50 protein-coding genes, 1 tRNA gene and 1 CRISPR repeat array (2 of these 52 running past the window's edge) are annotated in these 57,671 nt (G+C 68.8%); of the genes, 35 read left to right on the top strand and 16 right to left on the bottom strand.

Translation table 11 applies throughout. The features are described 5' to 3' along the window. The 7 genes from KBX26_RS03100 to KBX26_RS03070 all read left to right on the top strand — a co-directional run. On the top strand, positions 1-127 hold the final stretch of the coding sequence (locus KBX26_RS03100; RefSeq protein ID WP_030334897.1) for a copper transporter. 815 nt of this gene lie to the left of the window's left edge; 127 of the gene's 942 nt are visible here — the last part of the coding sequence; its start codon lies beyond the left edge, outside the window; the stop codon is at positions 125-127. Between the two features lie 67 nt (positions 128-194). Then, complete coding sequence (locus KBX26_RS03095) at positions 195-1,061, top strand: hypothetical protein (RefSeq protein ID WP_030334895.1); 867 nt, start codon at positions 195-197, stop codon at positions 1,059-1,061. Position 1,062: 1 nt separating this feature from the next. After that, positions 1,063-2,748, top strand: a complete 1,686-nt coding sequence (murJ, locus tag KBX26_RS03090) for a murein biosynthesis integral membrane protein MurJ (protein ID WP_210864682.1) — start codon at positions 1,063-1,065, stop codon at positions 2,746-2,748. After that, positions 2,745-3,914: a glycosyltransferase family 4 protein gene (locus KBX26_RS03085; protein ID WP_210864681.1), complete on the top strand. Its 1,170-nt coding sequence runs from the start codon at positions 2,745-2,747 to the stop codon at positions 3,912-3,914. The genes murJ and KBX26_RS03085 overlap by 4 nt, the downstream gene beginning before the upstream one ends. Then, positions 3,914-6,328 (top strand): hypothetical protein, encoded by a 2,415-nt coding sequence (locus KBX26_RS03080; RefSeq protein WP_247680085.1) that lies wholly within the window; start codon positions 3,914-3,916, stop codon positions 6,326-6,328. The genes KBX26_RS03085 and KBX26_RS03080 overlap by 1 nt, the downstream gene beginning before the upstream one ends. A 163-nt stretch (positions 6,329-6,491) precedes the next feature. Further along, entirely contained in the window at positions 6,492-8,243 is a 1,752-nt protein-coding gene (locus KBX26_RS03075) for a CTP synthase (protein WP_030334886.1), read from the top strand. A 73-nt stretch (positions 8,244-8,316) separates the two neighbouring features. Continuing rightward, the gene (locus KBX26_RS03070) at positions 8,317-8,922 is read left to right on the top strand and encodes an NUDIX hydrolase (RefSeq protein ID WP_210864680.1); all 606 of its coding nucleotides are present in this window, start codon (positions 8,317-8,319) and stop codon (positions 8,920-8,922) included. 89 nt (positions 8,923-9,011) lie between these two features. Here the strand turns inward: KBX26_RS03070 and KBX26_RS03065 are convergent, their stop codons facing one another. Next, complete coding sequence (locus KBX26_RS03065) at positions 9,012-9,350, bottom strand: TM2 domain-containing protein (RefSeq protein WP_051708703.1); 339 nt, start codon at positions 9,348-9,350, stop codon at positions 9,012-9,014. A 226-nt stretch (positions 9,351-9,576) separates the two neighbouring features. On the opposite strand from KBX26_RS03065, the gene ald reads away from it, so the two are divergent. The 15 genes from ald to KBX26_RS02990 all read left to right on the top strand — a co-directional run bounded on the left by ald (position 9,577) and on the right by KBX26_RS02990 (position 26,925). Then, the gene (gene ald / locus KBX26_RS03060) at positions 9,577-10,692 is read left to right on the top strand and encodes an alanine dehydrogenase (protein WP_030334880.1); all 1,116 of its coding nucleotides are present in this window, start codon (positions 9,577-9,579) and stop codon (positions 10,690-10,692) included. Between the two features lie 34 nt (positions 10,693-10,726). Next, the gene (locus KBX26_RS03055; RefSeq protein WP_210864679.1) at positions 10,727-11,725 is read left to right on the top strand and encodes a site-specific tyrosine recombinase XerD; all 999 of its coding nucleotides are present in this window, start codon (positions 10,727-10,729) and stop codon (positions 11,723-11,725) included. Between the two features lie 179 nt (positions 11,726-11,904). Next, positions 11,905-12,828, top strand: coding sequence for a ParA family protein (locus tag KBX26_RS03050; protein WP_030334877.1), 924 nt, complete (start codon positions 11,905-11,907; stop codon positions 12,826-12,828). 41 nt (positions 12,829-12,869) lie between these two features. Next, positions 12,870-13,889: a ScpA family protein gene (locus KBX26_RS03045; protein ID WP_374224196.1), complete on the top strand. Its 1,020-nt coding sequence runs from the start codon at positions 12,870-12,872 to the stop codon at positions 13,887-13,889. Then, the gene (scpB, locus tag KBX26_RS03040) at positions 13,882-14,853 is read left to right on the top strand and encodes an SMC-Scp complex subunit ScpB (protein WP_210864677.1); all 972 of its coding nucleotides are present in this window, start codon (positions 13,882-13,884) and stop codon (positions 14,851-14,853) included. The genes KBX26_RS03045 and scpB overlap by 8 nt, the downstream gene beginning before the upstream one ends. Beyond that, a complete protein-coding gene (locus KBX26_RS03035) occupies positions 14,840-15,610 on the top strand; it encodes a pseudouridine synthase (RefSeq protein ID WP_030334874.1) in 771 nt (256 codons plus the stop codon). The genes scpB and KBX26_RS03035 overlap by 14 nt, the downstream gene beginning before the upstream one ends. A 196-nt stretch (positions 15,611-15,806) precedes the next feature. After that, positions 15,807-16,487, top strand: a complete 681-nt coding sequence (gene cmk, locus KBX26_RS03030) for a (d)CMP kinase (protein ID WP_030334872.1) — start codon at positions 15,807-15,809, stop codon at positions 16,485-16,487. 129 nt (positions 16,488-16,616) lie between these two features. Further along, positions 16,617-18,017 (top strand): ribosome biogenesis GTPase Der, encoded by a 1,401-nt coding sequence (der, locus tag KBX26_RS03025; RefSeq protein WP_030334870.1) that lies wholly within the window; start codon positions 16,617-16,619, stop codon positions 18,015-18,017. Positions 18,018-18,220: 203 nt separating this feature from the next. Continuing rightward, a tRNA-Pro gene (locus KBX26_RS03020) sits at positions 18,221-18,294 on the top strand. A gap of 119 nt (positions 18,295-18,413) precedes the next feature. Beyond that, positions 18,414-19,559, top strand: a complete 1,146-nt coding sequence (locus KBX26_RS03015; RefSeq protein WP_210864676.1) for a site-specific integrase — start codon at positions 18,414-18,416, stop codon at positions 19,557-19,559. A gap of 237 nt (positions 19,560-19,796) precedes the next feature. Further along, positions 19,797-20,042, top strand: coding sequence for a helix-turn-helix domain-containing protein (locus KBX26_RS03010; RefSeq protein ID WP_210864675.1), 246 nt, complete (start codon positions 19,797-19,799; stop codon positions 20,040-20,042). 45 nt (positions 20,043-20,087) lie between these two features. After that, positions 20,088-22,857: a CRISPR direct-repeat array (repeat unit 28 nt; unit sequence GGATCACCCCCGCGTGCGCGGGGAGCAG). 550 nt (positions 22,858-23,407) lie between these two features. Beyond that, complete coding sequence (locus KBX26_RS03005; protein ID WP_210864674.1) at positions 23,408-23,824, top strand: hypothetical protein; 417 nt, start codon at positions 23,408-23,410, stop codon at positions 23,822-23,824. Then, positions 23,821-25,260, top strand: coding sequence for a relaxase (locus KBX26_RS03000; protein WP_210864673.1), 1,440 nt, complete (start codon positions 23,821-23,823; stop codon positions 25,258-25,260). Before KBX26_RS03005 ends, KBX26_RS03000 begins: the two co-directional genes overlap by 4 nt. Before the next feature lie 19 nt (positions 25,261-25,279). Beyond that, positions 25,280-26,422 carry a hypothetical protein gene (locus tag KBX26_RS02995; RefSeq protein ID WP_210864672.1) on the top strand — a complete coding sequence of 381 codons (1,143 nt, stop codon included), beginning with the start codon at positions 25,280-25,282 and terminating at the stop codon, positions 26,420-26,422. Further along, positions 26,419-26,925 (top strand): DUF4913 domain-containing protein, encoded by a 507-nt coding sequence (locus KBX26_RS02990; RefSeq protein WP_210864671.1) that lies wholly within the window; start codon positions 26,419-26,421, stop codon positions 26,923-26,925. The genes KBX26_RS02995 and KBX26_RS02990 overlap by 4 nt, the downstream gene beginning before the upstream one ends. Positions 26,926-27,270: 345 nt before the next feature. On the opposite strand, the gene KBX26_RS02985 is transcribed toward KBX26_RS02990, so the two are convergent. From KBX26_RS02985 to KBX26_RS32085, 10 genes are all read right to left on the bottom strand, one after another. Next, on the bottom strand, positions 27,271-27,954 hold the full coding sequence (locus KBX26_RS02985; protein ID WP_210864670.1) for a hypothetical protein: 684 nt from the start codon (positions 27,952-27,954) through the stop codon (positions 27,271-27,273). Positions 27,955-29,251: 1,297 nt separating this feature from the next. After that, on the bottom strand, positions 29,252-31,636 hold the full coding sequence (locus KBX26_RS02980) for an ATP-binding protein (protein ID WP_210864669.1): 2,385 nt from the start codon (positions 31,634-31,636) through the stop codon (positions 29,252-29,254). A 459-nt stretch (positions 31,637-32,095) separates the two neighbouring features. Further along, positions 32,096-33,244: a toprim domain-containing protein gene (locus KBX26_RS02975; RefSeq protein WP_210864668.1), complete on the bottom strand. Its 1,149-nt coding sequence runs from the start codon at positions 33,242-33,244 to the stop codon at positions 32,096-32,098. Positions 33,245-33,271: 27 nt separating this feature from the next. Then, positions 33,272-35,107: a type IV secretory system conjugative DNA transfer family protein gene (locus KBX26_RS02970; protein ID WP_210864667.1), complete on the bottom strand. Its 1,836-nt coding sequence runs from the start codon at positions 35,105-35,107 to the stop codon at positions 33,272-33,274. Beyond that, positions 35,104-36,546 carry a hypothetical protein gene (locus KBX26_RS02965; protein WP_210864666.1) on the bottom strand — a complete coding sequence of 481 codons (1,443 nt, stop codon included), beginning with the start codon at positions 36,544-36,546 and terminating at the stop codon, positions 35,104-35,106. Before KBX26_RS02965 ends, KBX26_RS02970 begins: the two co-directional genes overlap by 4 nt. 22 nt (positions 36,547-36,568) lie before the next feature. Next, entirely contained in the window at positions 36,569-37,198 is a 630-nt protein-coding gene (locus KBX26_RS32095) for an SCO6880 family protein (protein WP_247680084.1), read from the bottom strand. Then, a complete protein-coding gene (locus tag KBX26_RS32090) occupies positions 37,164-38,066 on the bottom strand; it encodes an SCO6880 family protein (protein ID WP_247680083.1) in 903 nt (300 codons plus the stop codon). The genes KBX26_RS32095 and KBX26_RS32090 overlap by 35 nt, the downstream gene beginning before the upstream one ends. After that, a complete protein-coding gene (locus tag KBX26_RS02955; RefSeq protein ID WP_210864665.1) occupies positions 38,063-39,511 on the bottom strand; it encodes a hypothetical protein in 1,449 nt (482 codons plus the stop codon). The genes KBX26_RS32090 and KBX26_RS02955 overlap by 4 nt, the downstream gene beginning before the upstream one ends. 4 nt (positions 39,512-39,515) lie before the next feature. Further along, the gene (locus tag KBX26_RS02950; RefSeq protein ID WP_210864664.1) at positions 39,516-40,262 is read right to left on the bottom strand and encodes a hypothetical protein; all 747 of its coding nucleotides are present in this window, start codon (positions 40,260-40,262) and stop codon (positions 39,516-39,518) included. A gap of 3 nt (positions 40,263-40,265) precedes the next feature. Further along, entirely contained in the window at positions 40,266-40,451 is a 186-nt protein-coding gene (locus KBX26_RS32085) for a hypothetical protein (RefSeq protein ID WP_232233993.1), read from the bottom strand. 277 nt (positions 40,452-40,728) lie between these two features. Here KBX26_RS32085 and KBX26_RS02940 point away from each other — a divergent pair, with 277 nt between their 5' ends. From KBX26_RS02940 to KBX26_RS02920, 5 genes are all read left to right on the top strand, one after another. Beyond that, a complete protein-coding gene (locus KBX26_RS02940; protein ID WP_210864662.1) occupies positions 40,729-41,307 on the top strand; it encodes a hypothetical protein in 579 nt (192 codons plus the stop codon). Further along, positions 41,304-42,359 (top strand): C40 family peptidase, encoded by a 1,056-nt coding sequence (locus tag KBX26_RS02935; protein WP_210864661.1) that lies wholly within the window; start codon positions 41,304-41,306, stop codon positions 42,357-42,359. The genes KBX26_RS02940 and KBX26_RS02935 overlap by 4 nt, the downstream gene beginning before the upstream one ends. 445 nt (positions 42,360-42,804) lie before the next feature. Further along, positions 42,805-43,905 (top strand): hypothetical protein, encoded by a 1,101-nt coding sequence (locus KBX26_RS02930; RefSeq protein WP_210864660.1) that lies wholly within the window; start codon positions 42,805-42,807, stop codon positions 43,903-43,905. A 283-nt stretch (positions 43,906-44,188) separates the two neighbouring features. Beyond that, positions 44,189-45,805: a hypothetical protein gene (locus tag KBX26_RS02925; RefSeq protein ID WP_210864659.1), complete on the top strand. Its 1,617-nt coding sequence runs from the start codon at positions 44,189-44,191 to the stop codon at positions 45,803-45,805. A 254-nt stretch (positions 45,806-46,059) separates the two neighbouring features. After that, positions 46,060-47,292, top strand: coding sequence for a TIGR02391 family protein (locus KBX26_RS02920; RefSeq protein WP_210864658.1), 1,233 nt, complete (start codon positions 46,060-46,062; stop codon positions 47,290-47,292). Positions 47,293-47,529: 237 nt separating this feature from the next. On the opposite strand, the gene KBX26_RS02915 is transcribed toward KBX26_RS02920, so the two are convergent. The 5 genes from KBX26_RS02915 to KBX26_RS02895 all read right to left on the bottom strand — a co-directional run bounded on the left by KBX26_RS02915 (position 47,530) and on the right by KBX26_RS02895 (position 51,112). Beyond that, positions 47,530-48,141: a hypothetical protein gene (locus KBX26_RS02915; RefSeq protein WP_374224195.1), complete on the bottom strand. Its 612-nt coding sequence runs from the start codon at positions 48,139-48,141 to the stop codon at positions 47,530-47,532. 9 nt (positions 48,142-48,150) lie between these two features. After that, positions 48,151-49,455 carry an MAB_1171c family putative transporter gene (locus KBX26_RS02910; protein ID WP_210864656.1) on the bottom strand — a complete coding sequence of 435 codons (1,305 nt, stop codon included), beginning with the start codon at positions 49,453-49,455 and terminating at the stop codon, positions 48,151-48,153. Further along, positions 49,449-49,964, bottom strand: coding sequence for a hypothetical protein (locus KBX26_RS02905; protein ID WP_210864655.1), 516 nt, complete (start codon positions 49,962-49,964; stop codon positions 49,449-49,451). The genes KBX26_RS02910 and KBX26_RS02905 overlap by 7 nt, the downstream gene beginning before the upstream one ends. 84 nt (positions 49,965-50,048) lie before the next feature. Continuing rightward, a complete protein-coding gene (locus KBX26_RS02900) occupies positions 50,049-50,669 on the bottom strand; it encodes a hypothetical protein (protein ID WP_210864654.1) in 621 nt (206 codons plus the stop codon). After that, positions 50,666-51,112: a hypothetical protein gene (locus tag KBX26_RS02895; protein ID WP_210864653.1), complete on the bottom strand. Its 447-nt coding sequence runs from the start codon at positions 51,110-51,112 to the stop codon at positions 50,666-50,668. Before KBX26_RS02895 ends, KBX26_RS02900 begins: the two co-directional genes overlap by 4 nt. Before the next feature lie 306 nt (positions 51,113-51,418). Here KBX26_RS02895 and KBX26_RS02890 point away from each other — a divergent pair, with 306 nt between their 5' ends. The 8 genes in view from KBX26_RS02890 to KBX26_RS02855 are tightly spaced (at most 30 nt apart) and all read left to right on the top strand, a layout consistent with a single transcriptional unit that may run on beyond the window. Further along, positions 51,419-51,982: a hypothetical protein gene (locus KBX26_RS02890; RefSeq protein ID WP_210864652.1), complete on the top strand. Its 564-nt coding sequence runs from the start codon at positions 51,419-51,421 to the stop codon at positions 51,980-51,982. Further along, positions 51,976-52,860 (top strand): hypothetical protein, encoded by an 885-nt coding sequence (locus KBX26_RS02885; protein WP_210864651.1) that lies wholly within the window; start codon positions 51,976-51,978, stop codon positions 52,858-52,860. Before KBX26_RS02890 ends, KBX26_RS02885 begins: the two co-directional genes overlap by 7 nt. Beyond that, positions 52,857-53,537, top strand: a complete 681-nt coding sequence (locus KBX26_RS02880; protein WP_210864650.1) for an SAF domain-containing protein — start codon at positions 52,857-52,859, stop codon at positions 53,535-53,537. Before KBX26_RS02885 ends, KBX26_RS02880 begins: the two co-directional genes overlap by 4 nt. Before the next feature lies 1 nt (position 53,538). After that, the gene (locus KBX26_RS02875; protein ID WP_210864649.1) at positions 53,539-54,345 is read left to right on the top strand and encodes a ParA family protein; all 807 of its coding nucleotides are present in this window, start codon (positions 53,539-53,541) and stop codon (positions 54,343-54,345) included. Beyond that, the gene (locus KBX26_RS02870; protein WP_210864648.1) at positions 54,338-55,864 is read left to right on the top strand and encodes a CpaF family protein; all 1,527 of its coding nucleotides are present in this window, start codon (positions 54,338-54,340) and stop codon (positions 55,862-55,864) included. The genes KBX26_RS02875 and KBX26_RS02870 overlap by 8 nt, the downstream gene beginning before the upstream one ends. Then, positions 55,861-56,766 carry a type II secretion system F family protein gene (locus KBX26_RS02865; RefSeq protein ID WP_210864647.1) on the top strand — a complete coding sequence of 302 codons (906 nt, stop codon included), beginning with the start codon at positions 55,861-55,863 and terminating at the stop codon, positions 56,764-56,766. Before KBX26_RS02870 ends, KBX26_RS02865 begins: the two co-directional genes overlap by 4 nt. After that, complete coding sequence (locus KBX26_RS02860; RefSeq protein ID WP_210864646.1) at positions 56,763-57,620, top strand: type II secretion system F family protein; 858 nt, start codon at positions 56,763-56,765, stop codon at positions 57,618-57,620. Before KBX26_RS02865 ends, KBX26_RS02860 begins: the two co-directional genes overlap by 4 nt. A gap of 30 nt (positions 57,621-57,650) precedes the next feature. After that, positions 57,651-57,671 carry the start of a hypothetical protein gene (locus KBX26_RS02855; protein ID WP_030334640.1) on the top strand. The gene runs 180 nt beyond the window's last position, so only the first 21 of its 201 coding nucleotides appear in the window; the start codon lies at positions 57,651-57,653; its stop codon lies off the right edge, out of view.

Below are 57,671 nucleotides of genomic sequence, written 5' to 3'. Positions count from 1 at the left end.
CGCCAACACGGTGCAGGGGCAGGTGGTGACCACCCTCGCCCTGGTGGAGCAACTCACCGAGAAGAAGGCTGGACAGTACGGCGTCGGCGACAACGCCCCGTCGCTGCTGCCTAGACTGCCCCAGTGAGCGAACGACGTACCCCCGTGTCCGGATCCGACCAGGCGGCGCGTGACCGAGCGAGCGAGGTGGCGGCGTGAGCGCGCTGGGTCGGCTGTTGATCGCCGCCGCAGGTGCCGCGGCGGCCCGCTACGCGCTGCGTGAGGCGCGTACCTCACCGGCCGGGCCCGCGTTGGAGCGCACCAACTTCCGCGGCCGCACGGTCAGCCTGGCCGCCGGCCCGGCGCTCGCCGCCGGCGCTGCCGCCGCCGGCGCGTTCGGTGCCACCGGCGGTGCCGCCGGTGGTGCCGCACTGGTCGCCGGGCTCGGTGCGGGCGGCGTCGGGCTCTACGACGACGTGGTCGGCGCGCGCCCGGAGCAGAAGGCCGCCAAGGGTTTCGCCGGGCACCTCGCCGCGCTGCGTGAGGGACGCATCACCGCCGGTCTGGTCAAGGTCGTCGGGGTGGGCGCCGCCGGGCTGGGCGCCGCCGCGCTGCTCGCCGCCGACCCCCGGGTCGCCGCGCACCCGCGCCGGCAGCGGCACCGGGCGTTCGGCCGGGGGGTCGACGTGCTGCTCGGGGCCGGCGTGATCGCCGGCACGGCCAACCTGCTGAACCTGCTCGACCTACGACCGGGTCGGGCGATCAAGTCCGGGCTGCTGCTCGCCGCGCCGCTCACCGGCGGCCCGCAGGGTGGGATCGCCGCCGGTGCGGCCGGCGCCGCCGCCGGCCTGCTCCGCGACGACCTGGCCGAGGACGTGATGCTCGGCGACAGCGGCGCCAACGCGCTCGGGGCGCTGCTCGGCGTCGCGCTCGCCGCCCGCACCGGTCCACTGGGCCGCGCCGGTCTGCTCGCCGTCCTGGCCGGGCTGACCGCCGCCAGTGAGAAGGTCAGCTTCACGGCGGTGATCCAGCGGACCCCGGGGCTCCGCGAACTCGACGCACTGGGCCGACGCGCCGACTGACGTGAACAGACCGGCACCCCTCGCCGGCGCCGGCCGGCTGGCCGGGGCAGCCGCGCTCATCGCCGTCCTCACCGTCGCCAGCCGACTCGCCGGCTTCGGCCGTACCGCCGTGTTCACCTGGGTGGTCGAGCAGAGCGACCTCGGCGGCATGTACGTCATCGCGAACACGGTGCCGAACATCGTCTTCGAGATCGTCGCGGGTGGGGCGTTGGCCAGCCTGGTCGTGCCGCTGCTGGCCGGGGCGGTCGCGGCGCAGGACCGGCGGGCGGTGGCGGCGACCACCGGCGCCCTGCTCACCTGGACGGTGAGCCTGCTGGTTCCCCTCGCCGTGCTCGTCGCCGTGTTCGCCGACCCGATCATCTCGCTCATCAGCGAGGGACGATCGGCGGCGGAACTCGCCGCCGGCGCCCGGATGTTGCGCGTGTTCGCCCCGCAGCTGCCGCTGTACGGGATCGGCATCGTGCTCACCGGCGTCCTGCAGGCGCACCGACGTTTCGCCTGGCCGGTCATCGCGCCGTTGCTGTCCAGCCTCACCGTGGTCGTCGTCTACGTGGCCTTCGGCGCCGCCCAGGGGCGGGGGGTGTCGGTCGCCCAGGTCGGCCGCAGTGGCGAACTGCTCCTGTCCGGCGGCACCACGCTGGGCGTGGTGGTGCTGTCGCTCTCGCTGCTGATCCCGCTGCGGGGGCTGCGGCTACGGCCCCGGTTCGGGTACGCCTTCACCGATGACGCCCGGGCGCGGATCGGCGGACTCGCCACGGCCGGCGCGGTGACGGTGGCCGCGCAGCAGGTGGCGCTGCTGGTGGTGCTGAACCGGGTCTCCGGCGGCCCCACCGGCTCCCCGCAGGTGTTCAACCTGGCCCAGGCGATCTACCTGTTGCCGTGGGCGGTGCTCGCCGTGCCGCTGGCGGTGGCGTCGTACCCCACCCTGGCCACCGCCAGCGCCGCCGGTGACGAGGACGGCTACCGGCGGACCCTGTCCAGCGCGGTGCGGGGCGTGCTGCTCTTCAGCTGCCTGGGCGCCGCGGCGTTGGTCGGTACCGCGCGGCCGGTCGCTGCCCTCTTCTACCCGGACAATCCGGCGTCCACGGCGGCGGCCATCATCGGATTCGCGCCGGGTCTGCTCGGCTACGGCGTGTTCGCGATCCTGTCCCGCGCGCTGTACGCGCGCGGCGACACCCGGCCGGCGACCGTGGCGATCACACTCGGCTGGCTGGTCGTTCCGGCGGTGGCGCTGCCGTTGACGGCACTGCTCCCCACCGCCGACCGGGTGCTCGCGGTGACGTCGGCGAACTCGGTGGGGATGCTGGTGCTCGGTGCCCTGCTGCTCCTGGCGGTGCTGCGCGGCGCCGGCCGTCGCGCCCTCGCCGGCGCGGGGCGGGCCGGGGCGGCCGGTGGCCTCGGCGGTGTGCTCGCCGGGCTCGCCGGGTGGGGCCTCACCGGTTGGCTCGCCCCGTCGGACGGCGGCACCCCGACGATCGCGGCGGCGTTCGGTCAGGGCATGCTGTCCGGGGTTCTGGTTGGGGTTGTGTTCCTCGCCGTGGTCTGGTTCGTCGACCGGCGGGACGTACAGCCACTGCTCGCCGGGGTGCTGCGGCGTCTGGGCCGGCGGGGGCCGTCCGGCGGTGCGCCGACACCGGGCGCGGACGCCGCGGAGCGGGGCGACGGGAAGGAGACGGCGACGCGATGACTGAGCCAGCTCTGCCTACCGGCTGGTCGGGCACCGTCGCGTTGGTGCTCGCGTCGAGCACCGGTGGCGTCGGCCAGCACGTCCGCTCGGTGGCCGGTGGCCTCGTCGCGGGCGGCACCAGCGTGCTGGTCTGCGGGCCCGCGGCGACTCAGGAGCAGTTCGACTTCACCGGTGTCGGTGCGCGTTTCGCGCCGGTGGAGATCCCGGCCAGTCCGACTCCGGCCGACGCCCGGGCGGTGCTCGCCCTGCGTAGGGTGCTCGCCGCCGCCAGCGTCGACGTGGTGCACGCGCACGGCCTGCGGGCCGGGTTGGTCGCCGTGCTGGCCCGCCCCACCGCCCCGCTGGTCGTCACCTGGCACAACGCGGTGCTCGCCGGGGGACTGCGCGGCGGGGTGTCCCGGCTCGTCGAACGGGTGGTGGCCCGGGGCGTGCGGGTGGCGCTCGGCGCTTCCATGGACCTGGTGCGACGGGCCGCCGAGGTGGGCGCCGCGGACGCCCGGCTCGCCCCGGTCGCCGCGCCGACGTTGCCCGCGCCGCGTCGACGCCCGGCGGCGGTACGCGCCGAGTTCGGGGTCCGCCCGGACCAGCCGCTGATCGTCTCGGTCGGTCGACTGCACCCGCAGAAACGCTACGACGTGCTGATCGACGCGGCGGCCCGCTGGCGTACCCGTACCCCGCCGCCGGTCGTGGTGATCGCGGGCAGCGGGCCGGCCTACCTGCCGCTCGCGGCACGGACCTCCGCCGCCCGCGCGCCGGTGACCCTGCTGGGGCACCGTACCGACGTGGCCGACCTGCTCGCCGGCGCGGACCTGGCGGTGGTGACCAGCGACTGGGAGGCGCGGCAGCTCTTCGCCCAGGAGGCGCTGCGCGCCGGTGTTCCGCTGGTGGCCACGGCGGTCGGTGGGCTGCCGGATCTGGTCGGTGACGCCGCCACGCTGGTCCCCGCCGGTGACGTGGACGCTGTCGACGCGGCTGTACGCGCGTTGCTGGACGACCCGGCGGCGCGGGCGGAGTTGAGCCGGCGCGGCGTCGAACGGGCGGCGACGTGGCCGACCGAGGCGGACACCGTCGCCACGCTCGTCGCCCTCTACGCCGAGCTGGCCGGGAGTCCGGGTGGCCCGACGGCCGCCCCGGGCTCCGACGCCCCGAGAACGGGACACCGGTGATGCTGCGCCGAATCGCCCCCGCCCTGTTGACAGTGCTCGTGGTGGCGTTGGGCGTCACCGCGCTCGCCGCCCGCCCACCCCAGGGCACCCCGCAACGCACCGCCGACTTCGTGGTGCTCGCCGGGATCGCCGGGCTGCGCTGGGAGGACGTGGATCCGCAGCGCACCCCGACGTTGTGGCGGATGGCCCAGGACGGGTCGATCGGCTCCCTGTCGGTGCGCTCCGCCCACCGGCCCACCTGCCCGGTGGACGGCTGGCTGACGGTGGGCGCGGGCAGCTTCGCCGCCTGGAACGGCAGCCGGGCGGCCGGTGGTTGCCCGGCGGCGGCGGTGACGGTGGAACAACCGGACGGCATCGGCGCGAACCTGCCCGACCAGGAGAGCGTGGTCCAGTACAACCAGCAGCGGTTGCCCTGGGGGGCGCTGCCCGGCTCGTTGTCGGAGTCGGTGCGGTGTTCCGTCGCGGTGGGCCCGGGCGCGGCAGTGGCCGCCGCCCGACCGTTCGGCCGCGTCGACCGGTACGCGTCGGCGCTGCCGGCCGATCCGCGGCCGCTGCTCGGCTCCTGTGTGCTGAGCATCGTCGACCTCGGCACGGTCGGGGGAGCCGACCCGGCGACCCGCGCCGCTGAGGCCCGCGCGGCGGACGCCGAGCTGGCCCGGGTGCTGGCGGCGCGACCCCCACGGTCGTTGGTGCTGGTCGCGGGGATCTCCGACACCACCCAGCCGTCGCGGCTGCACGTGGCGGTCGCCGACGGGCCGGGCTGGGAGCGGGGGTGGCTCACCTCGGCCAGCACCGGCCGCGACGGGTACCTGCAACTTGTCGACCTCGCGCCGACCGCCCTCGCCGCGTTGGGCCGGCCGATGCCGGAGCGGCTCTTCCTCGGCCGCCCGGCGATCAGCACCGGTGACCGTCCGACCGACCTGGCCGAGGCCATCGCCGCGCCGGCGAACGCCGACCGGGAGGCCGCCGCCCAGCGTGCGGTCTCCGGTGGGTTCTTCGCGCTGCTCGCCGGGGTGCAGGTGCTGCTGGCGCTCGCGCTCCTGCCGCTGCTGCGCCGGGCCCGTCCGCATGCCGGCCCGGCCGGTCCGACGCCCGTCTCCGGGCGGATCGTGGCGGTGGTCGAGCTGCTGCTGGTCGCCGCGGCGTTGACGGTGCCGGCGGCGCTGCTGGCCGACGCGGTGCCCTGGTGGCGCGGCGAGCACCCCGGGTGGATCTTCGCCGGGGTGACGGCGTTGCTGGTGGCCGCCGGCACCGCGGCGGTGCGGTTCGCCCCCGGGTACGCGAACACCCTCGGGCCGGTCGGCGCGGTGGCCGGCCTCACCACGCTCGTGGTCGGGCTGGACGTGCTCACCGGGGCTCGACTCCAGCTCAACGGCGTGGTCGGCTACTCGGCGTTGCAGGGTGGCCGCTACGCAGGGCTGAGCACCGTGGGGCTGGGGGTGTTCCTCGCCGGCGCGTTGGTCACCGGCGGCTGGCTCGCCCAACGCGTGCACCGGGGTTGGCGGCCGGCGGTGATGGTGGCGGTGGGTGGTCTCGCCGTGGTGGTGGTCGGCAGCCCGTACCTGGGTGCCGACCCGGTCGGCGCGATCGCGCTCACCGCCGGGGTGAGCGTCGCCGCCGTGATCAGCGCCGGCGGCTGGTTGACGATCAGCCGGTTGGCCTGGGCCACCATGGCCGCGCTGGCGGTCGGTATCGGGTTCGCCGTGGTGGACCTGCGGCGTCCGGCGGGGGAGCGGGGCAGCCTGGGCCGGTTCCTCTCCGCGCTCGGCGACGGCACCGGCGGGTTCGCCGTGCACCGGTCCAGCACGGAGAACTTCGAGACGTTTGTCAACAGCCCGCTGACGGTGCTGGCGCTGGCCGGCGGGTTGCTGGTGTGGTTCGCCCTGTTGCAGCCGTGGGGTGGGCTGATGCGGCTGTTCGGCATCTACCCGGCGGTCCGGGCGGCGCTGGCCGGCACTGTGGTCGCCGCGGTGCTCGGTGGGGTGCTCGACGGCGCGGCACTGGATGTGATGGGTGCTGCCGCCGCCCTGGTGGTGCCGATGGCGGCCCTGGCGTCGCTGCGGGTGCTCGGGCACGCCGCGGACCGGACCCGCCCGGCACCGGCCCGTTCCCGGGCCAACGGCGCCGAGGACGAGTCGGGGCCGGGTGGGGTGGGCCCGGTCGACGGGGGCGACGGCCCGACCGGCGGTGGCGGACCCCTGGGTGCCGCGCACCCCGCGCCGATCGGCGACCCGCCGACGGGCACGCCGGCGACCGTCACCCGAGCGGGCTCGGACGCTCCGGGGGAGCACGGTGGGGACGCCGACGACCCGCCCGGGCCGACCGCGAGCGGGTCGACGCCGGACGGCACGCCGCCGGTGCCCGTGCCGCCCCGGCAGGTCTCCCGCTCATCGACGGAGGTTGCCGCGTCCTGAGCGCCGGGCCTCGTCCGGATGTCCCGCAGGTGTCGCAGCCGGGGTGCGGCCTGCGGGTACCCGCCCGGGAGGTGTTACCGTCGAATCCCGTGGATCGCGTGATCACTTTGCTGATCAAGCACGGCGGTCTGCATGACCGCGACAGACGACACGGGAGCAGGCCTTGGCCCCATCAGCACGGACGACCAGGCACATTTTCGTCACCGGGGGCGTCGCCTCCTCGCTGGGTAAGGGCCTCACCGCCTCCAGCCTCGGCAACCTGCTGACCGCGCGCGGGCTGCGCGTGGTGATGCAGAAGCTCGACCCCTACCTGAACGTCGACCCGGGGACAATGAACCCGTTCCAGCACGGTGAGGTCTTCGTCACCGAGGACGGCGCCGAGACCGACCTCGACGTCGGGCACTACGAGCGCTTCCTCGACCGGGCGCTGTCCGGCAAGGCGAACGTCACCACCGGCCAGATCTACTCCGACGTGATCGCCAAGGAGCGCCGCGGCGAGTACCTGGGCGACACCGTCCAGGTCATCCCGCACATCACCAACGAGATCAAGTCCCGGATCGTGGGGATGGGTGACCCGGACGAGGACGGCCAGCTCCCCGATGTGGTGATCACCGAGGTCGGCGGCACCGTCGGCGACATCGAGTCGCTGCCGTTCCTGGAGGCGATCCGCCAGGTCCGCCACGACCTGGGCCGCGACAACTGCTTCTACCTGCACGTCTCGCTGGTGCCGTACCTGGCGCCGTCGGGCGAGCTGAAAACCAAGCCGACCCAGCACTCGGTGGCGCAGCTGCGCAACATCGGTATCCAGCCGGACGCGATCGTGCTCCGCTGCGACCGGGAGATCCCGGTGAAGCTCAAGGAGAAGCTGTCGCTGTACTGCGACGTGGACGCCGAGGCGGTCGTCGCCGCCCCGGACGCACCGAGCATCTACGACATCCCGAAGGTGCTGCACCGGGAAGGGCTCGACGCGTACGTGGTGCGCCGGCTCGGCCTGTCCTTCCGGGACGTGGACTGGACCAGCTGGGACGACCTGCTGGAGCGGGTGCACCGCCCCCGGCACACGGTCACCGTCGCGGTGGTCGGCAAGTACGTCGACCTGCCCGACGCGTACCTGTCGGTGAGTGAGGCGATCCGGGCGGCCGGGTTCGGTAACCGGTCGCGGGTACAGATCAAGTGGGTGCCCAGCGACGAGTGCGTCACCCCGGCCGGTGCGGCGGCGGCCCTGGCCGGCGTGGACGGCATCCTCATCCCGGGCGGCTTCGGCGTCCGCGGCATCGAGGGCAAGATCGGCACCGCCCGGTACGCCCGGGAGGCCGGCATCCCGCTGCTCGGCCTCTGCCTCGGTCTGCAGTGCATGACCATCGAGGTGGCCCGGCACCTGGCCGGTCTGGACGGCGCCAACTCGGTGGAGTTCGACGAGCAGGCGACCCACCCGGTCATCGCCACGATGGCCGACCAGGAGGACATCGTCGCCGGCCGGGGTGACCTGGGCGGCACCATGCGGCTGGGCGCGTACCCGGCGACGCTGACCGAGGGTTCGATCGTCGCCGAGGCGTACGGCAGCACCGAGATCAGCGAGCGGCACCGGCACCGGTACGAGGTGAACAACGCCTACCGGGACGCGCTGACCAAGGCGGGCCTGCACATCTCCGGCACCTCCCCGGACGGCCGGCTGGTCGAGTTCATCGAGCTGGACCGCGGCCTGCACCCGTTCTTCGTGGCCACCCAGGCGCACCCCGAGTTGAAGAGCCGCCCGACCCGCCCGCACCCGCTGTTCGCCTCGTTCGTCAAGGCCGCTGTGGCGTACTCGCAGGCCGACCAGCTGCCGGTGGACCTGGACGCGGCGGCGGAGGCTCCGACGACGCGCAAGGCCGCCCGCAACGGCGCCGCGACGAAGGCGGCGTCCCCGTCATGAGCGGGCGCAGCGAGCGAACCAGCAGGCTCAGCCGGGTGCCGCACGCCGGCGCCGCGCGCAGCGGGGCGGCGGCGTGAGCGGGCTTGAGCACCGCTACGAGGTGCGGTCCCGGCAGGAGCGGTACCAGGGGCGCATCTTCGACGTGGTCACCGACGAGGTGAGCATGCCGGGCGGTGGGACGGCGCTGCGGGACCTGGTCCGGCACGTCGGGGCGGTGGCCGTGGTGGCGCTCGACGACGCCGGCCAGGTGGTGCTGATCCGCCAGTACCGGCACCCGGTCGGGCGGCACCTGTGGGAGCTGCCGGCCGGTCTGATGGACGTCTCCGGCGAGGAGTTGCCGGCGGCGGCGCTGCGGGAGCTGGCCGAGGAGGCCGACCTGACCGCCGGGCGGGTCGACGTGCTGGTCGACCTGCACAGCTCGCCGGGGTTCACCAACGAGATCGTCCGGGTGTTCCTGGCCCGGGACCTCGCCGACGTGCCGGCCGACGAGCGGCACGAGCGCCACGACGAGGAGGCCGACCTCCAGGTCGTCCGGATCGACCTGGACGAGGCGGTCGCCATGGTCCTGGCCGGTGAGGTCACCAACGCCGCCGCCGTGGCCGGGCTGCTGGCCGCCGCCCGCGCCCGGGACACCGGCTTCACGCGGCTGCGTCGGGCGGAAGCGCCGCTGCCGCGCTGAGGCGTCCCCCGCCGGTCCAGCCGGCGGGGGAGTACGCGCGAAAGGGGCCCCGCGGTCAGCCGCGGGGCCCCTTGTCGCTGTCCGGTCCGTCAGTCGCGCAGCGGACGACCCTGCGCGTCCGTGCCGCCGTTGACCAGGATGAGGATGCCGTCGATGAGGCCCCAGATGCTGCCGACGCCGCAGGTCACCACGCTCACGACGAGCTGCAGCACGCCGGTCTTGACGTCACCGATGTAGAACCGGCCGGCCCCGAAGAAGCCGAGCAGGATGCCGAGGACGCCCGCGACGATCTTGCTCTTGTCGGAAACGCCCTGGGGGTACCCCGGCTGGGGGTAGCCGGGCTGATAAGGAGGAGTGGTCATGGCCGGACACCTTAGTGATCCACTCGCCGGCTGTCCGCACCGCCACCCGGCAGATGGGACGATAATGGTGGAACACTGTCCTGTCGGCTGAGGTGACGCTCGACCGCTCGATCCGGGCGGTGCCCTGACACTTCGTCAGGACACCCGCGCACCGGATGCCACTGTGCTGGCTCTCGGCGGCGTCGGGCGCGCCTAGACTGCCGCCGCGGGACCGGTGTACCGCGGTGGCAAAGGGGCCGCCGCGGCACCGAGCAGTCGGGGGAGAGCAGCCCCGAAGAGAGGTGTCTGCATCGTGAAGGTCGGAATCCCACGCGAGGTCAAGAACCACGAGTACCGCGTGGCGATCACGCCAGCGGGCGTCAACGAGTTCACCCGCAGCGGCCACCAGGTCTTCGTCGAGTCCGGCGCCGGGGTTGGCTCCAGCATCACCGACGAGGAGTTCGCCGCCGCCGGCGCGAAGATCCTCGCCACCGCCGACGAGGTCTGGGAGACCGCCGAGCTGGTGCTCAAGGTCAAGGAGCCGATCGCCGAGGAGTACCACCGGATGCGCGAGGGGCAGGTGCTCTTCACCTACCTGCACCTGGCCGCCTCCAAGGAGTGCACCGACGCGCTGATCGACCGCAAGGTCACCGGCATCGCGTACGAGACCGTCGAGCTGCCCGACCGGTCGCTGCCGTTGCTCGCCCCGATGTCCGAGGTCGCCGGCCGGCTCGCCCCGCAGGTGGGCGCCTTCTACATGATGCGCACCGGCGGTGGGCGCGGTGTGCTGCCCGGCGGTGTCTCCGGCGTGTACGCGGCCAAGACCGTCGTCATCGGCGCCGGCGTCTCCGGCATGAACGCCGCCGCCATTGCGCTGGGCCTGCAGTCCGAGGTGCTGCTGCTGGACAAGAACGTCGCCCGGCTGCGGCAGGCCGACGCGATCTACCGGGGCCACCTGCAGACCGTCGCGTCCAACGCGTACGAGGTGGAGCGGGCCGTGCTCGACGCCGACCTGGTCATCGGCGCGGTGCTGGTGCCCGGCGCGAAGGCCCCGACGCTGATCTCCAACGAGCTGGTGTCCCGGATGAAGCCGGGCAGCGTGCTCGTCGACATCGCCATCGACCAGGGTGGCTGCTTCGAGGACTCGCGCCCCACCACGCACGCCGACCCGGTCTACAAGGTGCACGAGTCGATCTTCTACTGCGTCGCGAACATGCCCGGCGCGGTGCCGAACACCAGCACCTACGCGCTGACCAACGTCACCCTGCCGTACGCCCTGGAGCTGGCCAACCAGGGCTGGCGTGAGGCGCTGCGCAACGACCCGGCGCTGGCCCTGGGCCTGAACACCCACGCCGGTCAGGTCACCTACGGTCCGGTCGCCGAGGCGCACGGCATGGACGTGCTGCCGCTGGCCGACGCGCTGGCCTGAACGGTGGCGGCCGAGCGGTAGCGAGCCGAGGAGCATGGCACTGACCGACGACTTAGCCGGCGCCGGCGTGAGCACCGCACCCACGCCGGCGCTGCGCCGTGCCGTTCGCGGCTACCTCGACCACCTGACCGTCGAACGTGGCCTCTCCGCGAACACGCTCGCCTCGTACCGGCGGGATCTGGACCGCTATCTCGACACCCTGGTCGGCGCCGGCGTCACCGACCTCGCGTCGGTCGGCGCCGGCCTGGTCGAGGCGCATCTGGCGCGGCTGCGCGCGGGCGACGACGCCCACCCGCCGCTGGCGGTCTCCTCCGCCGCCCGGGCGGCCAGCGCGGTCCGCGGCCTGCACCGCTTCGCGCTGCGTGAGGGGCTGGCCGGCGCCGACCCCAGCCGCGACGTCCGCCCGCCCACCCCACCCCGCCGGCTGCCCCGGGCCCTGCCGGTCGACGACGTGGTCCGGCTGCTGGACATCGCCGGCCCGATCACCGCCACCGGCGAGGACGCGCCCCTCGCGCTGCGCGACCGGGCGTTGCTGGAATTCCTGTACGGCACCGGCGCGCGCATCTCCGAGGCGGTCGGCGCCGCCGTGGACGACCTCGACACCGACGAGGGCACGGTGCTGCTGCGCGGCAAGGGCGGCCGGGTACGGCTGGTGCCCATCGGCGGGTACGCCGTCGACGCGGTCCGCGCCTACCTGGTCCGGGCCCGCCCCGGCCTGGCCGCCGTCGGCCGGGGCACCCCGGCGGTGTTCCTCAACGCCCGCGGCGGCGCGCTGTCGCGCCAGGGCGCCTGGGGCATCCTGCGCCGCGCCGCCGACCGGGCCGGGCTGCCCGTCGACGGGCCCGCTGCCGTCTCCCCGCACACCCTGCGCCACTCGTACGCCACCCACCTGCTCGACGGCGGCGCCGACGTCCGGGTGGTCCAGGAACTGCTCGGGCACGCCTCGGTGACCACCACCCAGGTCTACACGTTGGTCACCGTGGAGCGGTTGCGCGAGGTGTACGCCACCGCCCATCCCCGCGCCCGGGGCTGAACCGGTCGCGGTCGGCGCCGACACGCCGGGCCGGTGCCGAACCCCCTGCTGGTCGGTGGCGTACAGTCGGCATCGGCGCGGACCTCCTGGAGCGACACGACCGGGGTGCGCAGCGGCGCCGCGAAGGACGTCGGACGGCTCCGACGCCGGGTGGGTCGTCGGGAGGGGGCAACGAGCACATGGCTGGCAACGGTGACCGTGCCGAGACCTGGACGTCGGAGCTCCGCGAGCAGCAGGCCACGCTCGGCGCGGATCTCGGTCCTGCGGACCCGGCTGCCTACACGATGCGCAAGCCCATCCCCGAGCCGATGCCGACCGACCGGCACGGCCCCGCGCGCATCATCGCGATGGCCAACCAGAAGGGTGGAGTCGGCAAGACGACCACCACCATCAACCTGGGCGCGGCCCTCGCGGAATACGGCCGCAAGGTCCTGCTGGTCGACTTCGACCCGCAGGGCGCCCTCTCGGTGGGCCTGGGCGTCAACCCGCACAACCTCGACCTGTCCGTCTACAACCTGCTCATGCAGGACGACGTGACCGCCGAGGACGTCCTGATCAAGACCGACGTGGCGGGCCTGCACCTGCTGCCGGCCAACATCGACCTCTCCGCCGCCGAGATCCAGCTCGTCAACGAGGTCGCCCGGGAAATGGCCCTGGCCCGGGTCCTGCGCACGGTCCGCAAGGAGTACGACTACATCCTGATCGACTGCCAGCCGTCGCTCGGCCTGCTGGCGATCAACGCGCTGACCGTCGCGCACGGTGTGCTCATCCCGCTCGAATGCGAGTTCTTCAGCCTGCGCGGTGTGGCACTGCTGCTGGACACCATCGACAAGGTGCGCGAGCGGCTCAACTTCGACCTGGAGCTCGAAGGCATCCTCGCCACGATGTACGACAGCCGCACCACGCACTGCCGCCAGGTCCTGCAGCGGGTGGTGGAGGCGTTCGGCGACAAGGTCTACCAGACGGTCATCACCAAGACGGTGAAGTTCCCCGAGTCCACCGTGGCCGGTGCCCCCATCACGACGATGGACCCGGCATCCTCCGGGGCACGTAACTACCGTCAGCTGGCCCGCGAGGTGATCGCCGCCCAGTCGGAGCGGTAGCCGGAACGCCCGGTGCCCGCCTCGTGGACTACGGTCGTCCGGTGACCGCGCCACCCATCGACCCACCCGAGACCGCCACCGCGGCCGTGGTCGACGGTGGGCAGCCCGCCGACCCGGCCGCCACCGGCTTCACGGTGCGGCTGGCCAACTTCACCGGCCCGTTCGACCTGCTGCTGCAACTGATCGGCAAGCACAAGCTCGACGTCACCGAGGTGGCCCTGCACACGGTCACCGACGAGTTCATCGCCTACATCAGGGCGATGGGCGACAACTGGGACCTGGACGAGGCCAGCGAGTTTTTGCTCATCGCCGCGACCCTGCTCGACCTGAAGGCGGCCCGCCTGTTGCCCGCCGCCGAGGTCGAGGACGAGGACGACCTCGCCCTGCTGGAAGCCCGGGACCTGCTCTTCGCCCGACTGTTGCAGTACAAGGCGTACAAGGAGGCGGCGGCCCACATCGCCGAGCTGGAGGCCGTCGGCGGCCGACGGTATCCGCGCGCGGTCAGCCTGGAACCCCGCTACGCCGAGGCGTTGCCCGACCTGGTGCTCGGCATCGGCCCGCAGCGGCTGCTGAAGCTGGCCGTGAAGGCGATGACCCCGAAGCCGGTGCCGGAGGTGTCCATCGCCCACGTGCACATGGTCCGGGTCAGCGTCCGGGAACACGCGGCCATCCTCACCGCGCGACTGCGCCGGGCCGGCACGGCCACCTTCTCGCTGCTCTGCGCCGACTGCGAGGCCACCCTCGAGGTGGTGGCCCGGTTCCTCGCGCTGCTGGAGCTGTACCGGGAGGGCCTGGTGTCGTTCGTGCAGGAGCAGGCCCTGGAGGAGCTGACAGTGCGCTGGACCGGCCCGGCCGACGGCGACACCGAGCTGCACGTCGACGAGTACGCCGGCACCCCGGCGGACGACGCGGAGCCGGCGGGGATTGCGGTTGCGCCGGCGGCGGGTGGGCCCGCGCCGGTGCTGGCCGCGCCTGAGCCGGCGGGCGTTGGGCCCGGGTCGGTGGGGGAGGCCGGCGGGCCGGACGGGACGGAGACGACGGAGGGTGCGCGGGATGAGTGACGAGGAACGCCGGGACTCGCTGGCCGACCAGGCCGCCGCCTGGGTGCCCCCGTGGGCCCGCCCGCGCCCGCCCGCCACTGACGCGCCCGCGCCGCCGGACGAGCCGGTCGCGGACACCGACGAACCCGGAGCGGCACAGCCCCGACCCGAGGCCGAATCCGCCGCCGGTCCCGGCGAGTCGGATGCGGTCGGCTCGGCCCCGGCGCCGGGCGATCCGCATGAGCGCGGCCCCGACGACCCGCGCCCGACTGAGCCAGACCCGGACGGGGCCTCCAACGAGGTGGACCTGACGGCGCCGGACCTCGGCGCGGTGACGGAGGACACGGCGGGGGAGTCGGGCGCGGCGGGGGACGTACCCCGGCGGCAGTCGGCGGGGCGGCGGCGGGCGACGGCCGCGCCGGAGCCCGCGCCCGAGCTGTCCGACGCCGAGCTGCGCGGCGCGTTGGAGGCGATCCTGCTGGTCGTCGACGAGCCGGTCAGCGAGCTGGTGCTGGCCCAGGTGCTGGACCAGCCCGCCGAGCGGGTCGGGCCGATGCTCGACGAGATCGCCGCCGGCTACACCACGGCCGGGCACGGGTTCGAGCTGCGCCGGGCGGCCGGCGGGTGGCGGCTGTACACCCGGCCGGAATACGCTACGTACGTTGAGCGGTTCGTGCTGGACGGGCAGTCCGTGCGGCTGACCCAGGCGGCGCTGGAGACGCTCGCCGTGGTCGCCTACAAGCAGCCGGTGACCCGTTCGCGAATCTCAGCCATCCGGGGTGTGAACTGCGACGGGGTCATCCGTACGCTGGTCACCCGTGGCCTCGTCGAGGAGTGCGGCACCGAACAGGACAGCGGGGCGTTCCTCTACCGGACCACCACGTTGTTCCTGGAGAAGCTCGGGCTGAACACCGTCGACGAGCTGCCGCCCCTCGCACCCTTCCTGCCCGACGACGTAGAAGAGCTTGCTGATGCGACCCGATAACCGTGTTCCCAAACCCGACGCCCCCGTGTTCGAGGGGGCTGAGCGCCTGCAGAAGGTGCTCGCCGCCGCCGGCGTGGGTTCCCGGCGCGCCTGCGAAGACCTGATCTTCCGCCGCCGGGTCACGGTGGACGGGCGGGTCGCCAAGCTCGGCGACAAGGTCGACCCGGCCAAGGCCGTGATCCACGTCGACGGAGAGCGCCTCCAGGTCGACACCCGACTGGTCTACGTGGCGATGAACAAGCCGCGCGGGGTGGTCACCACCATGGCGGACGACAAGGGTCGCAACGAGCTGGCCGACTTCATCGGCAGGCGGCTGGACCAGCGGGTGTACCATGTCGGGCGGCTCGACGCGGACAGCGAGGGCCTGCTGCTGCTCACCAACGACGGCACCCTCGCGCACAAGCTCATGCACCCCTCGTACCAGGTGCTGAAGACCTACCTCGCCGAGGTGGTCGGCCCGATCCCGCGCAACCTGAGCAAGCGGCTCCTCGCGGGCGTCGAGCTGGAGGACGGGCCGGTCACTGTCGACTCGTTCAAGGTGGTCGGCACCCTGGGCAAGAGCGCCCAGGTGGAGCTGAGCCTGCACGAAGGGCGCAAGCACATCGTCCGGCGGTTGATGGACGAGGTCGGGCACCCGGTCACCCGTCTGGTGCGTACCTCCATCGGTCCGATCCGGTTGGGCGACCTGCGCACCGGGCGTCTGCGGCGCCTGACCAACGCGGAGGTCGCGGCCCTGTTCCACGCGGTGGGTGACTGACCCCCGAGTTCGGGGTACGGCAGCCGGTAGGCTCCACCGACGGCCGAGACGCGGTCGCCCGGGTGGCGTGGGTCGCCTCCGGCGGCGTCGCGCGCGGGTTCGCCAGACGACCCGGGCATGATTGATGACGATTGAACAACCGCTTGCGGCGCCAGCTCACCGGGCGATCCGTGAGGTACGGGCTGAGGAGGACACGGTGGAGGAAAACGTACGGTTCGGGCGATGTGTGGTCGCTGTGGATGGGCCGTCCGGTTCGGGGAAGTCAACCGTGTCGCGGCGGCTCGCCGCCGCCCTCGGTGCGCGCTACCTGGACACCGGGGCGATGTACCGGGCAATCACGTGGGCCGTGCTGCGCTCCGGCGTGGACCTCACCGACGCCGCGTCGGTGGCGAAGGTCGCCGGCGAGGTCGACCTGCGCATCGGCACCGACCCGCAGGGGTACGGCGTGACCGTCGACGGGGTCGGCGTGGACGCGGAGATCCGTGGCGCCGAGGTGACCGGAGCGGTCTCCGCCGTCGCCGCCGTACCGGCTGTTCGTGAGCTGCTCGTCGGCCGGCAGCGCGAGATGATCGCCAACGCCGGTCGGATGGTGGTCGAGGGCCGCGACATCGGCTCGGTCGTGGCCCCGGACGCCGACCTGAAGGTCTTCCTGACCGCGTCCGAGGCGGCCCGTGCGGCCCGGCGCAGCGCCGAGGACGCCGCCGACGTGGCGGCCACGGCCGCCGACCTGGCGCGGCGGGACCGCCTCGACTCGACCCGCAAGGTCAACCCGCTGGCCCAGGCGCCCGACGCGGTGGTGCTGGACACCACCGAGCTGGGCATCGACGAGGTCGTGGCGCGGATGCGCGACCTGCTCACCGAGCGGGGCGTGGCATGAGTAGCGCGGTCGTGTCTCATGACGGTCCGGACCGAAGCGGAGGAGCGGCATGAGTGAGCGGAGCGAGCGAATCATCGGGCTCGGCGTGGTTGTGCCTCATGGCGCTCCGGAGCGAAGCGGAGGAGTGGCATGAGCGAGGGTTCCTGGGTGGAGCTGCGTGAGCCCGACGTCGCCGTCGAGGAGCCGAGCGGCCCGCAGCCGGTGGTGGCCGTGGTCGGCCGTCCCAACGTGGGTAAGTCGACGCTGGTCAACCGGATCATCGGCCGCCGGCAGGCGGTCGTCGAGGACGTTCCCGGCGTGACCCGCGACCGGGTCCCGTACGACGCGCAGTGGAACGGCCGGGCGTTCACCGTGGTGGACACCGGCGGTTGGGAGCCGGACGCCAAGGATCGGGCGGCGGCCATCGCGGCGCAGGCCGAGACGGCTGTCGTCACCGCCGACGTGGTGCTCTTCGTGGTCGACGCGATGGTGGGCTCCACCGACGTGGACGAGGCCGCGGTGAAGATGCTGCGGCGCAGCGCCAAGCCGGTGATCCTGGTGGCCAACAAGGCCGACAACAACTCCATCGAGATGGAGGCCACCTCGCTGTGGTCGCTGGGTCTCGGTGAGCCGTTCCCGGTGTCCGCGCTGCACGGACGCGGCTCCGGCGACCTGCTGGACGCCATCCTCGCCGCGCTGCCGGAGGCACCGGCGATCGTGGAGAACCGTCCGCGGGGGCCGCGCCGGGTGGCGCTGGTCGGTCGGCCGAACGTGGGCAAGTCCAGCCTGCTCAACCGGTTCTCCGGTGAGGAGCGGGCGGTCGTCGACTCGGTGGCCGGCACCACTGTGGACCCGGTGGACAGCCTGGTCGAGATCGGCGGTCAGACCTGGCAACTGGTGGACACCGCCGGGCTGCGCAAGCGGGTCGGCAAGGCCAGCGGCACCGAGTACTACGCCAGCCTGCGTACCGCCGGCGCGATCGAGGCCGCCGAGGTGGCCGTGGTACTGCTGGACTCCAGCGAACCCATCAGCGAGCAGGACCAGCGGATCCTGTCGATGGTGACCGAGTCGGGCCGGGCGTTGGTCATCGCGTTCAACAAGTGGGACCTGGTCGACGCCGACCGTCGGTACTACCTGGACAAGGAGATCGACCGGGAGTTGCGCCGCATCCCCTGGGCGATCCGGTTGAACCTGTCGGCGATGACCGGCCGTGCCGTGGACAAGCTGGCCCCCGCCCTGAACAAGGCGTTGGCCAGCTGGGAAACCCGCGTACCGACCGCGCACCTCAACCAGTGGCTGACCGCGCTGGTGCAGGCCACCCCCCACCCGGTGCGTGGTGGACGGGCACCGCGGATCCTGTTCGCGACGCAGGCCGGTGTGGCACCGCCACGGTTCGTGCTCTTCACCACCGGCCCGCTGGACGCCGGCTACCAGCGGTTCGTCGAGCGCAAGCTCCGCGAGGAATTCGGGTACGAGGGCAGCCCGATCGAGATCTCGGTCCGCCCGCGCAAGAAGCTCGGCCCCGGCGGCCGAGGCAAGGCGCACGGCTGACCCCGTCCAGTTCTCCCTGAAAGATGCCGGATGGCCTCCCGCCATCCGGCATTTTCCTGCCCATCCACCACCCCACCCTCCTAGGAAGCTTTAGGGGTTGTGGGGTGGTTCGCCTGCCCCGCAACACTGGTGGGGCCTGTGTGGGGGACCCGCAACCGCTGCGCTAAGCTGTACCGGCTGCCGCGGGGGAAACCACGCGGGGGCGGGACGTGGCGCAGCTTGGTAGCGCACTTGACTGGGGGTCAAGGGGTCGTCGGTTCGAATCCGGCCGTCCCGACTGGTGTTCACCAGCGGATATAGAAGATCATGTGTGATCTTGCGGTAACGCTGGCGGTAACGGAGATCGCTTAACGTGGGTTGCATCCCTCGATCCCGTTACTGCGGAGGTGCAGCCGCATGGCTGTCTACAACTACCGCCTCGCCAACGGCCAGACCCGCTGGTTCTTCATCATCGACCTCCCACCCGACGCCAACGGGCGGCGCCGCCAGCACAAGCGACAGGGGTTCCCTAGCCAGGCCGCTGCTCTGAAGGCGGAGCAGGACGCCCGCGCCGCCTACGGCGGAGCAGACCTCGGAGCCGACGGCACCGTCGCCGCCGAGTTGGAGAGCTGGCTCAACGAGCGCGAGCTTGATGTCCAAGAGACGACGCTCAGCAACTACCGCGACATCATGCGCTGCTATGTGGTCCCCCACATCGGCGCGCGGCAGCTCTACGCCCTCGACAAGCGAGTGATCCACGAGCTGTACAAGAAGCTACTGAAGAGCGGTGGCAAGAACGGCGGCCCGCTCTCGTCGACCACCGTCCGGATCGTGCACCGGGTCCTGATGAAGGCGTTGAGCGACCTCGGGGTCAACGTCGACGGTGTGCGGCAACCTCGGCAGGTCGAGCGGGAAACGATGGGGCGCAAGGGCGTCTGGACGCCCGCGCAGTCAGCGAAGTTCCTCAAGCACCACGCCGACCACCGGCTACGTGCCGCCTGGGTCCTGGCGATCGTCGTCGGCGCTCGACGTGGAGAGTTGGCCGGTCTCAAGTGGCCGCGCGTGGATCTCGATCGCGGCGTCTTGCTGCTGCACTGGCAGCGCACCACCACCAGCAACGGCGTGGTCGAGAAGTCTCCCAAGGGAAAGAGCAAGCGGGCGGTAGCGCTCGGGCCAGCCCTGGTAGCGGAGCTGGACGCTCACCGAACGCGCCAGGACGCGGAGAAGGTCGATGCCGGAGTCCTGTACCACGACGGCGGTTACCTGTTCTGCCGGGAGGACGGTGAGCCGTACTACCCGAAGTACTTCACCGACCAATGGGCTAAGGCCTGTGCCGACGCCGGCGTTCCCGTCATCTCCCTTCACGATGCGCGGCACACCTCCGCTACCACCGGCGCTGACGCTGGCGTTCCCGAGCACGTGATGCAGCGGCGGCTTGGCCACGCCGACAGCCGCACGACGCGGGAGGTCTACACCCACGTGTTGCCGGAGAGCGAACGGAAGGCCGCAGAGCTGATGGAAGCGGTGCTCGGAGACGCCGCGAGCTGGTCACCCAGGGCGTAGCCGTGCTGGAAGCGCCTGCTCACACCTGGCTTCGTCTCCAGCTGTACAGCCTGCTGTCCTCCGACTTCGAGTCGGCCGGTGTCCCGGCCGCCAGCAGGGCCCTAGGCACGTGGTTGTTATTGCTGATGTCGTTACCTGTTGGGCTGCTTGCGTTGGGAACGCCGGAGGCAACGGGTTGCCCGCATCGTGAGGGCTGACGCCGACTTCGGCGTGCTCACGACTAAGGGGACGCGGACGATGGCAACCACCACAAGCGACGGACGCCAGTCGAGTCGGTTGCAAGATCAGGTGTGGACGATCGATGCGGTACGTGACCTCGGCGTAACCACCGATATTGAGACCGCTGGAGCGATCTTAGGAATCGGGCGCACGAAGGCTTATGACTTGGCCAAAACCAACGAGTTCCCGGTGCGCCTTCTACGTGTGGGCCGGCGGTACGTGGTGCCCGTTCATGCGATCCTCAAGCTGCTTGGCGTTGAGTAGTCGGCTGAGCAGGACTTCAAACAACGCAAACAAGCCGGCGACTCGGGATCACCCCCGCGTACGCGGGGAGCAGATCGACTGTGCGCCCGAGCCGCCGATGGTGCCGGGATCACCCCTGCTTGCGCGGGGAGCAGGGGCCAATGACGCAGATGCCGACGTTGGCCGTGGGATCATTCCCGCGTGCGCGGGGAGCAGATGCGGCTGACCTCGACCACCCTGCTGGAGCTGGGATCACCCCCGCATGCACGGGGAGCAGTTGATGGTCGCGCCCAGGTCCGTGGCTGCCGCCGGATCACCCCCGCATGCGCGGGGAGCAGCAGGGCCTCCCACCGCTGCGCCGTCGCCACGTCGGATCACCCCCGCGTGCGCGGGGAGCAGTCCGCCGATCGCGGGTCGGCCACGGGCATTACCGGATCAACCCCGCGTGCGCGGGAGCAGATCGCGATGGGCACCGGCACGGGGTGGATCAACGGATCACCCCGCGTGCGCGGGGAGTAGAAAAGCGTTGAAACGCGCCGACTCCAGTCACCGGGATCACCCCCGCGTGCGCGGGGAGCAGGGCGGCACCACCGCAACCCGAATCGCTCAACTGGGATCACCCCCCCGTGCGCGGGGAGCAGCAGCCCGCGATTAAGGCGGCACGGTCGAGTGACGGATCACCCCCGCGTGCGCGGGGAGCAGCTGGTGGCACAGCGCCCCGTACTGAACAGCGTCCGATCACCACTGCGTGCGCGGGGAGCAGTGCGTGACGATCGGACCGGCCTTCGTGACCGCCGGATCATCCCCGCGTGCGCGGGGAGCAGACCGTCCAGGACGCCGACAGCGCGACGTGGACGGGATCACCCCCGAGTGCGCGGGGGGCAGGCTTTCGCCACATCCTGCACGGTCTTCCACGCCGGATCACCCCCGCGTGCGCGGGGAGCAGAGCGTGGTCTGTAGGGCAAACCACGTCGCCGGGGGATCACCCCCGCGTGCGCGGGGAGCAGGCGGACACGTCGTACGGGTTCGACCTCGTTGAGGGATCACCCCCGCGTGCGCGGGGAGCAGGGAAAGGACCGCGAGGTAATCGCCCCGGTCCCGGGATCACCCCCGCGTGCGCGGGGAGCAGACGCGCCTCGTCGGTCATGGCGGCCGTCTCGCGGGATCACCCCCGCGTGCGCGGGGAGCAGTGCGGCAGGATCGCCCGCATGACCGCTTCGGCCGGATCATCCCCGCGTGCGCGGGGAGCAGCCGCTGTAGTGGTGCGGCTTGCCGTTGTGCAGGGGATCACCCCCGCGTGCGCGGGGAGCAGCCGTTGACCACCCGGATCGTCGGCGCGGTCGTGGGATCACCCCCGCGTGCGCGGGGAGCAGATCTTCGTGGGCACCTCGTACCGGGCCACCGTGGGATCACCCCCGCGTGCGCGGGGAGCAGGGTCAGCGCAGCCCCGGCCATGTCGGCCGCGACGGATCACCCCGCGTGCGCGGGGAGCAGTCCCTTGTGTCATGGTGCCGATAATGGCGACGAGGATCACCCCCGCGTGCGCGGGGAGCAGGGCACGACCAGGACCGGCACCAGGGCGACGAGGGATCACCCCCGCCTGCGCGGGGAGCAGTCGTGCAGCACTCGGGGCACGACGCGCAGGTGAGGATCACCCCCGCGTGCGCGGGGAGCAGCACGACCGGATCCCGACCAGCGCGCGGGCCAACGGATCACCCCCGCGTGCGCGGGGAGCAGACCCTGGCCGCGGCCGCCGACTTGGCCGCCATCGGATCACCCCCGCGTGCGCGGGGAGCAGGATCTTCTTAGTGCCGGATTCTCCAGACGTGGTGGATCACCCCCGCGTGCGCGGGGAGCAGTCACTTCGCCACTCCTGATCGTTCGCGTCGGTCGGATCACCCCCGCGTGCGCGGGGAGCAGGTAGTCCGAACCGACCACCGTGCGGCCGTACTGGGATCACCCCCGCGTGCGCGGGGAGCAGCCGTACAGGGTGTCGATGGAGATGATGTCCATCGGATCACCCCCGCGTGCGCGGGGAGCAGGACCTTAGGGATGGCGGTCGGTTCGGTAACGAAGGATCACCCCCGCGTGCGCGGGGAGCAGGCCGCCGGACCGCCGGGCAACCACCCGAACACCGGATCACCCCCGCGTGCGCGGGGAGCAGGTCACCCTTAAGGGGTGGCGGGCCGATTCGGCAGGATCACCCCCGCGTGCGCGGGGAGCAGGCTCCTCGGCGGTGCGGAAGATGTTGAGCGCCAGGATCACCCCCGCGTGCGCGGGGAGCAGGTCCGTGGAACCCGGCACGAACGTCGGCGGCAGGGATCACCCCCGCGTGCGCGGGGAGCAGTGCCAGATCACGTAGTAGAGCCGGGCGCGGGCCGGATCACCCCCGCGTGCGCGGGGAGCAGAGTCTCGACCCGCCGAAGGGCCAGCCGAACCCGGGATCACCCCCGCGTGCGCGGGGAGCAGGTAGTAGGCACCGAGCGGGTTGCGGGGCGAGTAGGATCACCCCCGCGTGCGCGGGGAGCAGTACGCAGGTCGTGGTGGACCTGGAAGCGCACGGGGATCACCCCCGCGTGCGCGGGGAGCAGTTCTCCGTCGCCACCTCGCTGGCGGAAGCGACCGGATCACCCCCGCGTGCGCGGGGAGCAGGGACAGATCAGCGCCTCGCCGAGATCGACGCGGGGATCACCCCCGCGTGCGCGGGGAGCAGTCGTCGTCCTCCGGGTCGGCCGGCGGGTCGGCCGGATCACCCCCGCGTGCGCGGGGAGCAGCTCCACCAGGTCGACCAGCCGCGAGAGGTTGCCGGGATCACCCCCGCGTGCGCGGGGAGCAGACTTCTTGACCTGCGGCGTTAGAGATCGACTTCGCAGTTTTCATTCACTAGGTCTCGCAAGGCCGTCTCACTTCGCGTTCGCGTCATAGGTAGGTAGAGGGCGAGCGGACTCCGCTACAGGATAAATGATGAGGCTTAAGTGGAGCGCCCGGCGAACAGGCATCGCCGCACGGGGTGCGCCGAGGTCGAACACCCGCTGATGAAGATTAAGCCGTGGGCGTTGTGCGCGGCTATCGATGCCGCTTCGGGCATTGCCCACCTTCCAAAACATCACCCTCAGCGCGGACGGGATCACACCCCCGGCGCCCGGATGCCGCCCTGCCGACCTCGGGAACTCTGGTCGGTCAGGTCCGGTCGGGCCGAACCACCACTGCGGCGCGACCGGGGTAGAAAGCTGGAGCAAGATATGGCCATTGCTTATCAATCTGTGGCCGGGCGCGGCCGCAGATTGGCGATGGGAAGTAGCCGGCGCCCGTCGCGGTGGCGTGGCCGACAACGGTAGCCCTGGCGCAGACGTCGGCGGCAACGCTCTGGGCGCACAGTGGCGGCAATGGACAGTGAGCAGCCTGCCCCGCGCCGCAAGGCACGCCATCGTGCCCACAACCGGCCGGCCCGTCCGCGCGCGGTGTTGCTTAGGCTGTCCGACGAGGAGAAGGCCGTCATTGACGCGGCTGCGGCGCTCGCTCAGCTGACCGCGACCGGCTACGCGGCGAAGGCCGCGGTCGCCGCCGCGTCCGCCGCTCAGGCACCCGGTGGTACGGCAGGCGACTTACGCGATCTGCAGCACGAGTTGTTCGCCGCTCGTCGTGCCGTGGTGATGTTCGGCAACAACGTCAATCAGGCCGCGGCGGCGTTCAACGCCACCGGGCAACTGCCCGACTGGGCGGCGGAAGCTGCCCGGCTGTGCGCGGCGGCGGTGGTCCGGCTTGACGAGGTGATTTCCCGGATTGATAGGAAGCTGCGGTGATCACGCGGGTGCACCGGCGTGGCTCACGAGTCGGTGGCCTGTTGCGCTATCTGTGGGGGCCAGGCAGGGCGGAAGAACACGTCAACCCGCACCTGGTGGCTGCCTGGGACGGCGCGGGCAGCCTGACCGACCTCGAGCCCGTACTCACCCTCAATGGCAGATGGAACGTCCGGGCGCTCACGGCGTTGCTGGAGCAGCCGGTCCGCGGCGGCTACCGCCCGCCGACGAAGTTCGTCTGGCATGCCAGCATGCGGCTCGCCCCCGAGGATCGGCATCGCACCGTCGGCGACACGACTTGGGCGAACATGGCGGTGCAGATGCTCACTGAGGTCGGCGTCGCGACTACCGCCACCGACCCTGGCTTGCGGTGGATCGCCATGCGTCATGCAGACGACCACGTACACATCGTCGCCACGCTGGTACGCGAGGACGGCCGCACCGACTGGATGCGCAACGACTACCCGCGTTGCGTCAAGGCCACCTACAACGTCGCCCGCCGCTACAACCTGCACCGCCGGGTCCCGCCGGCTGACCGCACCGCCCACCGCCGCCCCCATCCCGCTGAGGTCAGCAAAGCCCGCCGCGCCGGCCGCGCCCAGACGCCCCGGGACGAGCTGCGCCGGCGGGTACGCACGGCCGTGGCTGCGGCCGGGTCGCAGGAGGAGTTCTTCGCCCGGCTACGCGCGTCGGGGGTCCTGGTCCGGCTGCGGCACAGCAGCACCGATCGACGGCAGATCACCGGGTACGCGGTGGCGCTTCCCGGGGCCCGCACCGCCGGCGGGCAACCGGTGTACTTCAGCGGAGGCCGGTTGGCGCCCGACATGACACTGCCGAAGCTGAGGCTGCGGTGGGGCGTCCCTGCGCCGTTGCCGGCATCGCCGACGGCCGGCCGGAGCGAACGGGTCGACGCGATGCGCCAGGCCGCCAAGGTGGTCACCGCGGCCGTCGACGACATCCGCCGCGACGTCCATGCCGCGCCCGGACGGGCGCAGGCCACCGCGGTCGCCGCAGCTGATCTTCTCACCAGCCTGGCCTCCTCGGCCGAGGGTGACCGGCGTGGGCCGCTGCACCGGGCAGCTGAGGTGTTCGACCGCGCGGTCCGGGACCTGTACGGCCGGGTCCAGAGACCCACCAGCCGCTCCCAGGAGATGCGTGCCATGTCGCGCCTGGTAGCGCTCATGGGCCGCGTCTCCGGTGACGACGACACGATCGCAGCCCTTGCGCTGGTGATGGACCTGGCGCGGCTCGCCGACACCCTCGAACAGCTGCGGAACGCCCAGCAGCGCCTGCACCAGGCCGAGGCGGCGCGGACCGCAGCCGACGCGCTGCGGCTGGTAGCGGGCACCTGGCAACGGGCGGTAACGATGCCGCTAACTCCGACGTCAACACCCGCACCGACAGTGAGAGACGGCCGGCGTACCGCGCGCAGCCGCTGAGCAGGCAAGGGAGGTGCACGTGCCGCATCCGCAGCACCACGAAGACCCGATGACCGAGACCCGCCAACAGCTCCTGCAAGGGCTCGCAACAATGGCGACCGTCGGCGAGGCCGGCGCCCGCTGGGCCGCCGTCGGCATCCAGAACAAGGCTGCCGAACGAGAACGCGAAGCCCACCGGGAACAGGCCGCCGCGAAAGCCCGCCGCGAAGCCGACCGTCTGGCAGCGAAGGTACGGGCGGACCGCGAACGAATGGCGGCTTCGCTGGACGGTGATTGGCTGGTCAACAAGGCTACTTTCGCCGAAGCCGCCGCCGTGTGGCGCACTGCGACGATCCACGCGAGTAGCGATCCGGTAGCCCAGCGGGCGGCCGAGTTCGCAGAGCGACGGCTGCGGCAGATCCGCCCGGACCTGATGGGCGCCTATGAACGCCACCGCCAGGCCGGAAAACCAATCTCTGAGGCCATGCGTGCCGCCGCCCAGGAAGTCTGGGACCGCGACGCGCGCTCATACCACCGCCAGCAGACAGCTCGCGCGCACGGCGGCACACGCGACCGACAGCGGATCACACCCGACGGTCCGGCCGCGCTGCCACCGTCTGGCATCGGGTCGGTCAATGAATTCGACGCCGCGGTTCGGCAGGAGGCGATGGAGTTGGCGGAGTACGTCCGGCCGGAGGCACTCGACGAGTTGCAGCGCCAGTGGAGAACCCTTGGGAGGCTGCCCGCTGGCAACGCAGTGCAGCTACTCCGCGACCTCGCTGCCGGAATGAACGAGGCCATCAGAGCAGGCGAAGCTAACGGGCTGCCGGTCGAGGGAATCCGCCTGGCGCAGGGTCACGTGGAAGAGGCCCTGGCGCGCGACCTGCAGAGCCGAGCGGCTGTCGAGCGCGGTGTGGGAGTCCGCGACGGCGGGACGGTCGACAACCCCCGTACCCCTGCCGACGAACACGCAGCCGGGCAATCGGCGGGCACGCGCCACGACGACAGTGCTGATCACATGGCCGCCACCGCCGCTGCCGTCCACCACGCTGACAGGCTCACGGTGCCGGCCTGGGCGCAGGCCTTCCCAAAGCTTCGCGTTGCCCAGATCAATCCCATAGTCGCTGGGAAGCACCCGGCGACAGTGCTCACTGCGGTGCCGATGCAGGGCCAGACACGATGACGGCCATCAGGTCGCAACAGGCCCAAGCGGGAGCGGTTACCCAAGTCGACGAGCTCGCCGCTGAGGTGGCGAGATTGGCGGCGCGGGTTGCTGAGCTGCAACAAGCCCAAGCTGAGCGCCCGCACGCCGGCGACGGGGACCAGCCGCCGCTGTATTCGACGGTCGAGGAGTGGGTGACCACCTACCTACTGCCGACCTTCCCGCGCCCGGTCGGTGAGGTCGGCATGACCCGCTGGCACTGGTGCGACCAATGGTGGCGCCACGACGAAGCGGTAACCCGGCTGACGGCCCTGTGGTACGGCTGGGAACAGGCCCGCCTACAGATGACCGGCATGCTGCCTTGGCTGCGAGAGCTCGACCATCAGCTGCCCATCCTGTACGGCGACGACGGTCCGTTCCGCGACTGTGCTGCGGGCGGCGGCCTCTGGGAGAAACAACACCGCTCATGCCCAGAGGTCCCCGCGGTGGCCGCGCCAGAAAATTGGTGGAGATGGTGGGCCTGAAACTCCTCGTGGTGCAAAACGGAGGCGCCGGCGGAGGTAATAGGGTTTGACCACTAGGTGGTTGTTCACCGGTCCGTAGGTGGAGTCCAAAGCAGGGTATGAAAGCTCAACCGCCGGAACCTGGCGCAGCCACAGCACCAGCTGCTCGTCCTGGGCGCCATCAACAAGGACCCGGCATTACTTGGCTCACCATCGGCTCGCGTAGCAGCATGACGCTGAGGGTCGTCTCGTCATGAGTCCCCCGGTGAAATACGGGCTCCCGGAAAGCGTGCATTGTCCAGCTCGTTGGCTGAACCGGATGCATCTAAGTGCGGGGAGGTCAGCTCTTCGGATCCTCTCTCGCAATTATGGGGATTCAGGTCCGTGATTGCTGGTGTGCGGAACCTCCACTCCTCCATCAAGGGCCGACGACAGCGCGCGCAGCACCACGGACGCGACCGTTAGGTATCGTTCGCATGCACCACCGCCGTCTGGCGGTGGGGGCCGTAGCTCCCGGGCTACCTCGAAGGCTTCCTGGCCATCAGTAGATAGCGTGGGACCGGCCAGGGCGGCGAGCTCTGCCGCTATGACGCTTAATGCCCTAGTCGCGCGGCCGCCAGTCAAGAGATGGTGATAGCGGCAAGCGTCCACGATGAACTTTTGAGCAAGATATGCGGTGTAAACCGGATCTTCCAGCTCCGTCTGCGGTGCGCTGAGCTGGTGCCAAAGTAGTGGAAGTGACTGCCAGGACCAGGTGAGCGCATCACGTCGCAGCGCCTCGTGGTCCGGCCATCCACTCAACGCGATCGGCATCTGCCCCAGCACCAGCAACCGCTCTTGCTGCATGCGTGCAACGACCAGGGGTGAGCGGATTGCTAGTCCCACTGGGTGTTCGACATTTATACGCAGGCGGGGCAATTGCGCTCGCAGGTCACGGATCCGATTGGTCCAACTCGGAACCTGCACGGGTGCTGACGTGAGGACGGTGACGTCGATGTCGCTGAAACGGGTGCCTCCGGTGAAGTCGAGGTAGCTTCCCGTGATGAGCACAGCGTCGATCTCATTCGATGCGGGCGCTAACGCCTCCCGTAAGCAGCCCGCCACGTCACCCGGCGCGTCCGGCAGCGGTTCAGGTCGCGTGAAGGGTTCAGGGGCGGGGAGTGTGTCCGGCTGGACACGTTGCCGCATGCCGGAGGTCCAGGTAGCAGTGATCGTCTTCTGTCTACCAAGGGCGGACCGTAGTGACCCGATTACGACGGCTTGCTGGCCCTCTGTCAGTGGACCCGGGGCCCAGTACTGCGCCTCGACGCTACCGTCAGAGGCCTGGTGGATTCGTGCCCCCGAAACCTGCAAGGTCCGCCACAGTTTCGCGAATCGAACTGTGTGAACGACTGCCCCACCGTCGGTAACCAGCCACTGGGCCGTGCGGACACCTGCCAGACGCACCCGCAGGCCACGATCCCGGCAGTCGCAGGGCGGCAGCTGGCCCACTCGATCCCCCGTGCGGTATCGCACCAGTGGCATGGCTCGGTTATGCAAGGTGGTAACGGTGAGTTCTCCGATGTCCCCGACGCGCACCGAATTTCCACGCTTGTCGAGTACCTCTATCACCGCGACGTTAGGTTCCGTGTGGTAACCCCCTTCTGGGCACTCCGTGCCGAGAATTCCAACCTCGCCCATCGCGTAGACGCTTGTTACCGCACAGCTCAATGCGTAACTGATCTTGCGGCGCACCTCTGTCGACACTGGCTCGCCGGATAGCACAACCAGGGCTGGCCGGGCTTCGGTTCCGAAATTGGCGTTGAGAATTCGATCTGCGACGAGTTCGAGGGTTGACGGGCTGCCCGTAACCACCATTCCCTCGAGTGGCTGCAGTCGGGCCAGGAAGTCGTGGTCATCTAGCTGCCAGGTGCGGATGAGATTCCACTTCGTCGCTGTGGCCGTCGGCGACCACCCGCTCCGCGCAGCCCGCGATCGTCCGCCTGGATGCAATACGACGTGCACGAGACCGCAATTGTGCCACGCCTCGGCGGCGCCGTGTTGCGCGACGAACTGAGACAGTACTCGCTCCTCCAGCGCCCGAGATGCGGCGTCGTGGGCCACGGACACGGGTTCACCAGTGCTGCCAGTGGTCGCAGTGCGCACCCACGTGCTGCGGTCACCAGTGGGGGACAGTAAGCCATCTCGCCATGCCAGTACGTCTCGACGTGACATTGGCGGCGTTTGTGCGAGGGCGTCCCATGGGTCGTTCGGCGGCGACAACGGGGGGAGTCGACTGCGATGAAAGTGGACGGTCCGGGCGTGCTCAAGCGCAGCCCGCAAGGCGGCGCTTTGCTCGTCGTATAGATCATCCACTGATGAGTTCAATCGTCCGTGTTTCGACGTCGTGGAAGATCGACTCCATCGCCTTACGGTCGGCTCCAGTGCCTAAGGCGAAGGCGACGAAGTCGCCCCGGAGTTTAGTGAGATGGTTACTGCCCTGTCCCAGCTCAGTCGACGACCGATCTCGCCACTCATAGAACTGCCGCACGTCGTCCTCGTAGCTTTTCGCTGCTGCCGGCAGGGCGTTCGCCGCATCCGTCGCTCGAATCCCCTGCACGAAGCTGGCGGGGCGGGTGAGAGCCGCGGTCACCTGCCGCCACCAAGGGCGTTGCCAGCGGCGCAACAACTCATATGCCGCGAACCGAAGCCGCGGATCGGTGGCGGTTACCGCTAGCGCCGACCGCGCCGAGCTCAGGGCGGTCCGCCGATCGTTTCGACGCCACGCGATCACGGCGAGCGCCAGTAGCGCCCGGCAGAGCCCGGCCGGATACTCCTGCGGAAGTGAACGAATGTCGTCAATGGTCGCACGGATCTTCTCGTCGGCCTCGTCCATCGATCGTCTCCGGGAGGAGGCGAGTGCCAGGTCGATCCGGGCCTCCAGGGCATGCCGGTCGTCGTGCGCACCCTCCGCTGCGGCCGCCCCGTAATGCAACAGGGCCTGATCCGAGTCGCCGAGCATCTCGTATACGTGGCCCAGTTGCTTTTGGGCCACGCATCGGGCAGCCGCGTCGTCTGCCAGCTCGATCGCAGTCTGATAGGAGCGCAGCGCTTGCTCGGGCGAACCCTGGTACAACTGGAGAAGGCCCCGCTGACTCGCTAACCGGCTGCGCAGAAGCGGTACCGGTAGCTGGCCGACCAGTGGCTCGGCCCGGCGCAGCGCTTCCTCGCCACCAGCGACATCACCACGCTCGGGCAGCTTGCCCGAGAGTCGCAGCCACATCTCAGCGGCGAGCGTAAGATCGCCGCTCGACTCAGCAGCGGTGGCGCCAATCCGGACGAGCGCAAGGTAGTCGTCCCAACGGCCTGTGTGGTTGAGCCTGTCAAGCAGCGCTCGCGCCTGGCAGATCCGCACCACCAGTTCCGGAAGTCCCAGTCGTTCTAGCCGATATGCGAGCGTCGGCGCTACCGATTCAGCAGATACTGCGTAGCCCGGTGCCACCTCTAACAGCGCTTGAATCGTGTCTTGTGCGAGGCGGGCGACAGTGTCCGCGGCGACGGTCAGCGCGGCTTCCTGTACGAGCTCGGAGATCTTAATTTCGGGCTCTAGCATCTCGACCAAGGCGCTGTGCAGCAGCTCGGCACCGGTCTCGCCGGCCTCCGCCCCGGCGAATACCGGTGACCACCCAATCAAGCGCGAAGGTGCGATCCCGACGACCGGCAGCAAGCGGAGCAACAGGGTTCGATCGGTGTCGGGCAGGGCCTTGATCATCTCCTGCACCGTCGTGGTCTGTGCCTTCATTTCGGCCAGATGCCGTCGTGCGACAGCCGACGGTAGGCGGTCACACCGAGCAAGAGCGAACAGCAGTGACCTCGGATGCCGCTTTACCGCCGTCGGCGCAGCGGCTAGCACGTCTACAGGGTCGACGGTGAGCCCGAGGTATTCGACGGCTGCCTCCGCCAGCGCCGCCGCCTCTTCGTCGTTGAGCGCCTCGACATACACGACAACCGCTGGCTCGCCCGGCGGAGGCCGACGCCGCGCGGTTGCGAGGACCTTCAAGCGCGGGAGGTCCGCGAAGGTATGGAGCAGGACTGACCGGCGCTGATCGTCAAGCCAGTCCAAGCCATCGAGCACGAGGAGAAATGGTAGATCCGCTGCCGTCGCCGCGAGCTTTCTTAAGGCCACATCGTCGGGCATCCGCTGCAGTAGTTCGGCGTCCAGGCCGATCCCGTGCGAGTGCAGGATCCGGTTTAGTTCGGTGTGCAAGTATCCCGGCTCCACCGCTGCGGGCCCGTCGAAACTGACTACGACCGCCTCAGGGAGGCGATCGACGACCAGTGCGGCGATCTGTGCTAGTAGCACTGTTTTGCCGCTACCGGGCAGCCCGACCAACACAACCGGTGGGCCGCTGGCGAGCAACCTGTCGACGGTGGAGCGCACCACCCCTTCGCGGATCCATGGAATCCCTCGTTCGAGTCCGACGACCGCCCGGCTAGCACCGAACGGAACGGGATCGCGGCGCGGTCCAGGTGCGTTGACAACGTCGTCCTGTTCAGGCTCGAACGACCGCTCGGTCAGCCAGGCTGCAAGCATGCAAAGAACGACGACGATCACTAGCAGGACGCTGGCCCACCGGAAGGGGTGGCGCCGGATCGTCTCCAGGCCGTACGGCCAAGTCACGTCGACGTTACTGGCTGCGTTAACCGAGAAAGCGAGGAGCCCTTCGGTCAGCAACACGGCCAGGGCGGTCACCAGCGCTGCCGTCATCCACCGCCGCCGGCTCCGCACCCATTCACCTCCCGATCGGTCCGTCGGCTCGATGTTAAGCGGTCCGAGCCCTTTACTGGCATCGTGAGATACATGACGACAGACGGATCGATTGACGGAGCGCGGGAGGGCAAAGACCGCCGAGACCGGAACGTCCGGGCTCGATCTTCTGCTGCTCCGGCGGCGAGGCCGTCGGAGGTGAGCGGGGGCGACGGCGTCGGCAACGGCGGCATGCGCATGCCGATGACCCTATGACGCTAACTAGAACCGGCATCCCAGGCAGGCTCGGCGTCCGCTGGCCGTGCCCCTTTTGCGTCCGGCCGCCTTACTGCTGAGGCCGGCGGGTTAGAGTTCGTGAAGTGGTGCGGCAGAACGCTCTGTTATAGGTACCACCGGCTCGATCACTAGCTCGGCCGCCATCCAGATGATCCTTCGGCTGCGCCCTCAAGTCGTGTCGAAGATCCGGGCAGGCTCGCTAGACAGGTGGAGGTCGCATAGCGCGTCCTCTAGGTTCGCGAGTGCAGCGATCGCGACTGTGTCGACCCCGACGCCTGTTGCAGCGGCGATGCTTCGGGCCACCCGGGTGGCCTCGTGCGGACTTGGCGCCTCGAATACCAGCGGCACCAGGATGCGTACCGCGGCACACCTGCCGCCGATGTCCTCCAGCAGCCGGGGGTGGCGTTCGATGAGCTGGGCGAGGCGGTGGTCGAGCATCTTGTCGAGCATGGGCTGTGCCTGTCGCTGTAGGGCCGCTCGCAGCTGAGCTTTGCCGTACGGCCGGCGCAGCAGGTCTGCCGGGTCGGCACCGGCGCTGAACGCGGCCGCCAGCAGCGGGCCGGGAAAACGAGGCTGTCGGAGCAGGTGCCACGCCCGATCCACCGCCGCGCGGCCCGCCGGGTCGGCGTCAAATGCCGCGACCAGGCCCTGCGTGGCGCCGGGCAGCTTCCGCAGGATTGTGGCCTGGGTGTCGGTCAGGCTGGTGCCGCACGGTGCGAGGGCCACCGCTCCGGCGCAGCGAGACCGTGAGTAGGACAGCCAGACAGCGAGGACGTCGGCCGGCCCTTCGACGAGAACCGGGGTCCATCGTGCCGTGATGCGGTCCTGCTGCTCGGCGACTCCGAACAGCAGCTGTCTCTTGTTGTAAATCGCTGTCTGAGGGTTATTGATGTACTTCGGCACGTCCTTTCCGGCATCAGGGCCGGACCGGCCGAGGAATGCCACGGTGTATCCGTCCGGGTCGCGTACCGGAAACATGACCCGGTCACGGAATACGTCAATGAGTCGGTCCGGGTCCGTCCGGGTGCGGGTCGACAGGCCCGCGCCAACCAACTCCTCTGGCGTAAAGCCGGCGGCGCGCAGGTGGCGCGTCAGCGAACTCCAGCCGGGTGGGGCGTACCCGACGCGCCACGGCCACTCCCGCTGAACAACAACACCGAGGCCGCGTTCGGTGAGGTAGGCACGGGGGCCGTCGGCGTCCTTGAGCTGGGCACGGTAGTACGTCACCGCGGCCTCGACGGCTGCCAGCAGCCGTCCGGTCTCGAGCCCGGTGCCGCGCACCGAGGATGTCGGTTGGTTGAGCCGAGGTGCGCCCATGGCCTACCTCCGATATCCAAGCTAGCTTTAGCCGGCCCGTCTCCGCCAGGTGCGCAGTGCCATCCGATCCCGGCGGGCGGCGCGGTTGCGCCGCGCCTGACGGGTCATTTCGGCGGCAGAGGAGGCGACCGCCGCGGTCAGCCGCTCGGCGTTTGGCTCGTCGTACCAGGGCAGCAGGTTGAGCATCGCCACCTTCACGCCGGTCGCGAACAGCAACGCCGAGCCCTTCGGCAGAGCCCGGATCCGAGCCGGGTCGAGGATCCGCTGTCGGCGCACCGACGTTTGGTACGAGGCATGGCCCTTGCCGTCTCGAGTGCGGGAGGCCACGGTGACGTCGTGTTCGCCGACGAGCCGGGACAGGTCTTCGGCGAACCGGGCGTCGTCGATGCCGGCGCCGACTAGTTTGACCGTGGCCGCCGACCACAGCGCGTCCATGCCCTGTTCACCCCACACCCTGGTCCCTTGCCGATAGGACTGCAGGATGCTCAGCGGGATGATGCCCCGGCTGCCGAAGTGGCTGTAGAGCTCGGGGAGGTCCGAGATCTTGCAGACGTTCGCCGCCTCGTCAAGGCAGGCGACCAGCGGTGGGTCGAGTCGGCCGCCGTGGGCCTCGGCGAGCGTCACTGCGGCACGCAGCACTTGATCGGTCAGACCGGCGACGAGCGGTGCGGCCGCTCCGGCGCCGTCTTTGGACAGCAGGTACAGCGTGTCGGTGCTCTCGACGAACACCTCGACGTCCAATGCCGGCAGCGGTAGGTCCGGTGGGGTGACCCAGGCCATGATGGTCGGGTTGGCCAGGCACGCGGCTGCGGTGCGGGCGGTTTCGTAGAGCCCTTCGCGGGTTTCGGGTGCGCCGGCTTGCCGGCCGGACATCGCCCTCGCAGAGGCACCAAACCCGTGGCTCTTCAGGATCGTCGCAGGCTCCCGCGACGTAGAGTCCGACAACCACGCTTGCACTGACGTGAGTGTGCGGCCTTCCAACGCGGCAGCCAGGATCAGCGACGTGAGCAGGTCCAAGGCACCCTGTATCCAGAAGTCGTCGCTGCCCTGCGAGTTGCGAACCTGTTGGACAAAGTGGTTCGCCAACCGCCGGGCGTCCTCGACGTCCTCAACAGCTGCTAGTGGGTTCCACCACCAGGCCCGCGAGACGTGAGCGATGGACTGCGGATCGAAAACCCACACGCCGCCATGCTCGGCGCGAACGGCAGCCGTCGTCGCCCACAGATCGGGCTTGTTGCTGGTGGCGAGGGCCGCCCCCGGCGCGTCGAGGATCGACTGCACGGCCAGAGCGGTCGTCTTTCCGGCGCGTGGCGCCATTACCGCGAGGATGACGTCTTCCCAGGAGGAGTAGAGCCGAGGACCTGAACCGCGCCGTCGCCGATGGGCGCCGAGCACGACTCCAGCTGATTCGGCCGAGATCTCCTTCACCGCCGCATTCGCCAGGCTGCGCCGCAGGCCCCGAGCCTTGGCGGCCACCGCGGGCAGCGTCATCGCCCGTACCTCGGCCGGACCAGCCAGCGCTGGCAAAGGGTCCTGGGCGTCGGGCCTGCGCCCTTGCCACCACGCCGCCGCGAGGGTGACTAGGCCGACCAGAACCAGCAGCAGGACCGCGTAGACCATACCGATAACGGTGGGGGACACGCCGGGCCACAACGCCGACCATTCGGTACGCAGCAAATGTCCCAGGTACGCCGACCCGAAGCTCGGGCCTGCGGCCGGCCGTCCGGTCACTGCGGCGGCGATCCGTCCGGCCAGCCAGGACAGCCACATCAGGGCGAGTGCCGCCCACACCAGCCCGAGCACCAGGAACGGGGTGAGCGGGCCGCCGGAGCTACCGCCAGGCTCGACGGGCCGGGTGTTCATGGCTGCACCTGCCGGATCGCGGCGTCGGTGTCGTAGAGCTCCCACTCGTCACCGACCAGGGTCAGCGACACCGGCAGACCGTTGCGCTCACCGGTCTTGATCAGGTACTTGCCCCGACCCGGATGCACCGAACCGGCGAACCACGCCTCCGGTGCCGCCCAGGACGCCACCAGCTCCCGTTCGGGTCCCGACAGCTTGATGACCTCGTTGACGCGATTGAGCTCGCGCGGCGGCAGCCCGGCCAGAATCTTGATGGCAGACCGCTCGATGAAACCCTGTGCCTTGGCCCGATCCTCTGGCGTGGGCAGTGCGTCGAGGTCGGCGAGGGAGTGGGTGACCATCACGCTGGCCATGCCGCGCTGCCGGTTGAGCCGGGTGAGCGCGTCGGCGTGTTCGACGAGCCCGGACGCGCCGCGCAGCGCCCGCCACAGCTCGTCCATCACGCCGAGGTACTGCCGGCGGGGCGCGAGGCCCTGGTCGGCCAGCACGGATGCGGCGTCGACCATCCCGAAGCCGTACGCCCAGGTGCACAGCATCGCTGCGGCCACCAGTTGGTCCCCCGCAGCAGCGACCTGGGAGATGCCGACGCTGACAGCTGGCGCGTCCAAATCCAGGGCCTTGGTCGTCGGGCCGTCGAACACACCGCGCAGGCTGCCCTCGCACAGCAGCGCCAAGGTGGGTACCAGCTGGTCGACGCGGCGGCGGTACTCACCGCCGGTACGTGCCCGGGCCGCGGTGAGGAGCTCGTCGGCGCCGGCTTCGACCAGGCTCAGCACGTCCGGCACCGTAGGGTCGCGGTCGAGGCGCTCGGCGAGTACGTCGATCGCGCGCCCGAGGATGATCTCCTCGGTGTTGTTGAGCGACTGTCCGCGCACCAGGGCACACAACGCCAGCAGCAGCGACATGCGGCGGCCCCGGATCTCGAGCCTCAGCTGTCGGGCGTCGGCACTGCCCATCCGCGAGAGGGCGCTGCCCAGCGGGCCGGAGTCCAGTGGGTTGAGTCGGTCCAGGCCACGGCCGACCCGGATGACCTGCCCGCCGAGGTGTTCGACGAGCCGGGTGTAGTCGGGCTTGGTGTCACCGAGGATCAGGGCGCTGGTGCCGAATCCGGTCATGCCGGTGATGAGTCGCTTGACCACCGTGGACTTGCCGACGCCGGGTTGACCGAGAACGAACACACCGGGATTGGTGATGAGGCCTGCGCGGAGCCATTCGAGGGGGTCGAGGCAGACGGCCTCGCCCCAGAGCATGTGCCGTCCGATCGGTACGCCGATGGTGGGTGCGCCGGATCCGGCGACGAAGGGGAACAGTCCGCAGAGCTGGACGGTGGTGCCCTGGTACTCCATGCCGGGGGAGATGTGACTGGCTCGTCCAGCGCCGGGTGCCCGTACACCCCATGCTGGCGCCGACGTGACTGCGTCTGCAGCGATGCTCTTCATGGATTTCTCCTGAAATTTGGCTTCAGCGGGGCCAGTGGCGGGCCAGCTGCGGCGGGCATACGCCGCAGGGCAGGGTGGTGGCGAAGCCGGCCGCTTGGCTGGCCCGCAGCTGCCGGAGCCGGATCTTGGCAACGTCGGCGCGGGACTCGACATCGGCGATGGCCCGGCCCAGGTCGTCCGCGCAGACAACGGTGGTGGTCACGAACAGCGACATCAGGCCCACCCCGGACCCGATCGCTTCTTCCCGCGCAGTCTGTACGGCCCGTTCCCGGTCGGCATGGTCGCGGGCGGACTCGTCGCGTTTCTGCGCCCGGTTGTACGCCGCCCGGAACGCCGCCGCGTTGACCTCGCTCTCCACGATCCGCGCGGCCTCCCCGGCGGGGAAGGGCCGGTAGAGCAGCGAAACCCTCTTGGGGTATGGGCCGGGTGCCAGCAGCCGGGCGAGGACGTCGGCGTGCACGTGCTGGCGCGGTGCCTCATGCCATGCCCAAGACACCGAGGTGCCGGAGTCGTGCACGTACCGGTCGAGGTGCTCCTCGGCCATCACGGGCCCGGCGGTGTCCCAGTCCAACCATCGGCTCAGATCCAGGCCCGGAGTCGCTGCCAGCCGGGCCACGTCACCGCGGCTGGCCGGGTCGAACGCCGTCCGCACGATGGCCGAGATGGTCTGCGCGCTGGCTCGGGCGAGGACGGTGAGCCCGCAAGAGGGCGCTGCCCAGCGCGTCCTGAAGACCAGGCAGGGAGCGGCTGATCTCCTCCAGAGCTTCGTCGTGGTTCTTAGGTTTGCTGGGGGAGGCACCCGGCTTGAAGGTCACCGAGACCCGGGTCTCCACGTCCGCAGCGGCTGCGGGGGAGACCTCCACCAGTCGTTGCAGCACCCGGCGGGCGGAGGCCGGCCCGTGCGGGACGATTCGCCGGCCGACGTGGTCGGCCAGCCGGGAACCGGGATCCGGCGCGGTGTCCACGGTGACCGCGACGTGGTCGACGATCGGCAGGTAGCCCAGATTCGCCAACCAGCCACCCCAGTTGGCCACCCACGCCGCGCTCGCGTCGGGGTCGGCCAGCCAGGTTGACGTGGCCGCGCAGCGCAGCGTCACCGTCATAGTGCCCAACCGGCGGTTGTAGACCACCCCGTACCCGCCGGCACCCTCGTCCTCGACGGTCAGCAGGGTGGTCGGCGCGAGCACACCGGGCAGTTGCCAAGCGTGCTCGCCGGCCACCATCACCCCGGAGCGGTACGAGGTATAGCCGCGGCTCGTGCCGATCACCCATCGCAGTCGCTGTGCGATTCCGGCTGACAGCGGCACCCCGTCCCAGCGGAGGACCAGCAGCGCGACGAGCAGCACACAGGGACCGGCGGCAACGGCCAGCGTCTGCAGCCCTATCGATCCGGAGACGATCAGCACGGTGATCGCCGCGAGGAGGGCGAAGGTCTGCATCGGTCCGAGGCCGAACAGCCCCATGCCCCGCGCCCGCCGCCAACCTCCGTAGGTGCGGATTTGCGCCTGGTCGCTGCTCACGACGGCGTACTCGCGTCCCGCATCGCGGAGTTGGCCGTGTTCGCAGCCGCCTGCGCTCCCGTGGACCCGGCCTCTGCAGCGACGACGGTGCCGATGACAACCGGTGCCGCCGGTCCGGTCGCGGCTCCCGCGGCTCCGGCTGCTGCCGTCCCACCTCCGGCTGCCGCGCCGCCCGAGGCCACAGCGCTACCGCCGACGGTAGCGGTGGCACCGCTACCGGCGGGCACGGTCGTCGTGGGTGTTACCGGACCCGGTCTGCCGCCCACCGTGGCGCTACCGTCGATCACCGTCGGCGCGTTACCGGTCGTACCCCCACCGGACCCGCTCTTGGGCGAGGGCCCGGACGGACTCGGCATGGCCCCGGTGGGTCCGTTACCGCCGCCGCTACCAGGTCCGCGTGAATCCATGTAGCGCGCGTGGTCGCCAGCGCTGTGACCGCCGACAGCTCCACGTGTCGAGGACGCGGCGTGCAGGCCTGCAGCCGCGCCTGCGCCGACGATGCTGAGGCCTGCGCCCCCGGACGCGACGCCGCCGGTGAAGACGGTGAAGAATTTCAGCAGCGCGGGCAGGGCGATCACCGACAACGCCAACATTCCGAGGCCCATCAGCCAGTCCCGTCCGTTACCGCGCATCATGACGAACGAGGTGCCGTACACCGACACCGCAGCCGGCTTGTACAGCGCGAGCGCCAGCGCCCAGCCGAGGGTTTTGTGCAGCCACGGACTGGTGCCTCGGGTGGTGGAGCCTGCCGCCGCCAGCTGCAGTAGTCCGGCCAGGATGACCGCGGCGCCTTCGCGGAAGACCATCAGAATCGTTTGCACCACGGCGGCGAGGATGACGATGACACCGACCAGGATCATCACGAACGGAGCCACCGACGCGCCGGGAAGCAGCAGCGCGCCGAGCGCGGCACTCATCGCCTCGTTGGGTGGCTGATTGGACTCCTTGAAGATCGCCTCGTTCAGCAGCCACATCGAGTAGCTGTCCCCGGCCTTGAGGACAAGGTGGGTGCCGGCGACGCCGACGCTGCCCCACAGGGCGGTGTTCCAGACTCCCCGGACCGCCTGCAGAAGCGGCGCCCCCTTACGGCTGATGACGATGGTGATGCCCTGCCACACCAATCCACCGACCAGGACCAGGATCGTGATCGGCAGCATGAACCCACGCAGCTGCTGCGCAGGCCCGGCCGCGCCGTTGCACTGGGCCACCCAGTCGGTGGCCCACTGCCCCGGGTCGGATCCGGTGGTCGGGCACAGGCTGTTCGACGGGATGAGTGTCCAACTGGTCAGCAGGCCGGCGACCCACTGGATGGCGTCCTTTACCGCGCTGGCCAGCCCGTCGAGGATCGTGTTGACCATCGAGTCGCGGGCCGCGATGCCGGTGTTGATTCCTCCGGCGATGGCGCCGCTGCAGGTCGTCGGCATGAAGGGGTTGCAGAAGGGCATGGGGTCACCTGCCTGCGCTGAAGGGTAGGAACATGGCGGTGTAGGGATCCAGGACGACCGTCACGGCCTGGTCGAACGTGCCGCCGGCGGGCGCCAGCAACGCCCAGTCCGACCCTGCCCACCGCATGCGCACCTCGGTGCTGACCATGAGCGAGCTACCCGAGCCGTCCGGTGCCTCGGTCAACAGGCGCAGAACGGCCTCGTCGTCGGTGTAACTGACGATCCGGTAGCCGAGCAGGGTAGCGTTCAGACGCCCGGCGGGCTGCCCATCCGCCACGCCCGTCTGGCGGCGTAACTCGTCGTACGCCTGCGCAACCTGGACCCGCATGGAGGCCGCGTCGGCTCCGACGACCTGGGTACGCAGCGTGGGCTCGAAAACGGTCGGGCCGACCTGTGGGTTGGTGCGCACCACGATGTGTGCGGCGGCCAGCACAGCGCCGCCACGGTCATGTGTGAACCCGCGAGCCTGCCCCTTGCTGGTGATGTGAGGACCGGACTGTTTCGACACGGGCACGGAGACCCCCGCGACGTCAATCCAGTCCAAGTCATCAGGCAGGGCCGCCTGTCCATCGGAGGTGGTCTCGGGACGGACCAGTACTGGACCCATGGGTGAGGTTGCTGAACGATCCGGGCCTGCGCTGATGCTCACCGTTGCCGCTACGGCGCAGACCGCCGCCACAGCGGCGACCAAAATTGCGGTGACCCGGCGGCGCGTGGTGCGGCGGGCGCGAGTGATGACGTCGTAGGTCATGGCTCAGCCCGGCAGAACTGCGCCGACGACCACGGCCGCAACCGCGCCGCACGTGAGCCCAGCCAGCACCCATGGGATGCCAGCCGCGCCGTCGGCCGCGAACGCCGACCGATTCCGGCGCCCGACGGCCATCATGATCCCGCAGACAAGCAGGCCACCGACGCCAGCGACGATGAGGATCCACTTCATCCAACCGATGAACAAATTCCCCGTGGCTTCAAGGCCAGGTGGGGCGGCGGGCGGGGGAGTAGGGGCTGCGAGGGCGTCGAGCGCAGCCCCAGCGAGGTAGTAAGCGAACATAAGAGTCTCCCGAAGGTCATGACGCCCTCGGTTGGGCATCTGCCCTGGACCTTCGCCGGGTAGGGCTGACGGCGGAGTTGATGCTGGTATTGCTGCCATCGTTACCGCCGCTACCAGCCGCGACTGGCAGCGGTAACGGCGCTGGCGCGTCGGCACCGTCGTGGCCATGAACGCGCGAACTCGAACAGCGGCGGTACTCACCCTGGCGTTGTCCGTTAGCGGTTGCACCGTCGGCAGGCAGCCGCCGCGGACCGTGCCGAGCACAACCAGGGCCCTGCCCGCCCCGGCTGACGTCGCCGCCCCGGTGCCGCCGCCATCGCGGGCCGGGTTCTCGTACGGCGACCCCGGCGAGGTGTGCACTCGGTTCACCGTGGCTCTTTACAGCGTTGATACCCGGCGGGACGCCGGACCGGGCGACGCCTACGACCGCGCCATCCGCTACGCCAGCGGCACACTGGCCGCGCAGAGCCCCGCCGCAAGGCAGGACGGCCGCTGGGCGACCTGGACCGAACACCGCGCGTACGTCGATACCGTCGTGGAGCCCTTCGTTGACGTGCTGCAGCCACTCGATACGGCCATCGCCGCCCGGCGCAGGGTCCGGGTGACCGCGACGCCCCTCGGTGAAGACGGCTGGCGCGGCTGGACTGAGCACAGCCTGGTCGACTGCACCCTGCGCCGCGGAGGCCCTGACGGATCCGGCTGGCGAGTTGCGGAGTACGAGATTCGCCAGACAGGCCTGCGATGAGCAGGCCGTGGCCGGTACTTTCTGGCGGGCTTGCTGTCGTGGTCCTCGCGCCGCTTGCGCTGATCGTGTTCGTTGCCCTCGCGATGCTTGGAGCGAGCCCGGCGATGGCCTGCACCATAAGCCCGTCCAGCGTCTCGCCCGAGGCTACGGCCGCACCCGCGGGCTGGCCCGATCAGGGCTCCTGGAACTCCGAGCAAGTCAGCAACGCGGCGACCATCGTCACTGTCGGCGCCGAGCTGCACTTGCCGCGCTATGGATGGGAAATCGCGGTCGCCACCGCAATCCAGGAGTCCACCCTGCGTAACCTTGGTGACCTCGGCGAGGACAACGACCATGACTCGCTTGGACTGTTCCAGCAGCGGCCCAGTCAAGGCTGGGGTACCCCCGAACAGATCCTCGACCCTCGCTATGCGGCCCGGAAGTTCTACGAGCGTCTGGTCAAGGTAGATGGCTGGCAGACCATGCCGCTCACCCGGGCCGCGCAGGCCGTGCAGCGGTCGGCGTTCCCCGACGCATACGCAAAGTGGCAGCCCGAGGCGCAGCAGCTGGTCGCCCTGATCAGCGAAGGCATGAACATCGTCTGCTCCAGCGACGGCGGGGACGGGTTACCGCCCCTGGACGACGCCGGCCTTCTTGACGGCTTCCTTCTGCCGGCTGACCCGCAACTGCGGGCAGTCGTCTCCTTTGCCCTTACCCAGCGGGGCAAACCGTACGTCTGGGGGGCTGAAGGGCCGGACAGCTACGACTGCTCCGGCCTGATGATGGCCGCGTGGGCTGAAGCCGGTGTGCGAATCTCCCGGGTAACCGCCGACCAGGTGCACAGCGGCGTCGCCGTCTCGTCCCTCGCTGCGATGCGACCGGGGGACCTGATCTTCATCCCTGGTTCGGACGGCACGATGACCCGGCCTGGCCACGTCGGTATGTACATCGGCGTTGATCGGAGCGGGCGGCAGTACCTCATTCAGGCACCCAAGACTGGCGACGTCGTAAAGGTCGTCGCGGTCAGCAACTGGAGCCACCAAGTTGCTGCTATCCGTAGGCCGAAGCCGTGACAAGTCCTGTACTCGGCCGGGATGACCTGCAGCGCGCATGGGGACAAGCTGGGCGTGTCCAGCAGCGCCTTGGTCAAGCCGATCCGCTTCTGCCGAGGAGCGTGCACCTGATCAACGGCTGCCCTGTGCTCGTGCTAGGTACATGGTGACTGATCATATGAACGTGAGCCATACCGCCCCGGAGGTGCCTTCGTCACGTTCAGGCAGGTGACGCTTACTGCAGAACTTCAATGAAATAGCCCCGCAAACTGCAGCCCGGCGCGTGTCGAGATAGGCCGGTTAGTCGAATGGCGGAGTTGCCGCACACGCGCCCCGGCGCGCCTACCATCCGCGCCGTGGGGGATAGCGGAGGCTCCATTAGCATTGAAACATCTCCCCAGCTGGGTCCCCGCCGGCCGACCGCTGGTACACCTATTGCATTTGCGCCTCGTCATATGATGGACGCGTGACCCTTGAAGAGGCAGTGATACGGCAGGGCATGGCCAGCGACGCCGCTTACGCCGGTCACCTTTCTACGGATATACACGCCATTGCTGGCGGTGGCGCGAGCAGCCTGCCCTTGTGCGTCAGCCCCTACCTGTCTCTCTACATCCATGAGTCACTGGCGAAACTCAAGGCCATTGATCCCGCAACGTCGGCGCTGCTCTCCAGCGGCGTCCAGCAGATCGTGGCGCGCTCCCGTCACAGCCTGAAGCTCTTCGAGGACACCAAGCGCGGGGTCGACGGGCAACTTGCCTACTTCCGCGACGTGCTCATGCCGGCGCACCGGGGCCGCTTCCTTGGTAACGTGCGCTTCAAGTTGCTCCGGCTCCTTGAAACCGACTTGGGCCTCTACCGCTATAACGGGCGCCTGATAAGCACCACCCATACCGCTAACTTCCACATGGGTCAGGACCCACAGGCACTCCTCACCATGTCCGGGGCCGACATCCAGGCGATCTACCAGGAGTACGGTCACTTCGTCGCCACACTGGGCGGCCGGCATGGCACACGTGGCCAGACGTTTGTGAGCCACCTAGACCCCCGCAAGTTCAACTCCCACAAGGAGGACATCCGCTCGGAGCGCTACTACCCAAAGGTCTTCGACGGCCCGTCCAACCCAGATCTCAACGCGCTGCTCACGGTGTTCCAGGCGATGCTGAACTTCGCACATATCGCCAACGCCGCCGGATCTGGCGCCACCGACTACTCCGCGTTCAAGATTCGCTTCCTGACGCTGTACCAGGTCCTCGGCAGCCTCCGCATCCTCCGCGACGATCAGCTCCGGACGCTCACCAGCCGATCCATTCAGTTCATCGACAAGCTGGTCGGCTCGCCGGAAGCCCAGCTGATCTTGGCACCCGCCGCCAAGCCGTTCCGCAACACCCTGATGCACTACAACCTGAACCCCAAGGTGGACAAATCACGGGTCACCATCGGAGCGCCGCTGTTCGGACTTGTCCCCATCTACTTTCCAGCGTTCGACGCCGGGACGTTCGCAGAAGCCATTGACGAGTGCATCGCCGAGGCAGCCACCACCATGGATGAATGGGCCAACCTGCGGTAGCCCGGTCTTGCGCTAGCGATCGGCGGTTCCTGCAGCCCTACCACCGCCAGCGTCAAGTTACTCGGACGGCCGCCTCGGCCCCCCGACCGGCATCCGCTGCTGCCGCCACCCGGGCATGGTGACCGATCAAGAGGGCCACCGAGGGTCGCTGCCCTCGGAGTCGAGCGGGCATCCTGAACTGCCGAGATGAGCGCCCGCATGAACGCCACGGGCGTCGCTATCCGTGTACTATTTGCCACACATCAGATTCCTACACGTCGGCCGTTTAATGCCAAGGAGGGGAATGTTTAGCGACAGCTACCTGGTCTCCGTTGCCAGCGAAATGAGCCGGTTCTTGACTACGGCGAACGGCTGGGGAGCGACGTTATTGACGCAGAGTTCGGTTCAGCTACTAAAAGAGCTACTTGTAGCCGGCGCGCAGACGCATGCACAGGTCTTATCAAAAGCGAGCTTCGAGGATCTCAAAGGACAGGTTCGCGAACGACTTCTGGAGGATCTTGGTTTCGGTACGATCCAAAGACGGGGAGCTCTAGCGAATAATCTCCCAAAGAGCGCCGACGAATTCGCGTCAACCTCACACCTCCACCTAGGCCTGAAAGCCGTCATTCCCTCGCTCGAGGAACGCTACTTAAATGAGTGGCGAACTGCACTAACTGCCCTGCCAAGCCAAGTCAACACTCCCTCCCCTCGCCGTGTAGCCGAACTGATAACATCATTCCTTCTGGGCCGTGGCCTCGGAGGCAATTATCTAGCCAGATGGATCGACTACCGGCGCAGCCATGACCCCAGGCAAGTCGATCTCTCTGACTTCATGGACGATCTTGTCAACCTAATAGCGACTAGATATAGGCCAATAGAGGCGATTGTAATTCTTAGGCAATCAGTATCGCCGAGTGTGCGCGCCGCCGACGGCTGGCTTTCGACTGTACAGACAAGGGCGTGGCTGGAAGATAATGGCCACCTCGATTCACCTAGGATTCCGCGGACTATTCACGGTGCCGTACTCTTCAGCGACTTCGCATGGGACCTTGAAAGTGCTACGGAGCAGGCGAGCGCAGCAATAGAGCGCATAAAGAGTCGCGCACACGTTCACTCTGGGCGATACCCGATATTCGATGACTGGCTATGGGTAAAGGGAATTCCGAAACCTCGGCGCCTTGTCGGGGCAAGGTCTACCCGCCATCTATTGCCCGCCTACAGTATCCCGGCGCCTGTATTCTCGCCGGGAAGCTCCGATGATCGCCTTGAGGTAGCTACGCAATTCCTGCTCGCCGCTTATCAATCCGAAGTGGGTGCGGCAGCCGGTATGCTGTGGGCCGCTATGGAGAGCCTCTTTGCAGCGCCTGGCGACGAGCAAAAACTGGTAACCGCCCAGCGGGCGGCGGATGTTTGTCTTACAGCTCTCGTCCGCTACGAACTTAAAAACACCATTGGAATGCTGCGTTCAAACGCCGGCGACCCGAACTTTCGCGCCAGCTATCCAATGGATAATGACGCGACAGTGAATGCTGCGGAAGCATACCTGATCGCTGGAGTTTTTTCTGCGGTCGCATCTGCGAGGATGCAGGTACACCTTGCGAATGTCGCCCGTCTGAACAGTCCTGACGTTATGAAAGGCACACGATTGTCCTTAGTTCGAACATTCCGCGCCCTTTATCGGCATCGTAATCTCGTATTGCATGGCGGGATTACGGATGCGCCGCTGCGGGACGGAGTCCTCAGGGCGGCCTTTCCGCTCGTAACAGCGGTAATCAATCGCTGCGCGCGTGCTAGTGCCGAGAGTGGGATAGCGGCGCAGGCTCTCGCCTATATTTCAGGAATCGAGCTTGACAGTTACGAGCAGGCGCCAACGTCGCTCCGAACCGTGGCCGGGATTCAGTCCTCGCGTAATGTGTCGTGAGACGGCTCTGACGACACACTGATCTGCCGCGATCCTCGCGCTGCACTGCGTTACGCCGAGTTGGCCCGGTTGCGTCCGGACTGCGTGAACCGCTCGCTACGAGCATGCCGGAGGTTGTGGTGTCGGATGTCCGACCGTGCCGATGACAGCACACCCGATCTTGACGATGATCCTGTGCTCGGTCGTGCCGACGGGCAGACGCCATCATGCTGGCTCACTACGGAACGACAGGTCGAGTAAAGGAGCAAGGAGTCGTGAGCAAGCTGTCGTTGCCAGACAAGACCTTCCTGGAGGCCGTACTGGGTATGAGTGGTGGATGTGTCCTTGACCTCACAAACACATCATTGGCGCAGCTATTCGACGACCTCGCCATCGACATCTACGAGGATAAGTACGCCGAGTACGGGGTGTCGAAGGCAAACAGGTTGAGGACGCTGTGGAAGATCGGCTCAGATTCCGAGGTCGCATCAACGCTCGGGACCCTCGCTGACTACGTTGAAGCAAAGCAGGCTGCTCCAGGCTTTTCAGGCTTCCGTGAGGAGATCACGGACGACCAGATCGCCCGGATCCGAAGGATCGCGGCGGAGATCGATGGTGCACCGTTTGCTGGTATCGAGCAGACAACGTCGACCGACGACGTAGCTGGCCCCACACCCGCCATCTTCACTACCGAAGCGACGGTTTCAAAGAACAAGATTCAGATCGAGATCCACGGTGACATCTACAACCACATCGGGAAGTACCTGGCGACCGGGGACTACTTCCATGCAGTCGAGGAGTCCTACAAGCTGGTGCGCGGGAAGCTCCGCGAAATCACGGGCAAGGAGAAGGCCTCGGACGTCTTCAACAACAGCGCCCAGAACATCGCACATTATGAAGCTCTATTCGGTAAGGCGACACCTGCCAACGATGCGGAGGCAGACTTCTTCCGAGGTATCGGGTACCTACACTTGGGTGTCCAGCATCTAAGAAACGAGAAGGCCCACACGCCGGCAACACCTCTCGAACCCAACCTTGCCGTGCACTACATCTCGCTGGCAAGCCTCGCCTACGACCTGATCACGCGATACGTCGGCGAAGACACGCTCAAGGAGCTTGAAGACCTGGTGCTCGCCAAGCGCCAGAGCTACCGAACCGCAGGCGCCTTTTACCGTGACTTCGAGGACGGCAAGTGGCTGCGAAACCTGATGCTCCCTGCCAAATTTCAGTCCTCGGCGGTACGGAAGGTGCTCAAGACCAAGTGGCTGGAGGAGGCTGACTTCACCCGGAGCTACGACCACAGCAACATCGTGCTGATGCGGCTTGAGCTCGTGGTTGACGAGCTAACCGAAGCTGACCTCGACCGCCTGCTGGATCTACCGACAAAGGACTCGTATGGCAACGACCAGTCGGCAGGCATGCAGCAGTTCTTGGAGTTTGTTCAGAAGAGGTGTCCGGGCATGATTTCACAGAAGGCGAAGGACTGGCTCACAGAGGAGCAGTCCTGACGAGTGCCATCCGAGCTTGAGTGATAAACCTCCGGGTCTAAATTTCGGCCCCTGCTCCGCTCGTGCTCAATGCCTTACGAGTGAAGTTCCCACGTTCAAAGCCATCCATGGGGTTGGTGCAGCGACGCCTGAACCCGCACCAGCGTGGTACCCGCGATCCGCCCGACGGTTGACTGCCCGACGGCAGTGAGCCTGGCGGGGCGCCAACTGCCGACGATCTTCTGAATTCCACGTCGCTCACGCGATGAGGATGAACGTCGGCACAGCGATGAGGATGCCAGCCAGAGCACCTGCGACAACCTGGCCAATCGTGTGATCACCCAGCCGCACGCGGGACCAACCCACCAGGACGACGATCGCCAGCGATGGGATCAGCGCCGGCCCGAAGACGATGGTCAGTACGGACATCGAACCGCCGACGACCGCAGCATGTGCACTGAGCTTCCATAGCTGGTTGATCGCGGTGACGATGAGCAGTACGGCGAACATCACCACGACCATAGCGACGAGCGGCCGGGGCGCGCCGGCGAGGACGAGCGCAGCGAGACCGACGAGGACGGACAGCAGTCCGTAGACCAGGGGCATGCGACGCTGCTCGCGTACGCCGATGTGGTGGTCGGTGAGCCTTCCCCGTCGTACTCCAACCCAGATGACGGCGTACGGAACGGCGGAGCAGAACAGTATGGCGAGCAGTGCCCAGCCGAGGCCGGTCACCACGGCGGGGGCGGTGCTGTGCAGAGCGATGATCAGCGGCATCAGGGCTGCGAAGACGGCCGGCGCACATGCTTCGGTGACGACCCGTGCCACTCGCGAGGTGCTGTTGGCAGGCAGGTCAACGAGTGCGGGCACTATGGGGTTCTACCTCTCGGACGACTGCGTATCAAGAGACAACGCTTCGGATGTGGCGCGCGTGATGATCTTTGCGGCCATCGGGGATTCAATAGCGCGGGCTACCTGGGCGAGCCACGTCACCTGGTCGGCGGCGCCGACGTCACCAGCGGCCAAATCTCGGGACGGCCCCAGCGGTAGGGCGATTGCTTCGGTGGCCTCACCCGACGGGGGCGCGCCATCGAGTCGGGACGCCAGTGCCGCACCGATGACGACGGCTTCGACCATGGCCGTTTGCTGGTCACCGAGGAGGCCACCTTTCTGGGCGGCATCTTGCGCGTGGGCGGCGACCGATGCCGACATCCACGGCCGCAGGGCGGCGTAGCCGTCGAGAATCTCCACGGTGATCCTGACCCGTCGCAGGGACGCGTCCCGGGCGACCGAGAGAGCGCCGCGGACGCCTGACGGCGGCGGAAGCAGCGCGATTTCAGGTAGTACGGCATGGATCCGTGCCCATAGCGGGTACAGCCGGTAGTAGTCACGAGCGGCTGCGGCCCCTGCCCATAGGCGGTCCAGGCCGACGCGAGGACCCCAGGACGGAATTGTGGAGCCGATCAGGACCAGCAGGATCGACGTGCTGAACGCCAGCACCACTACCGCATCCGTAATCTGAGCCCAATCGGCGGACCTGTTCGCCAAGGCAATGGCCACGAGCTTGGCGGCCACGTATGCGAGCCCCCACAGCGAGCCGGCCGTGATCATTCGAAGGCCGAAGCGCAACAGCGGCCGATGTGCGATGGCGGCGTAGCGGTTCGCGAGGACCACTACCTGCGTCAGTGACCAGCCCAGGTAAGCCAGGTACACGAACAGGTAGGTCAGGTACGCGAACTGGAATGGCGGGTGGGAAGGCCCGCCGTCGTACTCGGTGGCGCGAACGCGCGGATCGGAACGACTGCCGTCCAGAAGTGTTGCGACAAACATCACGATCATGACAGCGATGGTGAGCGCCAGAGCGATAGTCCGCCGCCGTACCCGCCGTCGGTTACTGACGTCGCGACTGGTCATGTAGAGAAGAAATGCTTGCGCCGCTGTGGCGCACACCAGCGAGAGGCAGTTGGACAGCAGGCGAGTGACGTCCGGGATCCCGGACAACTCGTCGATCTTTGACATGAGTGGCTGAATGGTCATCGATATGGTGATCGCGATTAGGGCAAGGCACAGTGCCCGTAGAGGGCGGTTGTCTCGGTCCCGCGCCAGGTCGCGCAACTTATAGAGGCTCATACCCCAGCAGACAAGCGTCACGGCGATCATGACGCCGTGAGCGAGGTTCACCATCGGGCGGCCCGGCCTTCCAACGTCGCCACCAGCCTGGCGGAGACTCGAGGATCAGCTGGCGCGGAGGTCGGAATCGTGGACCATGATTCGGCGCGTTGCACGGCGACCGTCCCGAAGACCTCCGCCCGGCGCTCGATCGGCTCGTCATACGCGAGACGCGCCAGCGCAATCTCGGGTACCGATGGATCCACCGACGGCATGAGCATGGCCGCAAGGCATTCGAGATCATTTGGGATGGCGATATCGTCGAACATCATGTGCCCGTATTCGTGGCCAATGATGAGGCTCTGCCGAACTTTGTTGGCATTGGCGTCATAAAAGACGTAGTCGGCCAGTTCGCCGGCTACCCAGAGGCCGTGGGGGGCAAGGGCTGGCAAATGCCGGGGGATGAGGTGAACCTGCCGTCCGCGGCGATGCTCGACCCGGTCGTGCAGCTGAGCGAAGGTGAAGGTCGAGGGCAGCTTGAGTGCGGCGAGCAGCTGCGTCGCCTGCTGTCGCAGGTGGCTCACGCTGCTATCGGCATGAGGTTGCATCGAATTCCCTGTTCATCGGGCTTCAGCATGATTTGGTCCCCTGGCGAGCACTCAGCGGCCTCACCGCGCTGCCCTGCCCGCGTGGTACTCGAGAACCGAGGAGAGCTGCTCCAGCATCTGTGTCTGGGGTCCTGAGGATGGCTTCGGTGCTACCCAGCCATTCGTCAGTTGCAGCACCCGGGTGGCGAACACCTCGGCCTGGTGTTCCTCGCGATGGGTGTAGACGACGCGCTTGAGATCCCGCCGCAGGCTGGCCATGCCAACTGCATGGAGCGCCTTCTTAATATCGCGGTCGACGGCGGGGCTACCAACGTGCTCGAAAACCATATGGCCGATGCCGTGCAGAACGAGATGGTCCCGATGGAGGCGAGGTAGAGCCGAAACGATCAGGATGTGATCCGTCGTCGCGCCGCGGCACCACATGGCGCGGGCGTCTGCCTGGCGCGTCTGGACAGCCTTCACCACCAGCGGTCGGCCCCGGGCCCGCTCCAGTTCCGTGCAGAACTCGCCTACCGTGAAGGACGTTGGCAGGGTCAGGCTGTGCAGGACCTCGTCGCATCGGCGAATCTGCTGCTCTTTCCACGCTGTGGTCCGGTCGTCGTACCACCACCAGCTCTGTAGCCGCACGCAGCCGGCGGTGACCGGCGGCCGGTGGCTTGATTGTTGGAGAACGTCGGTCATGGTTGCCGATCGGTGTTCTTCAGCCGGCTACGGGCGGCAGCCTCAAGTCGCTGCACCTGCTCGATCATGGCGACGACTGCCGCGTGGCCTTCTGGTGATAGTCGGGCGTCTATCAGGCGCATGGCTACCTGCTTGATATGCGGATCCGACAGGGCCTGGGTGAGTCTGTGCTCATGCTGATCTTCTGACGTCTCAGCGAAGAAGGTGGGCGGCTGCCCAAAGAAGGCTGCAATGGCCTCGACAACCGAACGCCGTGGGTCGGGCGATCGACCCTGTCGGAGGTTGCTCAGGTGAGTGTGGGAGATCTTGCAACCTCGCCGCGTCAACTCGTTCGCGACGTAACGGACGCTGTAGGGCTTGCCCGCAGGGTCGGTGACATGGAGAAATAGCCAGTCGAGCCGTTCGGCGAACGTCTCGCCGGCTGAATCGTCCGCCTCAACCATCGGGACTCCTTGCGACTTGGAACACAAGGTTTACACGACGGTCCTTGATGGAATCAAGCATTGACATAGCTACGCGGTGTGTGCGTAACATTACGAACCTCTGGCAGCGGGTGTGGCCACGGGGGCTGAAGTGTCATTGCCCGCTGCCAGAGCGCTCCTCCGCGATGGCTGCAGCACCATTATTACCTGCCGCGTCTGCCCAGGCCCTGGCCCAGTCATCCCAATGCCGGGGGCTGCGGAAGAGCCCGCCTTGCTGCCGGCAGTACGGCCACGGGCTGGACACCTAGTTAAAGGGGGGAAGCGTCGTTGCGTCAGATTCAACTGATCACGAGCCGCGCCGCCATCGCAGCTGCCCTAGCCCTGAACCTGGTGGCATGCACCTCGGACGATGGCGGTGCCACGCCGGATGCAGGACCGGTCAGTTCGCAACCGGCTCCCAGCATCGACGCGGAGGACGCCAATGCGGCTGCGTCCACACTGGCCGCTTACCGAAACTACGTAGGGGCTTATGTCACCGCGTCGAACAAGGGCGACTACAACGCCAAACTTGACCGGTTCGTGGCTGAGCCTGCGTTGCTGACCGTGCGCCAGGACCTGCTGATCAAGTTTCAGCAGGGACTCGTCACGAAGGGGGAACCCACCTCAACCCCCAAGGTGAGCACGGTCGACACGAGCCGACGTCCCTTCACGGCAGAGGTGGAGGACTGCTTCGACACCAGTGCGTGGGATGTGATCTCCAAGAAGACCGGCAAGTCGGTGCGGACCACGGGCCAGGCAACGAGGTACGTGGTGATCGCGAAGGCGGAACTGTTCGACGATGGCCAGTGGCGTATCCGCGAGGTCAGCGCTCAGCGGGAGAGGCCATGTTGATCCGCAGGGTGTTCACCGCCCTGATCCTCGCGGTCGGCGGCGGCAGTCTCGTAGCACCGAACGCGGCGTACGCCGACTACGAGCACTGCGACGCACTCGGCAACTGCTACTGGGTCGTGGAGAAGCCCGGCACCGGAGGCGGCGGTAACGGCGGCGGAGGCGACAACAATGGTGGCGGCGCCGGTCAGGGCTGCAGCTACGAGGGCCAGGCCGTGCCGTGCGTGGTCGATGGACTCGGCGTTTGGGACGGCGCCTGCTACGTCAGTCGGGTCCCCCCGCCGCCAGGCGGCCGGACCGATGGCTACTGGAGCATCCGCACGTGCGGCATCTATGGAGGTATCGCCTCGCAGACGCCGGCGACCTGGTCGGCGGATCCGCCCGCAGGAATTCTGCCGTCCTACCAGGAACTTGCTCAACGAGCGATCGCCCAGATGAACCTGGACGGCCCGAACATCGGAATCGCTCCTCAGACAGACGGCGCCGGCCTGGTCGGACTGCCCATCTGGCTCTGGAACAGGGTGAGTCCCAGCACCTGGGGCTCGATCACGCGGACAGCGGCAGTGCCAGGACGGTCAGTGACCGCCACGGCCAGGGCGCAGAAGATCGTCTGGAGCATGGGCGACGGCAATTCGGTCACCTGCACCACGCCGGGCACCCCTTATCAGGCCGCATACGGCAACAAGAAGTCGCCGGACTGCGGCTATGACGGCTACTCCCGGCCGAGCAGCACTAAGGCCGGAGGTCGATACGCCGTCACCGCGACCACGTCGTGGCTGGTCACGTGGAGCGGTGGAGGCGGTACCACCGGATCCCAGACCGTCGACCTGTCCTCCACGACCACGATCGACATCGACGAACTGCAGGTGATCACGTCATGATGAGCGCACCGACCAAGTCCTCCCGCACTGCCTCGCCGGTTGCTGCACCGTACGCCGTTCCGCGGGTTGCACCGCAACGCCGCTGGCGGCCAGCACTCGTCTGGATGGCGGTAGCGCTCGTCGCGGCCGGTGGACTGATTGCTGCTGCCGTACTACGCAAGGTCGGCACCACTGCGGAGTACCTGGCGGTGAACAGCGCGGTCGAGGCCGGCTCCGCCATCGATCGGTCGGATCTCCGCGCGGTACGCATCACCGTCGACCCAGCGCTCAAGCCGATCAGGGCCAGCGCTGCCAACGAGGTTATCGGCAAGTTCGCAGCGGTCGGGCTGGTATCCGGCACCCTGCTGACCAGGGCACAGGTTACCGAAACGGCCGTACCGAAGCAGGGTGAGCAGCTGGTGGGGGTCAGCCTGCCGCAGGAGCGCATGCCCGCCGAGAGGGTGAAGGCTGGTGCTCGGGTGCTGCTCGTCGTCACCGCGGACGACGGTCCGGTCTCGAGTCAACAGCAGTCGACGGCAACGCCGATCAGCATCAGGGCGACAGTGGTGGACGTACGGGCCGGCGCCAAGGAGGGAACAACGCTCCTCAACGTCGCTGTCCCCGATCGGGATGGACCGCTCATTGCGTCCCGTGCGGCCGCCGGTCGTATCGTCGTCGCGCTGACCGCGGGGCGCTGACGTGGCCATCATCGCGATGGTTTCGGCCAAGGGCTCGCCCGGCGTCACCACCACCGCGTTGGCGTGCACCCTGTCCTGGCAGGGACGCACCGTCCTTGCCGAGTGCGACCCGGCTGGCGGCAGCATCCTGAGCGGCTACCTGTCCAGATTTGAGATCCCACCGATCGGCCTCCTGCCGCTGGCCGCGGCGGCCCTCCGCGACCAACTCGCCGACACCTTTCCTCACCAGCTCGTCGACCTCGACGGCAAAGATCCTGGGCAGCGTCTCGTCCTGCCGGGTATTACCGACACCGTCCAGTCGGGCACCATCCGACCGACCTGGGAGTCGTTGACCGCATTCTTCGGCCAGTTGGAGCATCGCGAGCCCGGCTACGACGTCATCGCCGACTGCGGCCGACTCGCCACCAGCGCACCGCCGTGGCCGCTGCTGCTCCGCGCCGATCTCCTACTCCTCGTAGTACGCGTGGCGAGCCTGCGGACCATCGCACCGGCAGCAGGAGCGGCGGAGATGCTCCGGCGAGAACTGACCCAGTACGGCCAAGGGCCCGGCGCACTCGCTCTCGCCTTGGTCGGCGACGGCCCCTACGGCCGACGGGACATCGAGCAGCGACTGCAGCTACCCACCGCGATCGAGCTTCCCGACGACCGGCGTACCGCCGAGGTGTTGAGCGACGGCGGTGGCCGACTGCGCGGCAGCGAGCGATTACTCCGAGCCGCAGCCAGTGCGGAGCCGGCGGTACGCGACGCGATCGCACGGTGGCGCGCACACCTGGCACCCGCGTCATCGAGGAGGAGTAGCCGTGCCTGATGAGCATCCGTCCAGAGGTCCGGCATGGCCGGCATCGGTCGACCGCGTTGCCACGAACGGTCACCGCTGGCCGACGAATGGCAGTGCTGCAGCCTTCGGGTCAAAGCCTGACTCGCCCGCCGCCGTACATCACTCTGCGCCGGTCAGCATCGATTACGCAGCGGTGCGACTGCTGCGCGCCCGGGTCAGCGCGGAGCTGACGGCGGTACTCAGGGAGACACCCAACGTCTCCAACGCCCACCGCCACGCCGAAGCCGAGCGCATCGCCGCTCGGCTGGTACGCGAGCACGTCGACGCGCTGCACCAGGCCGGGCAGCCAATCTCGCAGGCCGAAGAAGACGCCCTGCTCGACGCGGTCGCGGCCGACATGTTCGGCCTCGGCCGTCTGCAGCAGCTGCTCGATCGTCCGGACATCGTCAACATCCACATTCTTGGCTGCGACAACGTGCGGATCGAGCACACCGACGGTCGGATCACGGTAGGCGAGCCGGTCGCCGAGACCGACAAGGAACTCATCGACATGTTCCAGGTCCTGGCGATGCGCGCCGGCGCGACCGAGCGCTCGCTGTCGTCGACCAAGCCGTGGCTGGATATGCAGCTGCCGGATGGTAGCCGTCTCACCGTGCTCATGCAGGTGGCGGTGCGCCCCTACGCGGCCATCCGCCGGCACACCCTCTTGGATGTCAGCCTGGAGGACCTCCGCGACCGGTATGGCGCCATGGATGACCTGATCTGCCAGTTTCTCAAGGCGTCCATGGCAGCCGGTCTCAATATCATGGTCGCGGGATTGGCCGATGCCGGCAAAACCACCCTGCTACGTGGTCTGGCCCGGGAGATCCCCGACCGGGAGCAGTTCGTCACTCTTGAGGAGTCCCGCGAGCTCGGTCTGCACACCACCGGACGGCACCGATGGGCGATGAGCCTCGAGTCCCGGGAAGGCCACGGATCCCGCGGCGCCGACGGTCGGCCCGCCGGCGAGGTCACGATCATGGACATGATCCCGCTGACCCTTCGGATGTCCGTGCAGCGGATCATCGTCGGTGAGGTTCGATCCCGGGAAATCGTGCCGATGCTGCAGGCCATGGCTACCAGCAAGGGCTCGCTCTGCACCATCCACGCCCGGCACCCCCGGGCGGTGATGGACCGCGTCATCGAGCTGGCGCTGCAGCACGGGCCCGAGATGACCGCCGAACTGGCACGGCGGATGGCCGGCGGCGCCATCGACCTCATCGTGTACGTCAACGTCGAGGACGAGACCAAGCTCGGTGGGCGCAAACACCGCTACGTCTCGGAAGTTCTTGAAGTGGGCGGAATGAGCGGAGACCAACTCGTCACGACCCAGGTCTTCGGGCCTGGCCCGGATGGCCGCGCCGTGCCCCGGCACCTGCCGGAGCGACTACTCGAACCTCTGCTGCGTATCGGCTACGACACACGCCACCTGACCGCCTACATCCAGCAGGGAGAGCACAACCATGGTGCCTGGACGGCCGGTCTGGACACCTTGAAGAGGCAGCGATGAGCCTGCTCGACCTCGCTGCGGTGCTGGCGGGCATGCTAGCTGTCTCCGGTGCAGTCGTCGGCGTTGTCGGAGTTGCGGGGACCACCCGTCCGCCCCGGCCTCCGTCGGTACTGCACCAGCAGGCCCGCCGTTGGTGGACCGGACCGGGACGTACGCGTCGGGAGCAACGCGCCCGCCAGACCAAGTTGTTGATCGCGATTGGCGTCGGGGCCCTGACCTGGTTGTTGACCAGCTGGCCCGCCGCCGGGGTGATCATCGGCATTGCCCTACCCGGCATACCGTGGTTGTTCGCCGCTGGTCGCGCGGAGAAGCAGGCGATTGCCCGGCTGGAGGCCGTGGAGGCCTGGACTCGCCGACTGGCCGACATCGTCGCCCGGGGAATCGGCCTGCAGCAGGCTGTAGTCGCCACCGCCGCGACGGCACCGCAGCTCATCGAGCAGGAGGTCCGCGACCTGGCGGCGCGTCTGCAGGGCAGCGCCGACCCGATCGCCGCCCTGCAGCAGATGGCCGACGACCTCAACGACTACACCGCTGACCAGGTCATCGCCCCGCTCATGCTGCACGTCGCCGACCGCGGTGAAGGTCTGCACGAGGTGCTGACCGGGATCAGCCGGTCCATCGCCGCCGAGATCGAGATGCGCTCGACGGTGGACGCGAAACGCGAGGGTCCACGCTTCGCCGTTCGGTTCCTGACCGGCATGACCATCCTGCTGCTGGCCTACGGGGTGATCAACCCGCACTACCTGCAGCCGTACGGCAGCGTCCTTGGGCAGCTCGTGCTGCTCTTTCTGGCAGGCCTGTACGTCGTGCTCATGACTTCGGTCCGCAAGCTCAGCCTGCCACCGAAGCGGGAACGACTGCTACTTCCGGTCGAGGTGCAGAACCTGGCGGCGAGCGCATGAGCAACAGCTACCTCGCCGCCATGGTCCTCGCCGGTGCGATGGCCGGGCTCGGGGTGTTCCTGCTGCTCGTACAGCTGATTCCGGCTCCGCCGGCGTTAGGTCCCGCGCTTCACCGGCTCCACCCGCTGAGCACCGCGAGCAACACTCCGGCTGGCATCAGCTGGCTTCGGCGGCGCTTCACGGTGCCGTACGCCGACCTGCGGCTGTTGGACCGCAGCACCGACCAGTACTTCCTCACCTTGGGCCTGTCAGCACTGTTCTGCCTCATCCTGCCCGCCCTGATCACCGTCGCCGTTGGGGTGCTGTCGCTGCCAATCCCCGTGTTCATCCCCGTGGGCGCGACGATCGCCGCGGCGCTGGCCGGCACAGTACTGGCCCACCGTGAGGTCGTATCGAAGGCCACGGTCGCTCGAGCTGAGTTCACCAGGGCCATGTGCACCTACCTCGACCTTGCGGCGCACCAGGTTCTTGGCGGGCATGGCCCGGTGGAGTCGCTGGACCGCGCGGCTAGCGTCTGCCACGGCTGGGTCTTCGCCCGCATCCGAGAAGCCTTGCTCAGCGCCCAGCTGCAACTGCGACCGCCGTGGGACGAATTGAAGGTCCTCGCCCGCGACATCGAGGTCATCGAGCTGGGCGACCTAGCGGACATCATGCGCACCGCCGGCAGCGAAGGCGCCAACGTCCACCAGACACTCCGCGCTCGCGCTGACTCGATGCGAGACCGGATCCGCACCGAGGCCCTCGCCCAGGCCGAGCTACGTACCAACAAGCTCGACATCCCCGCTGCGGCGCTGATCCTCGTACTCCTTGTCCTCATCGGCTACCCGTTCATGGCCCGACTGTTCGTTCGCTGAACCGACACCCCTCCACGGAAGGAACCCCGCATGTTCACCATCCACGGCATC

It is taken from the genome of Micromonospora sp. C97 (assembly GCF_018070385.1).
In the GTDB taxonomy this organism is placed as follows: Bacteria; Actinomycetota; Actinomycetes; order Mycobacteriales; family Micromonosporaceae; genus Micromonospora; species Micromonospora parva.
The sequence above is the reverse complement of the archived record's forward strand: the minus strand, read 5'-3'. Positions and strand labels throughout refer to the sequence as shown.

Bases quoted from the DNA above. Each gene is read 5' to 3' on its own strand.
- KBX26_RS03085 (WP_210864681.1), top strand. From the start codon at position 2,745: ATGACTGAGCCAGCTCTGCCTACCGGCTGGTCGGGCACCGTCGCGTTG.
- KBX26_RS03080 (WP_247680085.1), top strand. From the start codon at position 3,914: ATGCTGCGCCGAATCGCCCCCGCCCTGTTGACAGTGCTCGTGGTGGCG.
- KBX26_RS03055 (WP_210864679.1), top strand. From the start codon at position 10,727: ATGGCACTGACCGACGACTTAGCCGGCGCCGGCGTGAGCACCGCACCC.
- KBX26_RS03050 (WP_030334877.1), top strand. From the start codon at position 11,905: ATGGCTGGCAACGGTGACCGTGCCGAGACCTGGACGTCGGAGCTCCGC.
- scpB (WP_210864677.1), top strand. From the start codon at position 13,882: ATGAGTGACGAGGAACGCCGGGACTCGCTGGCCGACCAGGCCGCCGCC.
- KBX26_RS03035 (WP_030334874.1), top strand. From the start codon at position 14,840: ATGCGACCCGATAACCGTGTTCCCAAACCCGACGCCCCCGTGTTCGAG.
- der (WP_030334870.1), top strand. From the start codon at position 16,617: ATGAGCGAGGGTTCCTGGGTGGAGCTGCGTGAGCCCGACGTCGCCGTC.
- KBX26_RS03015 (WP_210864676.1), top strand. From the start codon at position 18,414: ATGGCTGTCTACAACTACCGCCTCGCCAACGGCCAGACCCGCTGGTTC.
- KBX26_RS03010 (WP_210864675.1), top strand. From the start codon at position 19,797: ATGGCAACCACCACAAGCGACGGACGCCAGTCGAGTCGGTTGCAAGAT.
- KBX26_RS03005 (WP_210864674.1), top strand. From the start codon at position 23,408: ATGGACAGTGAGCAGCCTGCCCCGCGCCGCAAGGCACGCCATCGTGCC.
- KBX26_RS02990 (WP_210864671.1), top strand. From the start codon at position 26,419: ATGACGGCCATCAGGTCGCAACAGGCCCAAGCGGGAGCGGTTACCCAA.
- KBX26_RS02975 (WP_210864668.1), bottom strand. From the start codon at position 33,244: ATGGGCGCACCTCGGCTCAACCAACCGACATCCTCGGTGCGCGGCACC.
- KBX26_RS02970 (WP_210864667.1), bottom strand. From the start codon at position 35,107: ATGAACACCCGGCCCGTCGAGCCTGGCGGTAGCTCCGGCGGCCCGCTC.
- KBX26_RS02965 (WP_210864666.1), bottom strand. From the start codon at position 36,546: ATGAAGAGCATCGCTGCAGACGCAGTCACGTCGGCGCCAGCATGGGGT.
- KBX26_RS02955 (WP_210864665.1), bottom strand. From the start codon at position 39,511: ATGCCCTTCTGCAACCCCTTCATGCCGACGACCTGCAGCGGCGCCATC.
- KBX26_RS02950 (WP_210864664.1), bottom strand. From the start codon at position 40,262: ATGACCTACGACGTCATCACTCGCGCCCGCCGCACCACGCGCCGCCGG.
- KBX26_RS32085 (WP_232233993.1), bottom strand. From the start codon at position 40,451: ATGAAGTGGATCCTCATCGTCGCTGGCGTCGGTGGCCTGCTTGTCTGC.
- KBX26_RS02940 (WP_210864662.1), top strand. From the start codon at position 40,729: ATGAACGCGCGAACTCGAACAGCGGCGGTACTCACCCTGGCGTTGTCC.
- KBX26_RS02935 (WP_210864661.1), top strand. From the start codon at position 41,304: ATGAGCAGGCCGTGGCCGGTACTTTCTGGCGGGCTTGCTGTCGTGGTC.
- KBX26_RS02925 (WP_210864659.1), top strand. From the start codon at position 44,189: ATGTTTAGCGACAGCTACCTGGTCTCCGTTGCCAGCGAAATGAGCCGG.
- KBX26_RS02910 (WP_210864656.1), bottom strand. From the start codon at position 49,455: ATGGTGAACCTCGCTCACGGCGTCATGATCGCCGTGACGCTTGTCTGC.
- KBX26_RS02900 (WP_210864654.1), bottom strand. From the start codon at position 50,669: ATGACCGACGTTCTCCAACAATCAAGCCACCGGCCGCCGGTCACCGCC.
- KBX26_RS02895 (WP_210864653.1), bottom strand. From the start codon at position 51,112: ATGGTTGAGGCGGACGATTCAGCCGGCGAGACGTTCGCCGAACGGCTC.
- KBX26_RS02885 (WP_210864651.1), top strand. From the start codon at position 51,976: ATGTTGATCCGCAGGGTGTTCACCGCCCTGATCCTCGCGGTCGGCGGC.
- KBX26_RS02880 (WP_210864650.1), top strand. From the start codon at position 52,857: ATGATGAGCGCACCGACCAAGTCCTCCCGCACTGCCTCGCCGGTTGCT.
- KBX26_RS02865 (WP_210864647.1), top strand. From the start codon at position 55,861: ATGAGCCTGCTCGACCTCGCTGCGGTGCTGGCGGGCATGCTAGCTGTC.
- KBX26_RS02860 (WP_210864646.1), top strand. From the start codon at position 56,763: ATGAGCAACAGCTACCTCGCCGCCATGGTCCTCGCCGGTGCGATGGCC.